Origin of the sequence: Rhodoglobus aureus, from assembly GCF_039527955.1 — a bacterium.
GTDB lineage: Bacteria > Actinomycetota > Actinomycetes > Actinomycetales > Microbacteriaceae > Rhodoglobus > Rhodoglobus aureus.
Map to the genome: position 1 here is coordinate 1 of NZ_BAAAKW010000028.1, position 55,993 is coordinate 55,993.

At 59.6% G+C, this 55,993-nt stretch carries 56 protein-coding genes, 2 tRNA genes, 1 pseudogene and 1 other annotated feature; of the genes and pseudogenes, 28 read left to right on the forward strand and 31 right to left on the reverse strand.

The annotated features are described in order from the left end of the window. Nucleotides 1-138: 138 nt before the first annotated feature. Nucleotides 139-2,424: a ricin-type beta-trefoil lectin domain protein gene (locus tag ABD112_RS07430; protein WP_343924592.1), complete on the forward strand. Its 2,286-nt coding sequence runs from the start codon at nt 139-141 to the stop codon at nt 2,422-2,424. 625 nt (nt 2,425-3,049) lie between these two features. On the opposite strand, the gene ABD112_RS07435 is transcribed toward ABD112_RS07430, so the two are convergent. The 5 genes from ABD112_RS07435 to ABD112_RS07455 form a co-directional block, all read right to left on the reverse strand. Continuing rightward, a tRNA-Arg gene (locus ABD112_RS07435) sits at nt 3,050-3,121 on the reverse strand. Nucleotides 3,122-3,179: 58 nt separating this feature from the next. Beyond that, nucleotides 3,180-3,578: a hypothetical protein gene (locus ABD112_RS07440; protein ID WP_343924593.1), complete on the reverse strand. Its 399-nt coding sequence runs from the start codon at nt 3,576-3,578 to the stop codon at nt 3,180-3,182. 65 nt (nt 3,579-3,643) lie between these two features. After that, entirely contained in the window at nt 3,644-4,669 is a 1,026-nt protein-coding gene (locus tag ABD112_RS07445) for a CHAP domain-containing protein (protein WP_343924595.1), read from the reverse strand. A 91-nt stretch (nt 4,670-4,760) separates the two neighbouring features. After that, the gene (locus ABD112_RS07450; RefSeq protein WP_343924597.1) at nt 4,761-5,258 is read right to left on the reverse strand and encodes an HNH endonuclease; all 498 of its coding nucleotides are present in this window, start codon (nt 5,256-5,258) and stop codon (nt 4,761-4,763) included. A gap of 335 nt (nt 5,259-5,593) precedes the next feature. Continuing rightward, the gene (locus tag ABD112_RS07455; RefSeq protein WP_343924599.1) at nt 5,594-6,295 is read right to left on the reverse strand and encodes an iron-dependent transcriptional repressor DtxR; all 702 of its coding nucleotides are present in this window, start codon (nt 6,293-6,295) and stop codon (nt 5,594-5,596) included. A 40-nt stretch (nt 6,296-6,335) separates the two neighbouring features. On the opposite strand from ABD112_RS07455, the gene serC reads away from it, so the two are divergent. The 3 genes from serC (at nt 6,336) to ABD112_RS07470 (ending at nt 9,420) form a co-directional block, all read left to right on the forward strand. Continuing rightward, a complete protein-coding gene (serC, locus tag ABD112_RS07460) occupies nt 6,336-7,448 on the forward strand; it encodes a phosphoserine transaminase (RefSeq protein ID WP_343924601.1) in 1,113 nt (370 codons plus the stop codon). Between the two features lie 9 nt (nt 7,449-7,457). After that, on the forward strand, nt 7,458-7,703 hold the full coding sequence (locus ABD112_RS07465; RefSeq protein WP_343924603.1) for a DUF2530 domain-containing protein: 246 nt from the start codon (nt 7,458-7,460) through the stop codon (nt 7,701-7,703). Nucleotides 7,704-8,037: 334 nt separating this feature from the next. Further along, nucleotides 8,038-9,420, forward strand: coding sequence for a MinD/ParA family ATP-binding protein (locus tag ABD112_RS07470; RefSeq protein ID WP_343924605.1), 1,383 nt, complete (start codon nt 8,038-8,040; stop codon nt 9,418-9,420). A gap of 118 nt (nt 9,421-9,538) precedes the next feature. Here the strand turns inward: ABD112_RS07470 and ABD112_RS07475 are convergent, their stop codons facing one another. Together ABD112_RS07475 and ABD112_RS07480 are read right to left on the reverse strand one after the other, a co-directional pair. Next, nucleotides 9,539-10,087, reverse strand: coding sequence for a DUF3027 domain-containing protein (locus ABD112_RS07475; RefSeq protein ID WP_343924607.1), 549 nt, complete (start codon nt 10,085-10,087; stop codon nt 9,539-9,541). After that, entirely contained in the window at nt 10,080-10,463 is a 384-nt protein-coding gene (locus ABD112_RS07480; RefSeq protein WP_343924609.1) for a cold-shock protein, read from the reverse strand. The genes ABD112_RS07475 and ABD112_RS07480 overlap by 8 nt, the downstream gene beginning before the upstream one ends. Before the next feature lie 63 nt (nt 10,464-10,526). Between ABD112_RS07480 and ABD112_RS07485 the strand changes: the two genes are divergently transcribed. Genes ABD112_RS07485 through ABD112_RS07495 form a run of 3 tightly spaced genes read left to right on the forward strand, consistent with a single transcriptional unit; the run spans nt 10,527 to nt 14,307 of the window. Next, a complete protein-coding gene (locus ABD112_RS07485) occupies nt 10,527-10,793 on the forward strand; it encodes a hypothetical protein (RefSeq protein WP_343924611.1) in 267 nt (88 codons plus the stop codon). Beyond that, a complete protein-coding gene (locus ABD112_RS07490; RefSeq protein WP_343924612.1) occupies nt 10,780-12,636 on the forward strand; it encodes a helicase-associated domain-containing protein in 1,857 nt (618 codons plus the stop codon). Before ABD112_RS07485 ends, ABD112_RS07490 begins: the two co-directional genes overlap by 14 nt. 24 nt (nt 12,637-12,660) lie before the next feature. After that, nucleotides 12,661-14,307, forward strand: a complete 1,647-nt coding sequence (locus tag ABD112_RS07495; RefSeq protein WP_343924613.1) for a DNA repair helicase XPB — start codon at nt 12,661-12,663, stop codon at nt 14,305-14,307. 71 nt (nt 14,308-14,378) lie between these two features. Here the strand turns inward: ABD112_RS07495 and ABD112_RS07500 are convergent, their stop codons facing one another. The 3 genes from ABD112_RS07500 to ABD112_RS07510 all read right to left on the reverse strand — a co-directional run bounded on the left by ABD112_RS07500 (nt 14,379) and on the right by ABD112_RS07510 (nt 16,201). Next, nucleotides 14,379-15,629, reverse strand: coding sequence for an exonuclease domain-containing protein (locus ABD112_RS07500; protein WP_343924616.1), 1,251 nt, complete (start codon nt 15,627-15,629; stop codon nt 14,379-14,381). A gap of 82 nt (nt 15,630-15,711) precedes the next feature. After that, a complete protein-coding gene (locus tag ABD112_RS07505) occupies nt 15,712-15,924 on the reverse strand; it encodes a hypothetical protein (protein WP_343924618.1) in 213 nt (70 codons plus the stop codon). A gap of 19 nt (nt 15,925-15,943) precedes the next feature. Continuing rightward, nucleotides 15,944-16,201 (reverse strand): hypothetical protein, encoded by a 258-nt coding sequence (locus ABD112_RS07510; RefSeq protein WP_343924620.1) that lies wholly within the window; start codon nt 16,199-16,201, stop codon nt 15,944-15,946. 146 nt (nt 16,202-16,347) lie between these two features. On the opposite strand from ABD112_RS07510, the gene ABD112_RS07515 reads away from it, so the two are divergent. The 3 genes from ABD112_RS07515 (at nt 16,348) to ABD112_RS07525 (ending at nt 19,223) form a co-directional block, all read left to right on the forward strand. Next, nucleotides 16,348-17,040, forward strand: a complete 693-nt coding sequence (locus ABD112_RS07515; RefSeq protein WP_343924622.1) for a response regulator transcription factor — start codon at nt 16,348-16,350, stop codon at nt 17,038-17,040. A 92-nt stretch (nt 17,041-17,132) separates the two neighbouring features. Then, nucleotides 17,133-18,893 carry a sensor histidine kinase gene (locus ABD112_RS07520; RefSeq protein WP_343924624.1) on the forward strand — a complete coding sequence of 587 codons (1,761 nt, stop codon included), beginning with the start codon at nt 17,133-17,135 and terminating at the stop codon, nt 18,891-18,893. Nucleotides 18,894-18,932: 39 nt separating this feature from the next. Then, nucleotides 18,933-19,223 carry a WXG100 family type VII secretion target gene (locus ABD112_RS07525; RefSeq protein WP_343924626.1) on the forward strand — a complete coding sequence of 97 codons (291 nt, stop codon included), beginning with the start codon at nt 18,933-18,935 and terminating at the stop codon, nt 19,221-19,223. Nucleotides 19,224-19,345: 122 nt separating this feature from the next. On the opposite strand, the gene groL is transcribed toward ABD112_RS07525, so the two are convergent. The 3 genes from groL to ABD112_RS07540 form a co-directional block, all read right to left on the reverse strand. After that, nucleotides 19,346-20,974, reverse strand: coding sequence for a chaperonin GroEL (gene groL / locus ABD112_RS07530; RefSeq protein WP_343924628.1), 1,629 nt, complete (start codon nt 20,972-20,974; stop codon nt 19,346-19,348). A gap of 220 nt (nt 20,975-21,194) precedes the next feature. Next, the gene (locus ABD112_RS07535) at nt 21,195-21,767 is read right to left on the reverse strand and encodes a LytR C-terminal domain-containing protein (RefSeq protein ID WP_343924629.1); all 573 of its coding nucleotides are present in this window, start codon (nt 21,765-21,767) and stop codon (nt 21,195-21,197) included. Between the two features lie 3 nt (nt 21,768-21,770). Beyond that, nucleotides 21,771-22,070 (reverse strand): DUF3263 domain-containing protein, encoded by a 300-nt coding sequence (locus ABD112_RS07540; protein WP_343924631.1) that lies wholly within the window; start codon nt 22,068-22,070, stop codon nt 21,771-21,773. 134 nt (nt 22,071-22,204) lie between these two features. On the opposite strand from ABD112_RS07540, the gene ABD112_RS07545 reads away from it, so the two are divergent. Then, a complete protein-coding gene (locus tag ABD112_RS07545; RefSeq protein ID WP_343924632.1) occupies nt 22,205-23,311 on the forward strand; it encodes a heme/hemin ABC transporter substrate-binding protein in 1,107 nt (368 codons plus the stop codon). Here ABD112_RS07545 and ABD112_RS07550 read toward each other — a convergent pair. Both ABD112_RS07550 and ABD112_RS07555 read right to left on the reverse strand, forming a co-directional pair. After that, a complete protein-coding gene (locus tag ABD112_RS07550; RefSeq protein WP_343924633.1) occupies nt 23,287-24,096 on the reverse strand; it encodes an HtaA domain-containing protein in 810 nt (269 codons plus the stop codon). The two genes, ABD112_RS07545 and ABD112_RS07550, sit on opposite strands and share 25 nt — an antisense overlap. After that, the gene (locus ABD112_RS07555; RefSeq protein WP_343924634.1) at nt 24,096-24,554 is read right to left on the reverse strand and encodes a GNAT family N-acetyltransferase; all 459 of its coding nucleotides are present in this window, start codon (nt 24,552-24,554) and stop codon (nt 24,096-24,098) included. Before ABD112_RS07555 ends, ABD112_RS07550 begins: the two co-directional genes overlap by 1 nt. Before the next feature lie 53 nt (nt 24,555-24,607). Here ABD112_RS07555 and msrB point away from each other — a divergent pair, with 53 nt between their 5' ends. Beyond that, the gene (gene msrB / locus ABD112_RS07560; protein WP_343924636.1) at nt 24,608-25,006 is read left to right on the forward strand and encodes a peptide-methionine (R)-S-oxide reductase MsrB; all 399 of its coding nucleotides are present in this window, start codon (nt 24,608-24,610) and stop codon (nt 25,004-25,006) included. A 67-nt stretch (nt 25,007-25,073) separates the two neighbouring features. Here msrB and ABD112_RS07565 read toward each other — a convergent pair whose 3' ends face one another. Both ABD112_RS07565 and ABD112_RS07570 read right to left on the reverse strand, forming a co-directional pair. Further along, nucleotides 25,074-26,354, reverse strand: coding sequence for a dihydrolipoamide acetyltransferase family protein (locus ABD112_RS07565; protein WP_343924638.1), 1,281 nt, complete (start codon nt 26,352-26,354; stop codon nt 25,074-25,076). Beyond that, the gene (locus tag ABD112_RS07570; RefSeq protein WP_343924640.1) at nt 26,354-28,540 is read right to left on the reverse strand and encodes an alpha-ketoacid dehydrogenase subunit alpha/beta; all 2,187 of its coding nucleotides are present in this window, start codon (nt 28,538-28,540) and stop codon (nt 26,354-26,356) included. Before ABD112_RS07570 ends, ABD112_RS07565 begins: the two co-directional genes overlap by 1 nt. Before the next feature lie 117 nt (nt 28,541-28,657). Here ABD112_RS07570 and ABD112_RS07575 point away from each other — a divergent pair, with 117 nt between their 5' ends. The 5 genes from ABD112_RS07575 (at nt 28,658) to ABD112_RS07595 (ending at nt 33,387) form a co-directional block, all read left to right on the forward strand. Then, nucleotides 28,658-29,188 carry a VOC family protein gene (locus ABD112_RS07575; protein WP_343924642.1) on the forward strand — a complete coding sequence of 177 codons (531 nt, stop codon included), beginning with the start codon at nt 28,658-28,660 and terminating at the stop codon, nt 29,186-29,188. 5 nt (nt 29,189-29,193) lie between these two features. Beyond that, nucleotides 29,194-29,856, forward strand: a complete 663-nt coding sequence (locus tag ABD112_RS07580; protein ID WP_343924644.1) for a GntR family transcriptional regulator — start codon at nt 29,194-29,196, stop codon at nt 29,854-29,856. A 43-nt stretch (nt 29,857-29,899) separates the two neighbouring features. Beyond that, entirely contained in the window at nt 29,900-31,276 is a 1,377-nt protein-coding gene (locus ABD112_RS07585) for an NADP-dependent succinic semialdehyde dehydrogenase (RefSeq protein WP_343924646.1), read from the forward strand. A gap of 73 nt (nt 31,277-31,349) precedes the next feature. Beyond that, complete coding sequence (locus ABD112_RS07590; RefSeq protein ID WP_343924648.1) at nt 31,350-32,393, forward strand: ketopantoate reductase family protein; 1,044 nt, start codon at nt 31,350-31,352, stop codon at nt 32,391-32,393. 88 nt (nt 32,394-32,481) lie between these two features. Further along, nucleotides 32,482-33,387 carry an NAD(P)-dependent oxidoreductase gene (locus ABD112_RS07595; protein WP_343924649.1) on the forward strand — a complete coding sequence of 302 codons (906 nt, stop codon included), beginning with the start codon at nt 32,482-32,484 and terminating at the stop codon, nt 33,385-33,387. Between the two features lie 69 nt (nt 33,388-33,456). On the opposite strand, the gene ABD112_RS07600 is transcribed toward ABD112_RS07595, so the two are convergent. From ABD112_RS07600 to ABD112_RS07630, 7 genes are all read right to left on the reverse strand, one after another. Further along, complete coding sequence (locus tag ABD112_RS07600) at nt 33,457-34,260, reverse strand: SDR family NAD(P)-dependent oxidoreductase (protein WP_343924651.1); 804 nt, start codon at nt 34,258-34,260, stop codon at nt 33,457-33,459. Between the two features lie 49 nt (nt 34,261-34,309). After that, on the reverse strand, nt 34,310-35,596 hold the full coding sequence (locus ABD112_RS07605; protein ID WP_343924652.1) for a M24 family metallopeptidase: 1,287 nt from the start codon (nt 35,594-35,596) through the stop codon (nt 34,310-34,312). A 113-nt stretch (nt 35,597-35,709) separates the two neighbouring features. Beyond that, the gene (locus ABD112_RS07610; protein WP_343924654.1) at nt 35,710-36,705 is read right to left on the reverse strand and encodes a sugar ABC transporter substrate-binding protein; all 996 of its coding nucleotides are present in this window, start codon (nt 36,703-36,705) and stop codon (nt 35,710-35,712) included. A gap of 64 nt (nt 36,706-36,769) precedes the next feature. Continuing rightward, on the reverse strand, nt 36,770-37,801 hold the full coding sequence (locus tag ABD112_RS07615; RefSeq protein WP_343924655.1) for an ABC transporter permease: 1,032 nt from the start codon (nt 37,799-37,801) through the stop codon (nt 36,770-36,772). Further along, on the reverse strand, nt 37,798-38,793 hold the full coding sequence (locus ABD112_RS07620) for an ABC transporter permease (RefSeq protein WP_343924657.1): 996 nt from the start codon (nt 38,791-38,793) through the stop codon (nt 37,798-37,800). The genes ABD112_RS07615 and ABD112_RS07620 overlap by 4 nt, the downstream gene beginning before the upstream one ends. Then, nucleotides 38,793-40,307, reverse strand: a complete 1,515-nt coding sequence (locus ABD112_RS07625) for a sugar ABC transporter ATP-binding protein (RefSeq protein WP_343924658.1) — start codon at nt 40,305-40,307, stop codon at nt 38,793-38,795. Before ABD112_RS07625 ends, ABD112_RS07620 begins: the two co-directional genes overlap by 1 nt. Before the next feature lie 211 nt (nt 40,308-40,518). Continuing rightward, the gene (locus ABD112_RS07630) at nt 40,519-41,214 is read right to left on the reverse strand and encodes a helix-turn-helix domain-containing protein (RefSeq protein ID WP_343924660.1); all 696 of its coding nucleotides are present in this window, start codon (nt 41,212-41,214) and stop codon (nt 40,519-40,521) included. 334 nt (nt 41,215-41,548) lie between these two features. Here ABD112_RS07630 and ABD112_RS07635 point away from each other — a divergent pair. Further along, nucleotides 41,549-41,622: transfer RNA gene (locus ABD112_RS07635), tRNA-Thr, on the forward strand. Between the two features lie 243 nt (nt 41,623-41,865). Next, nucleotides 41,866-42,114, forward strand: a complete 249-nt coding sequence (locus ABD112_RS07640; RefSeq protein ID WP_343924662.1) for a hypothetical protein — start codon at nt 41,866-41,868, stop codon at nt 42,112-42,114. An 8-nt stretch (nt 42,115-42,122) separates the two neighbouring features. On the opposite strand, the gene ABD112_RS07645 is transcribed toward ABD112_RS07640, so the two are convergent. Next, the gene (locus ABD112_RS07645; RefSeq protein WP_343924735.1) at nt 42,123-42,620 is read right to left on the reverse strand and encodes an IS3 family transposase; all 498 of its coding nucleotides are present in this window, start codon (nt 42,618-42,620) and stop codon (nt 42,123-42,125) included. A 377-nt stretch (nt 42,621-42,997) separates the two neighbouring features. Here ABD112_RS07645 and ABD112_RS07650 point away from each other — a divergent pair. Then, a pseudogene (locus tag ABD112_RS07650) lies at nt 42,998-44,173 on the forward strand (IS30 family transposase); the annotation flags it as partial. A gap of 5 nt (nt 44,174-44,178) precedes the next feature. On the opposite strand, the gene ABD112_RS07655 reads toward ABD112_RS07650, so the two are convergent. Together ABD112_RS07655 and ABD112_RS07660 are read right to left on the reverse strand one after the other, a co-directional pair. After that, nucleotides 44,179-44,598 carry an IS3 family transposase gene (locus tag ABD112_RS07655; protein WP_343924664.1) on the reverse strand — a complete coding sequence of 140 codons (420 nt, stop codon included), beginning with the start codon at nt 44,596-44,598 and terminating at the stop codon, nt 44,179-44,181. After that, nucleotides 44,524-44,637: a sequence feature (AL1L pseudoknot), on the reverse strand. Its footprint overlaps the gene before it by 75 nt. After that, on the reverse strand, nt 44,595-44,906 hold the full coding sequence (locus tag ABD112_RS07660) for a transposase (protein ID WP_343924666.1): 312 nt from the start codon (nt 44,904-44,906) through the stop codon (nt 44,595-44,597). It overlaps the preceding feature by 43 nt. The genes ABD112_RS07655 and ABD112_RS07660 overlap by 4 nt, the downstream gene beginning before the upstream one ends. Before the next feature lie 152 nt (nt 44,907-45,058). Between ABD112_RS07660 and ABD112_RS07665 the strand changes: the two genes are divergently transcribed. Beyond that, the gene (locus ABD112_RS07665; protein WP_343924668.1) at nt 45,059-45,364 is read left to right on the forward strand and encodes a hypothetical protein; all 306 of its coding nucleotides are present in this window, start codon (nt 45,059-45,061) and stop codon (nt 45,362-45,364) included. 17 nt (nt 45,365-45,381) lie between these two features. On the opposite strand, the gene ABD112_RS07670 is transcribed toward ABD112_RS07665, so the two are convergent. Then, on the reverse strand, nt 45,382-46,422 hold the full coding sequence (locus tag ABD112_RS07670) for a zinc-binding dehydrogenase (RefSeq protein ID WP_343924670.1): 1,041 nt from the start codon (nt 46,420-46,422) through the stop codon (nt 45,382-45,384). Nucleotides 46,423-46,567: 145 nt separating this feature from the next. Here ABD112_RS07670 and ABD112_RS07675 point away from each other — a divergent pair, with 145 nt between their 5' ends. From ABD112_RS07675 to ABD112_RS07695, 5 genes are all read left to right on the forward strand, one after another. After that, nucleotides 46,568-47,134: a helix-turn-helix domain-containing protein gene (locus tag ABD112_RS07675; protein WP_343924672.1), complete on the forward strand. Its 567-nt coding sequence runs from the start codon at nt 46,568-46,570 to the stop codon at nt 47,132-47,134. Nucleotides 47,135-47,136: 2 nt separating this feature from the next. Beyond that, nucleotides 47,137-47,703, forward strand: a complete 567-nt coding sequence (locus tag ABD112_RS07680; protein ID WP_343924674.1) for a hypothetical protein — start codon at nt 47,137-47,139, stop codon at nt 47,701-47,703. A gap of 55 nt (nt 47,704-47,758) precedes the next feature. Further along, nucleotides 47,759-48,349 (forward strand): YdeI/OmpD-associated family protein, encoded by a 591-nt coding sequence (locus ABD112_RS07685; protein WP_343924676.1) that lies wholly within the window; start codon nt 47,759-47,761, stop codon nt 48,347-48,349. Nucleotides 48,350-48,726: 377 nt separating this feature from the next. Next, entirely contained in the window at nt 48,727-49,119 is a 393-nt protein-coding gene (locus tag ABD112_RS07690; protein WP_343924678.1) for a helix-turn-helix domain-containing protein, read from the forward strand. A 38-nt stretch (nt 49,120-49,157) separates the two neighbouring features. Continuing rightward, nucleotides 49,158-50,255 (forward strand): DUF3039 domain-containing protein, encoded by a 1,098-nt coding sequence (locus ABD112_RS07695; RefSeq protein WP_343924680.1) that lies wholly within the window; start codon nt 49,158-49,160, stop codon nt 50,253-50,255. A gap of 64 nt (nt 50,256-50,319) precedes the next feature. Here the strand turns inward: ABD112_RS07695 and ABD112_RS07700 are convergent, their stop codons facing one another. The 3 genes from ABD112_RS07700 to ABD112_RS07710 all read right to left on the reverse strand — a co-directional run bounded on the left by ABD112_RS07700 (nt 50,320) and on the right by ABD112_RS07710 (nt 53,196). Beyond that, nucleotides 50,320-51,552 (reverse strand): RNA polymerase sigma factor, encoded by a 1,233-nt coding sequence (locus ABD112_RS07700; protein WP_343924681.1) that lies wholly within the window; start codon nt 51,550-51,552, stop codon nt 50,320-50,322. A gap of 1 nt (nt 51,553) precedes the next feature. Then, complete coding sequence (locus ABD112_RS07705; protein ID WP_343924683.1) at nt 51,554-51,901, reverse strand: YciI family protein; 348 nt, start codon at nt 51,899-51,901, stop codon at nt 51,554-51,556. A gap of 374 nt (nt 51,902-52,275) precedes the next feature. Then, nucleotides 52,276-53,196, reverse strand: a complete 921-nt coding sequence (locus ABD112_RS07710) for a DsbA family protein (RefSeq protein WP_343924684.1) — start codon at nt 53,194-53,196, stop codon at nt 52,276-52,278. 245 nt (nt 53,197-53,441) lie between these two features. Here ABD112_RS07710 and ABD112_RS07715 point away from each other — a divergent pair, with 245 nt between their 5' ends. Both ABD112_RS07715 and ABD112_RS07720 read left to right on the forward strand, forming a co-directional pair. Continuing rightward, nucleotides 53,442-54,542: an ABC transporter ATP-binding protein gene (locus tag ABD112_RS07715; RefSeq protein WP_343924686.1), complete on the forward strand. Its 1,101-nt coding sequence runs from the start codon at nt 53,442-53,444 to the stop codon at nt 54,540-54,542. An 82-nt stretch (nt 54,543-54,624) separates the two neighbouring features. Continuing rightward, on the forward strand, nt 54,625-55,935 hold the full coding sequence (locus tag ABD112_RS07720) for a DUF4032 domain-containing protein (RefSeq protein WP_343924688.1): 1,311 nt from the start codon (nt 54,625-54,627) through the stop codon (nt 55,933-55,935). Nucleotides 55,936-55,993: the final 58 nt, after the last annotated feature.

Genomic DNA, 55,993 nt, shown 5'->3' on the forward strand with positions numbered 1-55,993 from the left:
GCCGCTGCAACGTCCTCTACGCCATGATGCGCGACGGCACACTCTACGAGAACGAACCGAAAAAACACGCCCTCGCCGCTTGACAAAAACATAGGGGCACCCCCCTCTGATTCCGTTCGATTGTCAAAGGAGATAATCATGGCTCGCCATTCGGCCCCCACTCGCTTCAGATTTACCATTGCCGTCGCCGCTGCGATAGCGGTGTCATTCGGACTGCTGCTAACGCCGCCGGCTTCCACCGCAGAGGCCGGTTCACCGCTCGACTACCCGGAGTCCCCGTACGCGGCAACTGACTACAACGAAACGTTCCGCGGGCAGTTCCACTTCAGCCCTCAGAGTGGTTTCATGAACGACATCAATGCCCCGCTTTACTACCGGGGCGCGTACCACCTCTTTTTCCAGCACAACCCACACGGCCTCACTTGGGACACTGTGCACTGGGGGCACGCCACAAGTCCCGATCTAGTGCGTTGGACGCAAAAGCCAATCGCGCTCGAGCCTGGAGTGCATGCCGGCAATCTCTGGTCGGGGGCCGGCTGGGTCGATGTGAACAATGTGACTGGGCTCAAAACGGGCAGCGACGATCCGATACTGCTGTTTACCAACACAGAAGGCGTAAGCATCGCGTACTCCACCGATGGTGCACAGTCCTTCCAGATGTACAACGGGGGCGCCAAAGTGGTAACGGACCTCCAAGAGAGCCGCGACCCAAAGATTCAGTGGGACGCGGCCAACAACCAGTGGGTAATGGTCACGTTCCGCGCGGGAACTGGGGCAGTGTTTTATACATCAACAAACCTACTGAACTGGGCTTACCGTTCCACCTTTATCGCCGAATGGTTCGTCGAATGCCCCGATCTTTACCTGCTCAATGTAGATGGCGGAGCAACTCAGAAATGGGTGCTGCAAGACGCCAGCGGCGAGTACGTTATCGGTTCCTTGAGCGCTGCGGGCAATTTCACTTCGGACTGGGCGGCGCCACAAAACATGGAGTGGGGCAAGTCGGACGCAGCATTTGCACCATCAGTCTGGTACGCCCCGCAAACCTTCAACCAACTTCCCGGTGGGCGAGTGGTCCAGCTTGGCTGGCAGCCGAGCAATGCTGGCGTGACGTGGACTGGGAACGCGTCATTCCCCGTCGAACTTGGACTGACGACTTATCCAGAGGGAATCCGCCTAACACGCAACCCAGTGGATGAGATCGCAACAATCCGCACGTCAACCCAGACGTGGGGCAGCCGAACGATAACGACCGATCCAGCCAGTGATCCGTTGAGCGGAATTTCGGCCGACACCTACGAGCTGAACGCCACCTTCTCCCTCAGCGATGCGACAGCATCCGAGTTCGGGTTCCGTTTACACACCCGCGATAACGGAACCAGCGACCGCACTGTTGCGTATACCACCGCGACGCAGCAGCTTTATGGGATGTCGCTACCTCCCATCTCGAACGAGGTGACAGTGCGACTGTTGGTTGACCGTGGGCAGCTAGAGGTCTTCGGCAATGGCGGAAAAATGGTGTTCAGCGACAACGTCTCATTCGATTCGTCAGCAGGAAGCCTTGGCCTCGAACTGTACGCGATCGGTGGTTCAGTCACGGTGACTTCACTGGAGTTCTCCCCTATTTCATCCACCTGGACGCCTGCGCCTCAAGGAATCGCACCCGCGGGGGCGATCACCTCAACGGGACACCAAAACATGTGCATCGACCGAGATGTAGCTAGCGGCAAAGCACAGCTATGGAGTTGCCTTGGCAACGCCAACCAATCGTGGACACTCGACAGCTACGGTCAGCTCACAACCGACGGCTTCTGTCTTCGAGTGCCACAAGGGCAAAACGCGAACATGACGCTTGTGTCGATCGCAGCATGTTCCGGGGCTGCGAATCAGAAATGGCGACAAGGCAACTTCGGATCGCTGATCAATCTGGCGTCTGGCAAGTGCCTCGACGTTCCTGAAGCCGACTTCAGCAACGCTCGACAGCTTCAGATCTACGACTGCGTAGGTAGCCGAAACCAGAGTTGGGTGGGGCCGACATACACGACGGCAGTCGGCGCCATTGCTTGGAACACGTCCAACTCGTGCGTCGATCTGGATGTCGCGAGCGGCGAGGTCCAGATATGGTCGTGCAACGGGTTGGCCAACCAAATCTGGAGTCTTGAGCGAGACGGAACGCTCAACAACACGGACATCTGCATGCAGCTTTCTCCTTCGTCACTGGGAAACGGCGAGCTTGTCTCCGCGGCCACGTGCTCGCCGACGGCCGCCAACCAGCGATGGAGCCGGTTCGCGAACGGACAACTCCGCAACGTGGCCGCCGGTCGTTGCTTGGATCTTGACTCCGGTAATCTGACCAACGGGCGACAGCTCATTGTGTGGGATTGCGTGGGCGGCCCAAACCAGACATGGGTCGGACCCGCGTGACGTCGGCAGTGCAGAAGTTTCGGAGTAATCAGCGAAGCTTGACCAACTTCACTGATCACAGACCATACGGGCCTCACCGACAGGTGGTGTAGTCGATGAAGCATCACCCTGATAGCTGCAAGCTTCAGGATGGTGAACGCCCTGTTCATGTCGGAGCAGGATCGCACTCGCGAATTTGGCCTCATGAGAGCGATGGGTACGGGCAGCGGCCATGTCTTCGGCCTTTTCTTCAGCCTTGAAGTGGTCTTCGTAGGCTCGAAATTTTTTCGTCTAGGGCACTGCCCGAACACTGCTCTATGCCATCCGTTCGAAAGTCTGTTGGATTGGGTTCGGCTCACGGGTATTCCCCCGCCGTCGCCGGAATCGAAGCCCGTCTGGGCCAGAATGTGCCGGTACAGGTGTTTCGAAATCGAGCCCGATGACCGGTCGTCATGCGCTCGACGCAACTGCCTCAGAAAGGGCTTCGACGATCGTCCAACGCGGGCCCACACTTTCCGTGAACCGTGGGCAAACCGTGGGCAAAACCGCAGAGACAAGGGTCGATGCTGCTCAGTTGTGGGCAACTATGATTCAAAATCAGCCAGTTTTCGGGGAAATAGACGCCCTGACCAGCATTTTTACAAAGTGCCCCTGGAGGGATTCGAACCCCCAACCTGCTCCTTAGGACGGAGTTGCTCTTCCGTTGAGCTACAGAGGCTGGCGGTACGAGTGTAGCCGAGTCATGCGCTCGGAGCCCTCAGACATCCTCCCCAAAACTAGTGCGTGGCGTCGGCCGAATTGTCGGCGAGCGGCGGGAGCGGCAACTGCAGCGGGTGCAGGTCGGGCTCGTGCCACAGCTCGCGACCCTCAGCGATACGATCCGCTGAGTAGAAGCGCTTGATGATCGACTTATCGAGCAGCTCGGGTGCGGCATCCAGATCCTCCACCGAAGCAATGAGATCGAACCAGGCGCGAGTAAGCGTGACGTGAAAAGCGTGAGGCTTGCCAGCCCGATCAGCTAACGCCTTGATCCCGACAACGAGTCGTTGCAGCCCGTCCTGTTCGCCGTACTGGCGAGCGAGACCCCAAGCAACGCGCACATGATTCTCGTGCGAGAACGCAGCCGGCGCAATCTTGCCTGCTTCAAAAGCGGCAACCAGCTCGTCATTGTTCATACGGCTCGCTCCAGACGGTGGCGTTCACAGTGCTTACGTCCTTAAGCACGCAGGCGAATCGAAAACTACTGTCCAGGAGGGTAGAGGAACGCCTCTACGTCAGCCGAAGCGAGAGTGCGCTGGCTGTAGACGCGGTTCACGTAGTTGTATTCCTCAATCAGAACACTGCCATCGGCATTGACTGCCTTGACGTAAGCGACGTGATTATCCCAACCGAACCAGGCAACGGATCCAACTACGGGGGTGGCACTAACGGTCCAGCCGTGAGCATCCCACGCGTCTTTCCACTGCGAAGCGTTACCGCCGTTCGGCGTGAGGTCAGCCCACGCCCAACGGTACGGTGCCGAGAATGATCCAACATCGCGGTTCAAACGCCAAGCCACAAAGTCGGTGCACTGGCGGTAGTAGTAGTTGAGCGGTGACAGCGAGTAGCCGGCGGTCGCCCAAGGGTAATCATCGCCCAGCGCCTGAGCACCCGATGCCGCGTACAGATCGTTTGCCGAAGCGATAGCTGACTGTTGACGGATCAATTCCAGATCTTCTGGCGAAGTCGCTTCGAACTGGTCGCGCTCAAGCTCGGGAAGCGCCAAATCGGCGCTAACGGTGACTGACTGTGCACTCAGCGTGGAAGCATCTGCCGCCGCAGCCAAAGCAACAACGGAACCCTCATCAGAGAGAAAGTTGCTCTGTCCGTAAGCAGGCAAACCGGCAACCGCAAAAAGGCCACCAATGACAGCCATCGAAGCCAACGCTCGGACGGGATTGCGACGAGAACGTTTCGGCGACACAACTGTGCGCGGCCGAGCGACTACGACATCCGCAGACTTGGCTACCGGGCGCGCAAGAGCGACATCTGAGCGCAGGACCGCGGCTGGTGCATTAGGAATCTCGGGAACGACAACCGCAACATCAGCCTGAACGACTGGTGCAGCTGGAGTCTTTTCGAACGCTGCAGGCTTAGCTGCTGCCGAATGCTTCGCTGTTGCTGCATCGCGTGCGGCACGCGCTTCGCGACGCGACAGGAAAACTGGTGCATCACCGGTGGCTTCGCCCGCGGGGACGCCAAAAGCGTCCGTGCTATTAGAGGGCAAGCGGGGCAAACGAATACCTAACAGTGGAGCGAATTCGAGACAGATCTAGGGCAAATCCCGAACGACGGGAATAATCACAACAGCATAACAGTTATGCGGCCGGAGCCAAATATTCTTCCCAATCTGGGAGTGCCCTTTCAATTCCCCTCACAAGCCATGCACTCGTGTGCGGCGGGCGCGGCTTGATCAGCAAGCGCCAATTCATCTCTCCCGGAGTGCGATTACTCTTTTTGTTGTTACACCGCAAACAGCACGCCACCAAGTTTTCCCAGGTGTCTTGCCCACCCCGCGAACGTGGCATCACGTGGTCGATGGTGTTCGCTGAGCCGCCGCAGTAACCGCACCGGTGCGCATCACGCCGAAGCACTCCCCGGCGTGACACCGGCAGTCTGCGAGTAGAAGGGATGCGCACATAATTTCGCAGGATGATCACCGACGGGCGATCCCACGATCCGCTTGAGCCCCAGACGGGATGCTCCGAATCGGCAGCAATGATCGTTGCTTTCTGATTCAGCACGAGCACAATCGCTCGCTTGAAAGACACGACCGCAAGCGGCTCGTAGCCGGCGTTCAGTACCAAAGTGCGCATTGTCATCCTCTCGAAAGAGCCTGCACGGCTTGCAGGCAATCGACTTCCTTGAGGCTCAGCAAATAGGAGGCAGAAAACAAAAAGGCACCGTCGAAAGACGATGCCTAGTGATTCAGTGCGCGAAAACTGCCGCGCACAGTACTGCTGTGTCGTATGTAAAAGTGAGCGCGCGCATCCACGGTTTGGATGCTGCACCCACTTAACATGCGATTCTCCGGTTCATTCGTGAACTCCAAGGGCTATAGGCTAACCCAATTTTTAGCGCATTCCGCACGAAGGCGCGCCGCATTAAACGACCAGACAGTAACGCCTCGGTGAACACCAGTTTCAGCGAACTAAGCGACCGGCTTCTCTACGAAAATGTGAATGGCTACCTCATTGGGCAACTCAAGGCCTTCGCCGAATCCCTCAACAGTGACCGCAACATAGGAGTCAGCGGCAGAGAACATTGCCGTCTTACCTGGCATGACCCCCGCGTTGAACAATTGCTGCAAAAGCTCTGGCTCGAACTGCACAGGCTCGCCAAGGCGACGGATGAGACCGGAGATCGGAGACGTCGTCTCAGCAACCAGGTCAACAATGTTCACCATCCCGGCACTGAACGAGGGAGCAGCGACGCCGCCCAACTCTTCAAGTCCCGGGATCGGGTTGCCGTAAGGCGACTCGATGGGGTGATCGAGCATCTCGATGAGCTTGCGCTCAACCTGCTCACTCATCACATGCTCCCAGCGACAAGCCTCGTCATGAACGAGCGCCCAGTCGAGGCCAATCACGTCAGCGAGCAGTCGCTCAGCAAGACGGTGCTTTCGCATCACATGCGTAGCGCGGCGGCGGCCCTCAACCGTAAATTCGAGGTGGCGGTCGCCTTCAACGACGACAAGGCCGTCACGTTCCATGCGGCCGATAGTTTGCGAAACGGTTGGCCCAGAGTGGCCGAGCCGTTCAGAGATGCGTGCCCGCAGCGGAACGATGTTCTCTTCTTCAAGATCAAGAATCGTGCGCAGGTACATCTCGGTGGTGTCAACGAGATCGGTCATGAAATAAGACTAGCCCGAACTGGCCAATAGAATCGGACGTATGGCAAGCCTGACGATTCCCACTGACCTCCTTCCCACTGACGGACGATTCGGAGCTGGCCCCTCCAAGGTGCGCCCCGATCAGATCGAATATTTGGCGTCTGCCGCGCACACCATCCTTGGCACGTCTCACCGTCAGGCACCCGTTCGCGACCTCGTCGGCCGCGTACGTACGGGGCTTGGCGATCTGTTCCAGATACCTGAAGGCTACGAAGTAGTACTCGGCAATGGTGGATCGACTGCCTTCTGGGATGCCGCAGCCTTTGCCCTCATCGAGCGTCGCAGCGCCCACCTTTCTTTCGGAGAGTTCGGCTCCAAATTCGCCAAAGCTGCCGCCGCGCCGCATCTCGAATCGCCTCATGTTGTTACCGCCCCGGGCGGGTCGCTGGCCGAACTCGACGACCTCAACGGTGCTGACGTGTTTGCGTACCCCCAAAATGAGACTTCAACCGGCGTTATGGCTCCCGTGCGACGGGCCGACGGCGACAACGTGCTCACCGTGGTTGACGCGACAAGCGCAGCGGGTGGCATCCAGTTCGATGCCGGCCAGGCTGACGTCTACTACTTCGCACCGCAGAAAAATTTTGCCTCGGATGGCGGATTGTGGATCGCCCTGTTCTCCCCCGCCACGATTGAACGCGTCGAGCGGATCGCCGCCTCTGGCCGCTACATCCCCGAGTTCTTGTCGCTCAAAAACGCGATCGACAACTCGCGCCTCAACCAGACCCTCAACACTCCAGCACTCAGCACGCTGCTGCTGCTCGAAAACCAGATCGACTGGATCAACGGCAATGGTGGACTTGCGTGGGCGGATGCCCGCACTCGCGAATCGTCGTCAGTGCTCTACGACTGGGCTGCCGCCAGCGATATCGCTACGCCATTCGTCACCAACCCCGAGCACCGTTCGCAGGTGATTGCCACGATCGACTTCGATGACTCCATCGACGCTTCCGCAATCTCCAAAACCCTTCGCGCTAACGGCATCGTCGATACCGATCCGTACCGCAAGCTCGGCCGCAATCAGCTGCGCGTTGCAACGTTCGTAGCGATTGAACCGGATGACGTACGCAAGTTGGTCTCATCAATCGACTATGTGATTGCCAACAGCCACTAGCCTGAAACCGTGCGTATCTGGCTCAAAGACTCGGAACGACGGCCCGACCCAGAACCGGTCGAGACCGATGACCGCAAGGCGATGCTCGTTGGCATCGCCTTGTGGGTCGTTTCCCTCGCCGTTTTGCTGCTGTTTATCGAGCCGCTGAATGCTGCGGGCAACCTGTGGTGGTTGTGGACCGCGGTCGCGGGGCTCGCGCTCGGCCTAATCGGACTGATCTACACGCACGTGAGGCGTGGGAAGCGCTCGCGGTAATCCCTTAGCCTCGATCCACCGGTCTGGTCTGGCGAGTGTGATCGTACCGGGCCGCGGACGCAAAGGCACGCCGATGCTGGTCATCGTCGCGCTCGTCGCCAATACGGTCGTCGTGCTGGCCTCGGCCGGCTGGCTGCGGATCCCGGGGCTGGGCTAGCGGAGGAACCTTCGGGGCGAACCACCCGCGAATTCGCAGTCCCGATGCCTACAGTGGGGATGGTCTACCCATAAACTGCAGGGGCAAAGCCCGATCGGCGGGTTGTTCGTGCGCTTCAAAGAACCCTCAGTGTCAAGGTTGCGCCAGAGGAATCCCGGAACACTAGAAGAGAGCACCATGACAAAGCACGCACCCCTCCTCCCCAGCTTCAGCGCGTTCGTCAGGGATGACTCGACGGCCGATTTGACGATCGACGGAGTGCCGCAGATGGTGACCGCGGCGGACGAAGCCGGTGTGCGCGAGGAGATCATCGCGCGGGTCACCAGGGCGGCGATCAAGAGGGGCGGACCGGTTCGGCTTGTGGCCGAGGATTCGCAGGGCCAGGCGCCACTGATCGTGTACCCGGACGGTCGCGTCGAGCCTGACGGGGACTTCATCCCTGCAGCCGATCGACGCCCCACGGCCGGGGATCTGGTCACGGAGCCAGAGCCCGAGCCGATACCCGCGCCGACGTCGGAGCCCGAAACCGTCTCGATGGACGCGCTTCTCGCCGGTGTACCCGCGGACGCCACGTCGGTCAGGCTCGCGCCGCCCGCATCCCTGCCCAATCGGTCGGGCGCTGGCGCTCCGCCCCGCCTCGCCGACTTCCTCAACTCCCGACCGGCGGAGACACCAGGCCCCGCCGAAAAGGGATGGCAGGGTTCGATGAGCCGGATGACCGGCGGGCGCCTCTCGCCCTCGCCTAACAGGGCCGAGGTTTCCCACCGCGCTTCCGTTGCTGCGGTTCAACGCGGGTTCAACGGTCCTCGCACGATCGTGGTACTGAACCCCAAGGGTGGGGCCCACAAGACGACGGCCACCTTGCTGATCGCGGCGACTTTCGGCATCCACCGCAGCGGCTACACGCTCGCCTGGGACAACAATGAAACCATGGGCACGCTCGGGATTCGGGCGCAGGGTGCGAGTCACGCCAACACCGCCGTTGACCTCCTCAGGGACCTCGACCGCCTGGACGGCGACCGCACGGTGAGTGTGTCCGACATCGACCGTTACGTGCGGAACCAGGGCGCCTCCCGTTTCGATGCGCTGGCATCAGACCAGGACCCGGCCGGTGCGGCCAGCATCGACGATGTTGCCTTCCGAAAGCTGCATTCCACGCTCAGCCGCTTTTACCGCGTGCTGGTCATCGACACGGGCAACAACATGCGGGCGTCCAACTGGGAGGCGGCCGTGGAGACGGCCGACCAGCTCGTCGTCGTGTCGACGATCCGCGAGGACACGGCATACGGCGCCGCGTCGCTGCTCGACGGCCTCAGGCACAAGGGCCACGGGGAGAAGGTTGCTCAGGCCGTTACGATCCTGGCGTCGCCGGCGAAGCGTGTTGACGGCAAGCTGTCACGGCGCCTGCACGACCACTTCAAGCAGCTCACCCGATCGGTCATCGACGTCCCATTCGACCCTGGGCTGGTTTCCGGTGGTCCCATGAACATAGAAGCACTCGACCCGCGCACTCGCGCAGCCTGGCTGCGGGCCACGGCCGCAATCGCCGAGGGGTTGTAGGCCAGCCCAACGGGCAATGTCGGCGAGCGAGCGGGTGCCGCCGAGCGGGTGGAGCTTAGCCTTTGTAATGGTTATTGCTGGTCTGGTATCAGCTATAACCATTACAGAGGCCTAGACGCTAGTCATCATCGTCAGACTCGTCGAGGTCATCGATGTCGACTCCATCGAAGTCGCCCCCGTGCAAGGCACCTGAGTCGAACGCGCTGTCGTCATCGTCATCGTCGTCATCGTCATCGTCGTCGTCGTCGTCGTCGTCATCTTCCTCGTCGTCGTCGAGGTCGTCGTCGTCATCCGAAACGTCTTCGTCTGATTCGTCGCCGCTTGGCACTTCTTCTGACGCCGTTTTTTCAGCATCCGCTGCTTCGGTTGCCGCCTGGGCAGCCTTGTAGTCAGCGAGTCGTTCAGACCACGGAACCCAATCGGGTGAAAGCAGTGCGCCTTCGGCCGGCATGAGCTCTGCTTCAAGAACAGTCGGATCTGCACCCTCAACGTGGGCGATGCTGACGGTCCAGTTCCAGCCGGGGTAGCCACGCATGGCCGAAGCGAAGATCACCGAGACGGTGCCGTCGTTTTCGACCTGCTCACCAACGAGCGCGCCAATCGACGCCGTGTCAGTGATCTCGAGGAGTGCCCCCCGAGCAAGCTTTTCGTACTGGCTATTAGGCATCTAGTTCGTCCGCTACCTTTCGCAACATTGAAGCAATTTTGGCGCTGTGCGCCTTGTCAGGGTAACGACCCCGCTTGAGACCGGAACCTATGCCATCCATGAGCTTGACCAGATCTTCAATGATCACAGCCATGTCATCGGCTGGCTTGCGGTTGAGCTTGCTCATGCTTGCAGGAGCATCCATGATTCGCACTGAGAGCGCCTGGGCGCCCTTCTTGCCGTCAGCAATGCCGAACTCAAGGCGAGTACCCGCCTTTACCCCTGTCGTGCCCGCAGGCAGCGCTGAGGCATGCAAGAAGACCTCCTGGCCTTCATCACTCATGATGAAGCCAAAACCCTTCTCGTCATCGTAAAACTTAACCTTGCCGGTGGGCATGGGCGTGCTCCTTCGTATCGTGACTCAAGCTTAGAACGTAAATGGGCGCGTATCCTTGTCAACGTGACAAATCATTCAACTGAACGTGACCTTCGTATCGAGCGTGTGCTCGCCTACCTCGTCGCCATCTCGATCGCACTCGCCGTGATTAGCTTTGTCGCCGTAGTTGTTGCCACCGCAGCTGGTCTCACCGATTTCGACACAGGTGCGTGGCCCGCAGTCATCACTATGCCTTACTTTGCTCTCCCGTTGGGTGTGGTTTTCATCATCACCCTTTTGGTGCTGAACGGGCGCCGCCGCCGACGTGAATATGGGAATGGCCACAATTAGCGACGCTGCTCTTTTGCTCGCCGCTCAGCTGCGCGCACTAGACGATAGTCAACTCCTTCAGTTGTTGCGCTCACGTGTAGTGCGCAGCAACTCTGTCAGCGACTTCTTTGACCTCGCGGATGCCCTGCAGCAGACGACGTCACTTGAGCGGGTTCTCCGCACTCTCGACCGTCCCACTCTCGCGACGATGGCGGTGGTTGCCGACACGACTTCTCTGACCGCGGATGATGTTGCGGCCGCGCTCGGCAGGTTCGGCCGCGATCCTGTGGCGGTGCAGTCGCGGCTCGACCGACTTGTTGAGCATGCGCTGCTGATTTTCCGCGGGGGTCGCTATAGCGCCCCCGACGGCGTTACTGATCATCTCGCTGGTTGGCCGTTCGATGACCTGCCGTCCACCGGAGAGCTGCTCGATACGGCTCCCCCGTCGACGCTTACTTCGGTTGAGCCATCCGAGCGCGCCTCCCTCGACCGCATTGCCGCTGAGAACGCCTTCGCCACCACCAATGAAGTCACCGAGCTTCTCAACCAACTTCGCACTTCGCCGGTGCGCGATCTTGCGCGCGGTGGGGTTTCGCTGCCCGACTCAAAGCGGCTAGCGGTCTCCATGTCTGTGCCGCTCGACAAGGTCGCTGGGCTCGTCGATATTGCCGAACGTGCCGGGCTTGTCGCAACAACGAATGCCCAATGGATGCCTACCGCTGACGCTACAGAGTGGATGTCACGCTCCGCAGACGAACGCTGGTTGCACCTCGCTGAAGCCTGGCATCAGGGGGTGCCCGCTGAGATCCGCACCATCTTGGCCGACCGCACCCACAGTTTTTGGGGCGACGGAGTCGAAGCGTACGTTCGTTGGCTATTCCCTGCCGGTGTCGACTGGATGCTCGAAAAAGTGCGGCGGTACAGTCGCGATGCGCAGCTGCTTGGCGTGACCGCAGAGCGGCTCCCCAGCACCGCAGGGGTTGCATTGCTCACTCGCACCCCGGCTGAAGCGGCGGCGGCGATGGCTGCGCTGTTCCCGAAGGAGGTGCACCACGTTTATGTGCAGCCCGACCTGACGGTGATTTCGCCCGGACCTTTGGCACCGCAACTGGATGCTCGACTGCGCACGATTGCCGATGTTGAGACTCGGGCTTTGGCATCCACCTATCGCATCTCGCCGTCGAGCCTTCATCATGCGATGACACTCGGCGAAACGCTTGAGGGTATGCGCGAGTTTTTGGCGGAGATTTCGTTGACCGGGGTTCCGCAGCCGGTTCAGTATTTGTTGGCTGAGGCTGCATCGCGGCACGGGCTTGTGCGGGTCGGTTTACACGGGTCTGTGGGCAGCTACGTCATGTCCCCTGATTCTTTGTTGCTGCAGTCGATTGCGGTTGACCCCAACTTTGCCCCGTTTGGGTTGCGCCACGAGACCGATCGTTTGGTCTCACGATTTGGTGTTGAGCAACTGTTTTGGGCGCTCAGCGACGCCCGCTACCCGGTTGCTGCCGAAGACAGGGTAGGCAATATTTTGTCGTTGCGCCGTGATCAGGTAAGCGATGAAAACCCCTCCGAGCCTCAGGATGCCCAGCCAGAACAGTTGCTGACGAAGCTCCGCAGCGGTCAGGGCGGGGCTACCGGCGATGAAGATCAGGCGTGGCTGTCTCGGCAAATCGAGGTCGCCATTCGCAACAAACTTCTGCTGAAAGTCACTGTGAAGATGCCCGACGGCCGAGAGATGCTCTACACCCTTGAACCGTCAACGGTGGCAGCGGGGCGGATGCGCGGGCTCGACCGCGGCGCAGATATCGAGCGCACTCTGCCGCTGTCGAGCATCATCGGGGTTGAGGCAACGACCGAGCGCTAAGCATCCGGGCGTAGGCTAGGTCGGATGAACACAGCACCCGACGGACCTCTCATCGTGCAGTCTGACCGCACGGTTCTGCTTGAGGTCGCGCACCCTCTAGCGGAAGACGCACGTCACGATTTGGCTGTGTTTGCTGAGCTAGAACGTGCCCCCGAACACATCCACACGTATCGCATCACGCGTTTAGGCCTATGGAATGCTCGCGCTGCTGGTCACGATGCCGATGCGATGTTGGAGACGCTCGAAAAGTATTCGAAGTTTCCGATTCCGCAGAGCGTCAGCGTTGATATTACTGAGACTGTTGGCCGCTACGGTCGCCTCGTCATCAACCGCGATGAGGATGGCGCCCTGACGCTTACTGCGATCGATCCGGCTGTTTTGCGCGAGATTACGCGCGGCAAGAAGGTTGCGAGCCTGTTGTTCGAGCGTCGTGGCGAGCACACCTTTGTGGTGCAGCCATGGGCGCGCGGTCAACTCAAACAAGAGTTGTTGAAGCTGGGTTGGCCTGCCGAAGATCACGCCGGGTACACGCCTGGCACTCCTCACGAGATGGACTTGGATGCCTCGGGCTGGGGTTTGCGCGAATACCAACAGCACGCAATCGACAACTTCTTCCATCACGGCTCCGGTGTTGTCGTGCTGCCCTGTGGCGCCGGCAAAACGCTTGTTGGCCTGGGCGCCATGACCCAAAGCAAGACCACAACCTTGATTTTGGTGACGAACACGGTGTCGGCGCGTCAGTGGCGTTCTGAGATTCTGAAGCGCACCACCCTCACTGAAGATGAGGTTGGCGAATATTCGGGGCAGACCAAAGAGATTCGGCCGGTCACCATCGCGACCTACCAAATCCTTACTGCCAAGCGAAAAGGCGAATACGCCCATCTTTCGCTGTTGGATGCTCTCGACTGGGGTCTGGTCATTTATGACGAGGTTCACTTGCTTCCCGCCCCCGTCTTCAAGTTGACCGCTGACCTGCAGGCGCGCCGTCGACTCGGCCTCACCGCCACCCTCGTGCGCGAAGACGGGCGTGAGGGCGACGTGTTTTCCCTCATCGGCCCCAAACGATTCGATGCGCCCTGGAAAGAGATCGAAGCGCAAGGCTTCATCTCTCCGGCGAGTTGCTTCGAGGTGCGCGTCGACCTGCCCGAGAACCAACGACTTGAGTACGCGGCATCCGCTGATGACGAACGCTTCCGCCTTGCCGCCACAGCCCCAGCCAAAACCGAGGTCGTGCGTGCGCTGGTGGAAAAGCATGCCGGCGAACGCATACTCGTGATCGGGCAGTACCTCGATCAGATCGATGAGCTCGCTGAGCAGCTCGATGCACCAAAATTGACCGGCGCAACCCCCGTAGCTGAGCGCGAGCGGCTGTATCAAGAGTTCCGCGAAGGAATCACAAAGCTGCTGGTGGTCTCGAAGGTCGCCAACTTCTCGGTCGACCTGCCTGAGGCGACCGTCGCTATCCAAGTCAGCGGGTCATTCGGTTCACGCCAAGAGGAAGCCCAGCGTTTGGGCCGACTGTTGCGCCCCAAAGAGAGCGGACTTCCTGCCAACTTCTACACGCTCGTCGCCCGCGACACCGTCGATCAAGACTTCGCCCAAAACCGTCAGCGGTTCTTGGCAGAGCAGGGTTACAGCTACACGATTCTGGATGCTGCAGATCTGACGTAGGCGCGGGTGCAGTGCAGGTGCAGTGCAGGTGCAGTGCACCCGAAAATTGAGGCTGCGACCCGCGCGGCCGTCTAGCGCAGCAGGCGCTCCAAGCCGGCCTCATCCACCACGGGGATGCCGTAGTCGCGAGCCTTTCGAGCCTTGCCCGAGAGCGAATCTGGGTCGGCAGCGACTAGCAGTCGAACCTTCTTGGTGACGGCATCCCACGGGGTGTAGCCGAGACCAACAATCTCTTCTGCGATCTCGCTGCGTGGGCGGCTCATTTCGCCGGTGAGCACGATGAAATCACCTGGGCTCAGTGCGAATCCCTGATTCGAATCGGTTTCGCCCTCGCGAAACGCCGCGCTGGAGCCGTGAGGAACCGAAGCAAGAGCGGCGCTCTCTAACGCCCCCGCGATCGTGGTGGTGGGGATGTCGAGCAGGTCGCCAACATGCACAAGGTCGGCTGTTTCGTCATCCGTCAAGATGCCGTCGTCCCATGCCGTTCGAGTCAGCTGGTTGAAGTAGTCGAGGTGAAGTAGCTCGCAGGTTGCCCGGCTGATGCCGAGTTCTTCGGCGAGCGCGACCAGTTCGCGTGTTTCGTGCACCGAGAAGTGCCGATCCAGCAAGCAAAGGTCAAGCAGAGCGAGGTAGTCGAGGCACTCCGCGGGACCGGCATATTCGGGCATCTTCTCGGTGATGCGCTGGAGGAACGACGAAGCTGTAACTTCTGAGAACGGTGGGCGCGGCATCCACTCTCGGTTGCCTGAAGCGAGAACCGGCCACGAGTGCTCGAGCGCTGATTCAAGATGAGCCTGCCAAAGTTCGTGCTGGTCAACCGATTGGATGTACGCGGCGAGCAGTTGGGCGGTAGCGAACGCGTCAGCGGATGCGCGATGGGCATCGTCGAGCTGAATATCGAGCGCTGCACAGCAGTCTGCGAGCGCACGCCCAGCACCCGGCAAGTATTCGCGTGCTAGCTGCATCGTGCACAGACTGACGAAATCCGAAGAGAACCACGACGCGGTTCGCTCAAGCTCGGCCACCAAAAATTTTACGTCGAAGCTCGCATTGTGGGCGACGAGTACGCGCCCCGCGAGCAGCTCGACAAGTTGTGCGGCGATCTGACTGAACGTGGGGGCATCCACAACATCAGAAGCACGGATCTGGTGGATGCGCTGCGGCCCGAGATCGCGCTCCGGATTGACTAATGTCTCCCAGCGCCCCTCGACAGCGCCGTCGGCATCAACATGAACAACAGCGATCTCGATGACGCGGTCGTGCCCGCCAGCGAACAGCCCCGTCGTCTCAAAGTCGATTACTGCGAAGCCAGGTCCAGCCATGTGAGTCCCCCATCAATCCCCTGCCACTGTACCGAAGGGCGGCTGCCGAGCGCAGTGTGCTCCTAGGCCCAGCGGCATCTAGTCAGTGGGCCGATTCAGTATCGGAACCCGCTTTGCCCACGATCGCGCCACAACGCCAGCATTTCGCCGGCAACTCTGCTTCGACGAGGGCGCCGCACTCGGTGCAAACCCGAGGCAACCAGCAGGCAGCATCGCCAGCGGTCTCGCCGCTAATCCCGTCGTTCGTCGCGTCGTTCGTCGCGTCATCCGTCGCGTCATCCGTTGCGTAGTTCACGCATCCAGTGTGCGCTTCTCTACGCTCGTGCGTGTCGCCTCGCCAGCAGGTCACGAATCAGCCCAACGCTGGCACACGCAACCAACAGGACAATGCTGAGAGCCATCAACGACATGGCGCCAAAGCCCACGCCTAGGGGCCACATCGGAGTCATCCCGTCAACGCTCCCCCACTGGGCGCTGTTCGAGTGTGCAAAGTTCGCGATGAGTGCCGTTGCAACAAACGACAGTGCCCCAACCCCGAACGCGACCAGTGTTCCCACAATTAGACGTTTCATCACGCGTCTCCCTCCACCCGAAATCCCGATACCTCTCACCCTACGCTTAAAAATGACGAGTTCTCAAAGAAATGCCGGCGGGGCCGAGAAGTCGACACGCCCACGCCCATCAGCCAACGTTCAGGAAACACGCAGATACTAGGGAAATGGCTGACGGACCCAAGATTTTGATTGTTGACGACGAACCCAACATTCGCGACCTACTCACCACGAGCCTGCGTTTCGCAGGATTTGCGGTGCGTGCGGTAGGAAGCGGGGCACAGACGATCTCGGCAGTTCTTGAAGAAGAACCCGACCTCATCATCCTCGACGTGATGTTGCCCGACATGAACGGCTTCGGGGTGACCAAACGCCTTCGCGCCTCCGGTTACACCTCCCCCATCCTCTTCCTCACCGCAAAAGATGACACGGAAGACAAGATCATGGGCCTCACAGTCGGTGGCGATGACTACGTAACGAAGCCATTCAGCCTCGATGAGATCGTTGCGCGCATCAAGGCAATTCTTCGTCGCACGATGGCCGATGACGAAGAGACGATCATCCGTGCTGGCGACCTCACGATGGACCAAGACACCCACGAGGTGTCGATCGGCAACGAGCAGATCGAGCTCAGCCCCACCGAGTTCAAATTGCTGCGTTACCTCATGTTGAACCCCAACCGCGTGCTCTCAAAGGCTCAGATCCTTGACCACGTCTGGGAGTACGACTTCAACGGCGACGCCGGCATCGTCGAGAGCTACATTTCGTACCTGCGCCGCAAGCTCGACATTCACACCGAAGAGCCACTCATCCAAACCAAGCGTGGCTTTGGTTACATGTTGAAGGCAGCAAAGGGCTGACCTAACTAGGTGGTCGGTTCGACTCGTTTACGTTGTTGAACTGGCCACAACTGGTCCCCGATTCCCAGCCACGCAAGGTACCGTTCACTATCATGCAGGAGAACATCCCCGACGCGTGGAGCCGCATCTCGCTTCGCACAAAAGTCACCGGTGTCACGGTACTTCTGCTCACCATGGGACTCCTCGTTGCCGGCGTCGGCACTGCCGCAGTTTTGCGTGACTATCTGCTGCAGCAAACTGACGATAAGATCACGGCCGCAGCCGACGACCTCGATGGCCGCATCCAGTACGCCGGAACAGCCCGCGACCCTCAGTGCAGCGTCTCTCGCCTGCCCAACGACCTCTACTTCGCGGTCCTCAACCACGACGGCAGCATGCGCTGCAATAGCCGTGAAGAGGATGCCGCGCGGCCCGTTCTTGAGGGCCTCACGATCGCGGTCGCCCACGAACAAACCGGCGCGTTTACCCTGCCCAGCACCGCTATCGGAGGTCAATGGCGAGTCATCGCCTACCCCGCGGCCAGCAGTATTGGCATCGACTTTGTGACGATAGTGATCGCACGCGACCTGGTCGATTCCAACGAAGTCGTCTCGCAATACGCCGCCATCTTCCTGTTCTTTGGCCTCACCGTGGTGATCGTCGGCGGTGCCCTCACCCGCCTGCTTGTCACCTCGACGTTCTCCCCGCTGCGCGAAGTCGAGGCAACTGCCGCCCGCTTTGCTGACGGTGACTTCGACCAACGCCTCTCGGGTGCAACACCCAACACCGAGGTAGGGCGACTCAACCACTCCCTCAACTCAATGCTTGGCCGAATCGATCGCGCTTTCGCTGACCGTGCGCGCACTATCGACCAGATGCGTCGCTTTGTTGGCGATGCCAGCCACGAATTACGCACTCCACTCGTCACTGTGCGTGGCTATGCCGAGCTGTACCGCATGGGCGCCATCACCAAGCCGGACGACATTGCGCAGGCCATGGAGCGCATTGAGAAAGAGGCCATCCGCATGGGCGGTCTCGTCGAAGATCTGCTCGAGTTGGCCCGCATTGACGAAACCAAGCCCCTGCAGCTCACTGAGGTCGACCTGTTGCCGCTGGCAAACGATGCGGCGATGGATGCCCGCGCCTCCGCTGGCCGCATCGTGAACGTCATCAACACCAACCCCTCAATCGACGCCCACCCCACCCTCAAGCCTGAACCCAGTACTGACACCAGTACTGACACCAGTACTGAACTGGGCACTGACACGAGCACTGACACGACGGTGATTGTGCTGCCCGAGAGTTCACACCCCTCGCCGAGCACCCCCGCCCGCGGCGTCGCTGCGTTGGCAACAGGCTCGATAGCGGCTGCTGGCGCGCGCCTGTCACGGCTTGCGTCACGCAAGAAGTCTGTTGCTGTGGCCAAAGCTGCGGCGCGCATCACTCAGGTGGTCGCCCCGCCGCCACAGGATCTCCATGCCGTTGTGATGGCAGAAGAGAACAAGCTTCGCCAGGTGCTCACCAACCTGGTCACTAACGCGTTGCGTTTTGCATCGCCAGAGACTCCGGTAGAGATCGGTGTCGGGGTTGACCGCGAGCGCCAGCTAGCTGTGCTGTCTGTTATCGACCATGGCGAGGGCATCCCGGAGCAGATTCGCGACAAAGTCTTCGAGCGATTCTGGCGAGCAGATAGCTCACGAAATCGCGAGACCGGCGGCAGCGGCCTCGGGCTCGCGATCGTCGCTGCGATCGTGCACGCACACAAGGGCACCGTTCACGCGCTCGAGACGCCCGGTGGCGGCGCGACCTTCCGGGTAGAGCTTCCCCTCCTCCCCAGCCAGCCTGACGCGCTTGAGGGCACCGAAGAGGATTAGTCTGCCTCGTGCGTTGCTGCTGCGACCTACCGTCGAGACATGACTCGATACCAAGTAGATAGCGACGCCGTTCTCAGCGCGACAGGAGCGGTGCAGAACTCCATCAGCAGGATCCAAGCAGAGGTTTCCGGGCTACATGGCCAGCTCACCAACCTTCAGGGGTCGTGGACCGGGCAAGCAGCGACCGCTTTCTCCACAGTGGTCACCGATTGGAAGGCGACCCAGCAGCGGGTTGAAGAAAACCTTGCGGCCATCAATCACGCGCTCACCCAGGCTGGCCAGCAGTATGCGGAGATTGAGGCAGCAAACGCTCGCCTCTTTGCCCGCTAGAGCAGCTGCGGCGGCGTCCGCAGCCCGCTAACGCCAGAATGGGCGCCTCCCGAAGGAGACGCCCATTCTGTGTACAGCGGTGAGGCTGTGTACAGCGTTTAACCTGTGTGCAGCGGTGAGACTTAGAAGTCCATGCCGCCTGACGGGTCACCCATGGGTGCCGCGCTCTTCTCAGGCTTGTCAGCAACAACAGCTTCAGTCGTGAGGAAGAGTCCCGCGATCGACGATGCATTGAGCAGCGCTGAGCGAGTTACCTTTACCGGGTCGTTGATGCCAGCAGCGAGCATGTCGACGTATTCGCCGGTTGCTGCGTTGAGGCCGTGACCGATGGGGAGGTTGCGAACCTTGTCAGCAACAACGCCAGGCTCCATACCGGCGTTGAGGGCGATCTGCTTGAGCGGTGCATCGATAGCAACGCGAACGATGTTCGCTCCGGTTGCTTCGTCGCCGACCAAGTCAGCCATTGCCTGGCTGTCGAACGCGATCTTGCCAGCCTGAATTAGGGCAACGCCACCACCGGCGACGATTCCCTCTTCAACAGCTGCCTTTGCGTTGCGAACTGCGTCCTCAATGCGGTGCTTGCGCTCCTTGAGTTCAACCTCAGTTGCCGCACCTGCCTTGATTACTGCAACACCACCGGCGAGCTTGGCGAGACGCTCCTGGAGCTTCTCACGGTCGTAGTCGCTGTCAGTGTTGTCGATCTCGGCACGGATCTGCTTGACGCGACCTGCAATCGCCTCTTCTTCACCAGCACCTTCGATGATCGTGGTCTCGTCCTTGGTGATAACGACCTTGCGGGCGCGACCGAGGAGTTCGAGAGTTGCGTTCTCAAGCTTGAGGCCGACCTCTTCTGAGATGACCTGTCCACCGGTGAGGATTGCAATGTCAGCGAGCTGAGCCTTGCGACGGTCGCCGAAACCGGGAGCCTTGACAGCTACCGACTTGAAGATGCCACGGATCTTGTTGACAACCAGAGTTGCAAGCGCTTCGCCGTCAACGTCTTCAGCAATGATGAGCAGCTGCTTGCCGCTCTGGATTACCTTGTCGACGATGGGGAGAAGATCCTTGATGTTCGAGATCTTGCCATTGACGATCAGAACGTAAGGGTCTTCGAAGACTGCTTCCTGACGCTCCTGGTCGGTGACGAAGTATGCCGAAAGGAATCCCTTGTCGAAGCGCATACCTTCGGTGAGCTCAAGCTCGGTGCCGAACGTGTTCGACTCCTCAACGGTGACAACACCTTCCTTGCCGACCTTGTCGATCGCCTCAGCGATAAGTGCACCGATCTCAGGGTCACCAGCAGAAATGGATGCGGTAGCCGCGATCTCTTCCTTGGTCTCGATCTCCTTGGAGCTAGCAATCAGCGCCTCGATGACCGAGTTGGTGGCCTTTTCGATACCGCGCTTGAGGCTGATGGGGTCTGCACCCGCAGCAACGTTGCGGAGGCCTTCGCGAACGAGAGCCTGCGCAAGAACAACAGATGTGGTTGTACCGTCTCCGGCAACGTCATCCGTCTTCTTTGCTACCTCTTTGACGAGCTCGGCACCGATCTTCTCGAAAGGATCGTCAAGCTCGATCTCCTTGGCGATGGATACACCATCGTTTGTGATTGTGGGAGCGCCCCACTTCTTCTCGAGAACAACGTTGCGACCGCGTGGGCCGAGCGTAACCTTCACGGCGTCGGCAAGAATGTTGAGGCCGCGCTCGAGGCCGCGACGGGCCTCTTCGTTAAAAGCAATGATCTTTGCCATGTGTATTTCTCGTCCCTCCCGGACGTCGTACAAGCGAATAAGTTGGCACTCGAACTATGCGAGTGCCAAGGTCAAAATTAGCACTCGACAGGGGCGAGTGCAAGACAGCCCAGCGCACTCCCGGGGTCGGCGGCGCGTCGGTTCCGCTGTGCGCGGACGTGGTTCTTTGCGGGCGGGGGTTGCTCCCCGTTCTGTGGCTAGGCGTTTGCCTTGCGGCAGTTTATTCGCCGCTGGGGAGGTAGTCGCTGCCGAGCACGATGGTGAGTTCTGCGGCTGGGAAGACGTCGGGTTCTACGAAGCGGATTTCTCCGACTCCAAGGGTGCTGACGAGGCCGGAGGCTACGTCTTCGTCGTCGGGGTTGCTGTAGTAAACGTAGGTGTCTTCGATGTCTCGGGCGGAGGCTGGTGCGGCGCTGCCCATTGGCCATCCGGCGGTGGTGAGTTCGTCGAACACGCTGGTTTGTAGTGCGCTTTCGGGGCTTCCGTTGAGCACGTCGATGGTGAGTGCTCGTTCGGGGTCGATTGTTGCTGGGTCGGTGAGGGGCTCGACTGTTTCGACGGGTTCGGGGGTGGAGACGGGTTCTGCGGGTGTTGCGAAGAAGGGGATGCCGAGGTCGTCATCCAGATATTGGCTGAGGGCGAAGAGTCCGCCGAAGACGAGCACACCGGTCGCGAGTAGTGCCCAGGCGAAGCCGATCCAGCCGCGTCCGCGTCGTTTGGGTCCACGGTGTGCGCCTACGCGTTCGACGTCGTCGGGTTGTTCGTCGAATCGATCTTTCGGGTAACTCGCCATTGCTTAGTCTGTCAATTCTTCGTTGTGGGGGTTGGCAGTGCGCACTGTGCGGTTGCGCATCCGGTTTTCTCGGTTGCGGCGCAGTCGGGAGACCAGCATTGGGTCGTATTTTACGGCGGCTGGTGCGTCAATTACGGCGTTAAGCATTTGATAGTAGCGTGCACTGGATACGTGAAACTGGGAGCTAATTGCTTCTTCTTTGGCGCCGACGTGTCTGGTCCATTCGCGTTCGAAGTCGAGGATCTGTGTCGCGTGTTCGGGCAGGCCTGTTGGGGCATGCGACGCGGATTCGGTTTCGGACACGGCAAGACCTCCCAGATTGTGGCAATTCTAGGACGCGGACCCTATGTGATTGCCTAACGACTCGGCTTAGCGGCGCAATCTGCGTTCGTGAAGGTTAGGATTGCCTTAGTACCCGATGTCTCTGATTGGCCTTCATGCGCATACAACTTTTCGCCACTGTTGTGGTGTTAGCTTGTGTCGCGCTTGTGGTTGGCGGATGCTCGACCGCGACGATCGCGGAGAGCCCGGCGGTTACGGTCACGGCTGATTCCTGTACTCCCCTAGCTCAGTTGGCGACTCTGAGCGATGCGAAGGATTACAGCGGGCTTGTTCGGGCGGCCCTCCCGTCATCCGGTATTTCTGCTCCGGATCCCGCGCCTGAGCAGTCGTTGCCGACGACGGTGATGTCGCACGATCTCAGCGGCGACACCTCCGTGACTGTCTCCTCGACCGATCGCGTGATCGCGATGGATATTTCGGGGTCGATTGCGGCAACTATTGCCGGCCTGGGTTTGCTCGACTCGTTGGTGGCGCGCGACATTTCGACGACGTTCGATGAGGCTGCTACGTTGCCCGTGATTACTTCGAGTGCGCACACAGTCAACAGCGAGGTGATTTTGGCGATGCGGCCGGATCTGATTCTGACGGATGGGTCGATTGGCCCCATCGATGTGGTGTTGCAGTTGCGTGATGCTGGCATTGCGGTGGTGTTCGTTGAAACGGATCCTTCGGTTGCTGGGGTTGCCGAGTTGGCGCGTCAGACGGCGACCGCTCTGGGCGTCCCCGCTGCCGGTGAGGTTCTTGGTGAGCACCTTCGTTCCGAGATTGAGGCGAAGATTACTGAGATTGCTGGCATTCTTCCGCGCGGGGATCGTCTACGCATGATGTTCGTCTACTTGCGCGGCACGTCGGGCGTCTACTATCTTTTTGGCCAGGAGTCGGGTTCAGATGTGCTGATCACTGCGCTTGGTGGTGTGGATGTCGCTGCCGAGATCGGTCTTGAGGGAATGCGTCCGATGACGGATGAGGCGATGGTCGCGGCGAACCCTGACCTCATTCTGGTGATGACTAACGGTCTCGCCAGTGTTGGCGGCGTGAGCGGGCTGCTCGAGGATCGCCCCGCGATTGCACTCACTGAGGCGGGCAAGAATCAGCGTTTTGTTGAGATGGATGACGGCGAGATTTTGAGTTTCGGCCCGCGTACCGTCACCGTGCTTGATGCTCTTGCGCGGGCGATTTACGCGCCCGCTTCTGGGTCGTAGGGAGGCTTTCGGCCGCGCCTACGAGCGACGAAGAACACGAGGCCGGCTGCGGCTGCGACCACCACAACTGTCAGCGCCACGACAGTGTTGCGCGCTAGCAAGGTAGTGAGCGCTGTGGGCGCTGGCATGCAGTCGCTGGTGGCGCCGAAGGTAACCGTAATGGGGTCGAGCTCTTCGCCTGCCGGGTAGGTTCCGAATGCGGCAGACCCGGCCTCGGTGAGGGTCGCGGGTGCAGCAGCAAGTGTTGCGGTGCCACCGGCGACGGTGAGACCAGAGGTGTCGATGTCGGCAAACTCGACACCGGTCTCGTCTACGGGAGTTCCGTCTTGAGTGGTGCCCGAGACGTCGAAGATGAGGTGGCCGGTTGTGCTGCCGTCGAAGCGCAGTTCAAGCGCGCTGAGGGTAGTGTCGAGAATTCCGTCGTGACCCATGAAGCGCAGGCTTCCGTCGAAGGCGAGAGTGCCGTTACCGGCGTCGAGCTGACCTGAGCCGGCGTTCCACCCGAAGTTGGGGGTCTCGTAGGTGGCGCCGTCGCTCACTGCCCATTCGCCGTTGGCGATGGTGCCGCTGATGTATGACCGAAGCGATTCTTTGACGCCCCAGGTGATGGCGGCATCCGAGATTTCGCAGGTCGAGCCGGCGGCGAGGGTCACGTCGGCTGTCGCAGAACGGGCGGCCGCGGCATCCGGTTCCGCAGCATTGCCGACCATCGGCGTAAGCGCGATGACGACGGCAGTGACGATGAGCGCTGCGGGCCCGAGTACGCAGACGTTGAGTCCTCGCACTACTGGGCCGCGCGATACATGGACTGGTGCATGATGGTGGCCTCTTCATAGAGGTCGCCGAATGATACGAATCCGAACTTCAGGTAGAGCGGAACGATGTATTCCTGCGCGTGCAGCATCATCGCTTCTCTACTGAAGTCTTCGACGATGCGCTTCATGATGATCTGGGCAAGGCCTTCGCCACGGTGATCTTCACGCACAACAACACGGCCGATGACGCGGTGGCCATCAAGATATTCGGCGGTTTCGTTGTAGAGAACGCGGATGTAGGCGGCGACACCGAGCTCGTCGGCGATCCAATAATGACCGGTAGCGTCTTCTTGATCGCGGTTGTCGAGTTCTTCTTCGTCGACTTTTTGCTCAACAAAAAATACGTCTGTGCGCAGTTTCATGATCGAGTAGAGCTCGGTTGTTGTTAATTCGCCCCAAGACTTGGCGATCACGGAATCATTCAGCACACAGTCGAGTTTAATGTACTGGGAAGCGAAAGCTGACGAACAAGGAGACCACTATGGCTTACAAGGTAAATAAGACTGACGAGCAGTGGCGCGAAGAGCTCGGGCTCAAGTATTCGGTACTGCGCGAAGCTGGCACGGATCGCCCCTGGTCTGGCGCGCTTCTCGACGAAAAGCGTGAAGGTACGTACCGCTGTGGTGCGTGCAGCGCTGAACTCTTTAAGAGCGGAACGAAGTTTGATTCCGGTTCGGGTTGGCCAAGCTTCTATGAAGCGATCAACCCGGATGCCGTGGAGCTTCGCAAAGACAGTTCGCTGGGCATGGTGCGCACCGAAGTTCTCTGCGCAACCTGTGGCTCGCACTTGGGTCACCTCTTTGATGACGCGTACCAGACCCCGACAGGCGACCGCTTTTGCTTGAACTCGAGCTCGCTGGAGTTCGACGAAGAGAACTAGTTTGACCGCTACTTCGACGGTCAGCGCCGCCCCACCCCGCACAGATCGGGCGGCGCGACCGTTGATGCTAGACGAGCATCCCCAGAGGGTTCTCGATGTGTCCAACGAACGCGGCGAGCCACTGTGCGGCGAGCGCCCCATCCAACACTCGATGGTCTGCAGAGAGTGTCACGGTCATGACTGTTCCGACTTCGATTTCTCCGTCGACCACTACGGGCTGTTGACGCGCAAGTCCGACAGCGAGGATGGCCGCCTGCGGCGGGTTGATGATCGCGGAGAACTCCGTGACGCCGTACATGCCAAGGTTGCTGACGGCGAAGCTGCCGCCCTCAAGCTCGTGTTGCTTGAGTTGACCAGCCTTGGCTCGTCCGGCCAAATCTGCGACACTGCGAGTGATCTCGGTCAGAGTTTGGCGCTCAACTGATCGCAGGACCGGAGTGACCAATCCGCGGTCAATCGCTACAGCGACTGACATATCAACGGTCGAATAGCGCGTTATCGCGCTTTCCCCCCACGTGGCGTTGGCTTCTGGCACATCGATGAACGCCATCGCCGATGCCTTGAGCACGAAATCGTTAATGGAGACCTTGACGGATGCGGATTCGTTGACTTCTTTGCGCAGCGCGACGAGTCGATCTACGCGGCAGTCGGCGACGAGGTAGAAGTGCGGCACCGTCGACTTACTTTCGGTGAGCCGGCGGGCGATCGCTTTACGCATCCCCGTGTGTGGCACTTCGGTCGTAGTGCCGCCTGTGGACTCCACCGGCGCGACTGCCGCTGCCGGGGTGGGCTCGGGAGTCGACGCGGGTGCCGCCGCAGTTGCCTGCTCGGGAGCGCTGAGTCCCTCGAGGTCTCGTCGAACGATGCGGCCGCCAGGGCCTGATCCGGCGACACCGCTGAGGTCGAGGCCTTGCTCTTTGACGAGACGGCGCACGAGGGGGCTGATGAATCTTCTGCTCTGGTCTGCCGGCTCGGCTGCTGGTGAACTTGCATCAGAAGCAGAGGACTCCGATGCGTCGCTGGCACCCGCTTGGCTGGCGTGGGGAGGGATAGCTTCTGTCGAGCCTTGCCCCCCTGGACCGTCGAGCTCAGCATGATCAGTACCCTCCCCCTCCGCACCGACAAGCAGAATTGGATCACCGACGCGGACGTCTTGTCCCTCTGCCACCACAAGCTTCAGCACTGTGCCGTCGACCTCAGAGGCGTACTCAACGTTCGCCTTCTCGGTTTCCACTTCGGCAAGGGGCATTCCCACAGTGATCGCCTGACCAACGGTGACCATCCACGTTTGAATTGCGGCCTCCGTGGTGCCCGCAAGCACCTCAGGCATCCGTACGACTGTAGACATCAGTTTCCACCCATTCCGCGGCGTACCCGTTCGAGACCGGCGACGACTTCTTCTGTGCGCGCGATTGCCGCGCGTTCAAGTACACGGGAGATGCTGGGGCTTGCTTCGCCGCCAGTTACCCGCTCGATGGGCTGGTCGAGCCAGTCGAAGAACCGGCGCTGCAGCTCGTCGGCAAGCCACCCGCCGTACGACGTTCCCTGAGCACCCTGCTCGACGATCAGCACGCTGTTCGTCTTCTTGATGCTGTCGCCAAGCGTTTCCCAGTCGATCGACGCACGATCTAACCAGCGCAGATCGATGACCTCGGCGTCGATTCCGGTCTGCTCGACTGCCTCGAGTGAATGGCGCACCATAGAGAGGTAGCTGATGACGGTTACATCGGAGCCTTCTCGTTTGATGCCCGCCTTTCCGAAAGGCAATTGGTAGTCGAGGTCACCGACGGGAATCTCTTCGGTCTGACCGTAAAGATCAACGTGCTCGATGACCAGCACCGGGTCTTGTAGCGCGAGCGCAGTGTTCATCAATCCGATGTAGTCCGAGGCAGACGATGGGGCAACGATGCGCCACCCCGGGCTGGTCGCAAAAATGCCTGCTGGGTCCATAAGGTGCTGTGAGCCATAGCCAGAACCCATGGCGACCTTGGTGCGAAGCACCAAGGGCACGGGGTTCACTCCGCCAAACATGTGGCGGGCTTTGCCGATCTGATTGAAGACCTGGTCGGCCGCGACCCACAGGAAGTCCGGGTACATGAATTCGACGACGGGGCGGAATCGGCCGTCCAACGCCATGCCTGCGGCAAGTCCGGTGAAAGCGTTCTCGCTGATGGGCGTGCCGAGAATACGGTCGGGGAACTTCGCGACAAGACCCTTCGTAGCGCCGTTCGTGCCGCCCTTGAGGCGGTGCACGTCCTCACCCATAACGACGATGCGGTCGTCTTCGGCCATGCGACGACCCATGACGGATGCGATGGCTTCGACAAATTTCACGGTTTCGGTTTCGCCGGTTGCGGTGATCGGCTCGAGCGTTCTAGCATCCGAAAGCTCGCTAGTGTCTCCGCGTACGCCGACATTGACGAAGTCGACGTCTGGCCACAGCTCGGGGCGAATTCTGCGCTTGCCAATTGATTCCGGGTCCGCCTCAAGTAACGGGGCGACTGCCGCGGTCATGGCCTTCTGCGACTGCTCGCGCACCGAGTCAACACCGGCTTGATCGATGAGCCCGCGGGCGATCATCTGCCGCGCAAGGAGCAGCAGCGGGTCACGCTCTCTCCACTCTGCCTCTTCCTGCTTTGAGCGATAGCCGAAGGCGCTTCCCGGGACCGAACCGTTCTGGTGGAAGAAGCGGTAAACCTCGGCTTCGATAATGGCAGGGCCCCCACCCGAGCGCATGACCTCTGCTGCCTGTTGCGTTGCGAGATGAACGGCGAGTGGATCCATTCCGTCTACCCGCCAGGACGGGATCGAGAAACCCTGGCCGCGCACCGACAGCCGGGTGTCGGCGACGCTTTCTGAAATGTTGGTCGCGACCGCATAGACGTTGTTCTCGATGAAGAAGCACACTGGCAGCTTCCAGGCTGCAGCGAGGTTCATCGATTCAAGCACAGAGCCGATCTGGCTGGCACCGTCTCCGAAGTAGTTGATAGTGAGGTCGGTGGTGTCGGAATGCATCTGCGCCCAGGCGTTGCCTGCCGCCATAGGTGCACCACCACCGACAATTGCATTGGTGCCGAGGGCTCCGGCTTCGAACCACTGGAGGTGCATCGAACCGCCTCGCCCAGCGCAATAGCCCTGCGAAAGTCCGAGGATTTCGGCGAGCGTGCGCTGAAGCACGGTTTGGATCGGCGCTGTGACCAGCGAACCGAGATCGAGGTTGCCGTCTGCGACGTGCGTGATTGCCTTGGCGAGGAACTGGTGGTGCCCGCGATGAGAGCCGTTGACCGCATCGCTTGAGCGGAGCCCGACGATGGAGCCTACTGCGCCGCCCTCTTGACCGATGCTGGAGTGGGCCGGGCCGTGAACCAGCTGCTCCCCCGCAAGCTCAAGCACCGTTTCTTCGAATGCGCGAATGAGGTGAAGCTCGCCGAGCATTGTTGCCAATAGGGCGGGATCCGCGGATTTCCAATCGGCTGCAGTCGTGGTGAGTTCCACCCAGGGTTGACCAGTTTCAAGACGTCGCTGTTTTGGCATGTCTGCCACGCTAGCGCAGTATTGAATCCAATCCAAGGGCGTTCTTCAGAAAAACCTCGAATTTGTTCGGCTAATCAGCCATAATGTATCCAATAACAACTGTGTGAGGGAGCGAGTATGAGCGCCGGACTACCGGGAATGCGGGGCATCGACCACATTGGGGTGACTGTGCCTGATCTAGATCAGGCGGAGCGGTTCTTTGTTGACGTGCTCGGCGCCGAACTCATCTACGCTCTTGGCGCTAAGCAGGCTGACGATGACTGGATGCAGGTAACGCTCGGAGTTCATCCGCGCACCATCATTCGCGAAATGCGGTTTCTGCGCCTCGGCAACGGCAGCAATCTCGAGCTGTTCAAATACGACTCCGCAGACGGCCAAGCCGACAACCCCCGCAACAGCGACATCGGCGGACATCACTTCGCCATCTACGTTGACGACCTCGACGGAGCCATCGAGTACCTGCGCACTCAGGGGGTAGAGCTCATGGGAGAACCGGTAGCAAGCGGCAAGCTGGCAGAGGGGCAGCGCTGGCAGTACTTTCGCAGTCCTTGGGGAATGCAGTTTGAGCTCGTCAGCTTTCCCGGAGGGAAAGCCTACGAGCAAAACTCTCCACGCCGACTCTGGCACCCTGCACGTCCGGCAGAATGAGAGCCATGTCAACCATTCAGCCCTCCACGCACGGCGGCGCGGGACTCCGCATTGCGGACGACCTGCGCACCGCCATCCTCGACGGTCAGTACGCGCCAGGCGCGCGGATTCGACAGGAAAATCTCGCCGACCGCTACGGTGCGAGCCGACTGCCTGTCCGTGAGGCGCTGCGCATGCTTGAAGGCGAAGGCCTCGTCAGACTCGTAGCAAATACCGGGGCCTGGGTGACTCACTTGAGCCTCGCGGACTGCGAGGAGATGTATCAAATTCGGGAGCGGATCGAACCGCTTCTCCTTCGCTACAACGTTCCGCTGCTCAGCGATTCTCAAATCGACCGCCTGGATGCCCTCGCCACTCACATGGAGCACGGCGACGACGTCGAACACTTTCTCGCCCTTGACCGCGAATTCCACCTCGGGTCATACGAAGCTGCCGAGACGACACTGCTCACAGATACAGTGCATCAACTTTGGAATCGCACCCAGCACTACCGCCGCGCGTTCATGCAGGCGTTCAGACCGAGCGACCGCAGTGTGCACCACGAACATCATCTTCTGGTTGCGGCGCTTCGACGTCGCGACGTCGACGAAGCAGAGCGCATTCTCGCTGCCCACATCCGGCGCACACGTTTTGAGCTCTCGCGGCATCCCGAAATCTTCGCGGACTGAACTTCGCGAGTCTTTACCCATCACCAAATTTTAGGAGCACCCCATGGCCATCGCCACGATAAATCCCGCAACGGGAGTCATCGAGAACACCTTCGAGCCGCACAATTCAGACGAGGTCGAGCGCAGAATCACCGCGGCCCAGAGCGCGTTCCTCGAGTTGAAATCCACTAGCTACGCGCAGCGCGGGCAGTGGATGCAGGCCGCTGCCGACCTGCTGGAGGCTGAAGTAGACGCGACTGCGCGGATGCTCACGATCGAGATGGGCAAGCCCATTGCCCAGTCGAAGGCTGAGGTGCTTAAGTGTGCCAAGAACATGCGGTTTTACGCCGACGAGTCCGAAGGATTCCTTGCCGAAGAGAAGCTCGCCGACCCGAGCTCGGTCAACGCGTCGAGCGCCTGGACTCGGTATGACCCTCTCGGCGTTGTCCTCGCAGTGATGCCGTGGAACTACCCGCTGTGGCAGGTCATTCGTTTCGCTGCGCCCGCCCTGATGGCTGGAAACACCGGGCTTCTCAAACACGCTTCGAACGTGCCACAGTCTGCGCTGTACCTAGACACGCTGTTCGAGCGCGCCGGGTTCCCCGCTGGCGCGTTCACGACTCTGCTGATCGGATCGGCAGAGGTCAAAGCAGTTCTGGAAGACCGCCGGGTGAAGGCTGTCACCCTGACCGGGTCAGAACCCGCCGGGCGATCTGTTGCGTCGATCGCAGGTGAACAGATCAAGAAGGCTGTACTGGAGCTCGGAGGTTCTGACCCATTCCTCGTCATGCCGTCGGCTGACGTGGATGCCGCGGCGACAATGGCCGTCAAGGCGCGAATCTCGAACAACGGCCAATCGTGCATCGCGGGTAAGCGCTTTATCGTGCACACGGATGTTTACGATGAGTTTGCTCGCGTGTTCAGCGCAAAGATGGCAGCTCTTGTCGTCGGAGACCCTCTCGACCCAGCAACCGAGATCGGTCCCATCGCGACAGAGTCTGGCCTCAACGACTTGGCAGAACTCGTCGATGACGCGGTAGCCCAAGGTGCTGAGGTGCTCACGGGCGGAAGCGCGCCAGATGGCCCCGGCTTCTATTACTCGCCGACAGTCTTAGCCGGCCTCACCGACGATATGCGCATCGTCATGGAGGAAACCTTTGGACCCGTCGCTTCGCTGTACCGGGCTGCAGATCGCGCCGACGCACTTGCAATCGCCAACCAAACCACGTTCGGCCTGTCTAGCGCCGTCTGGACCCAGGATTCCGAAGAGGAAGAGTGGTTCACTCGCAATCTCGACGCCGGCGCTGTGTTCATCAACGGCATGACGATCTCCTACCCGGAGTTGCCGTTCGGCGGCATCAAAGACTCCGGTTACGGTCGCGAACTTGCTGCGGCCGGAATCCGAGAATTCTGCAACCTGAAAACGGTCTGGAAGGCGTAACACCGCCCCCATTGAGCATGGCCCGCGTGCCGATAGTGCGGGCAATGCATCACAGCGACAGGAGTGAACGCCCATGGCAGGAATGAGAATCGCGGTGCTGGGCACCGGCGCGAACGGTGCATCGCTTGGTGCTGACATGATCCGCGCCGGGCTCGACGTGACGTTCATCGACCAGTGGCCCGCCAACGTTGAAGCTATGCGAGCCAGCGGGCTGACGGTGCATCTTCCCAACGGAATAAGCGAAATTACCCCGGTCACGGTCTACCATGTCTCTCAAGTCGCCGAGCTTCGCGAGCCCTTCGACCTAGTCTTCACCTCAGTGAAAACCTATGACACACGCTGGGCCACCGAGTTGATCAAGTCCCTCCTTCACGAGTCATCTTTAGTCGTCGGACTTCAGAACGGAATGACAATCGATGACATCGCAAACATCGTAGGCAGTGATCGGTCGGTGGGCGCAGTCCTCGGAATCGCGGCCAACATGGTCACCCCTGGAGTGGTCGTACGTCAGGTTTCACGGGACCAGACCTGGCTGACCATTGGATCCATGGATGGCGGTCGAACCCCCGCGCTCGAGGCCGCAGCCGCAGCACTTGGGCACGCTGGCAAGATTTCCATCTCCGACGACATCCGCGCTTCAAAATGGATGAAGCTCATCGCCAACATCCCCGAAATGCTTCCGTCGGCGATCCTCAACGTTCCACTCCTCGAAGCAAGCCGCATTCCGGGCGTACGAGCGGTGATGGATGCGGCGTCCCGTGAGGCCTATCGCACGGCGAAAGCACTCGGCATCGCGATAGTCCCGATCTTTGGGAAGACCGCCGAAGAGGTGCCTGATTCTGACCAGTACGGCATCGACCTGCTCGACGCCGTACTAGAGCGCTACTCGCTGCCGGATACCCGCGTGGCCGTACTTCAAGACTGGGACAAGGGTCGGCGCGCCGAACTCGACGCCTTCAGCGGTTATGTCGTCGCCCAGCAGCAGAAGCTCGGGACTCGTGCACCGGTCAACGAAGCGATCCTGCGAATTGCCGAACGCATCGAACGCGGAGAACTCGCACCCGACCCATCGAACGCCGCGCTCCTTATCGAGGCCGGTACGAACGCGCCATCCTGAATCGATCAGATCAGAGGAATCCCATATCCAGCGGCCGTGGAAAACGCGAGCAGAGCGACAACCATAAACCCCGATAGAAGGAGCAAACATGACTCGAATCGGATTCCTCGGACTCGGCATCATGGGCAACGCTATGGCTGGGCGACTCATCGCCACCGGTCACGAGGTGATCGTGTGGAATAGGTCGCCGGAGGCCGCCGACGTTCTCGTGGCGGCCGGCGCTGCACAGGCGGCTCCGCCCGCCGAGGCCCTCGCCGCACCTATCTCGTTGTCAATGTTCGCAAATGACGCAGCCGCAGAAGCAGTCTTGACACCCGAGGCCCTGACCGGTGTGTCCGGCCGCATCCACGTCAACATGGCCTCAATCAGCCCCGCCACAGCAGACCGCCTCGGCGACGTGCACCGCGGCGCGGGCGTGGACTACGTTGCCGCCCCGGTGCTGGGGCGGCCGCCAGTCGCCGCGGCAGGAGCGCTCAACATCATCGTCGCTGGCCCGGAGTCGGCGCTTAAAACTGTGAACCCCATCCTCGACGCCCTCGGTTCGCGGGTGTGGCAGTTCGGGGCGGAACCCCGCCGCGCCAACGCAACGAAAATCGCGGTCAACTTCACGATTCTCCATGCCCTCCAAGCGCTCGCCGAAGGCGTGACTCTCGTCGAGGCACACGACATCGATGCGAGTGACTTCGTTGACCTGCTGTCGGGCACGCTCTTTGCCGGAGTCGTTTACAGCGGCTACGGGCCTGTCATTGCAGAACGGCGCTACAGTCCCGCGCTGTTCGCCCTGCCGCTCGGGCTCAAGGATCTCGGCCTTGCCGAGGACCTCGCCGCCGAAGGCGGCGTGGTCCTGCCTACGGCGGCGATTCTTCGCGATCGTTTCGAGCGCGCGCAGGCGGATCCGACCTTGGCTGACCTCGATTGGGCGGCCGTCGCAGAAGTTACGCGTCGTCCGGATCACGATCTTCACACAGGCGAACAGCCGGTCGAGAAGATTTAACACCGACCACACTAATGAAGCGCCCTGGCCAGTGGCCTGAGCGCTTCATCATTGTGCGTGGTTATGTGCTTACTGGATGACCATTCCGCCGTCAATCATGAGCAGCTGCCCTGTCATGTAGTCACTGTCGGAACTCACGAGGAATCCCGCAGTTCCCACGATGTCTTCCGGGTACGAGTAGCGCTTCATGAGGATCATGTTCTCCGCGATGTCATCCATGGACTGACCCGGCTTCTTGAACATGCCCATCTCGACCAGGTCCTTGTCCAACTGCGCCCAGAGTTCGGTGGCCACGACGCCCGGGCCGTAGCCATTGACGGTGATGTTGTGCTCTATAAGCGACTTGGCGCCGGCCTTTATAAGACCCAACACGGCGTGCTTGCTCGCCGTGTAGACCGTAACGTCGATGAACGCTTCGCGCGACAGGATCGAACCGACATTGACAATCTTGTAGGGGAAATCCTTCTTGCCCTGTGCCTTCATCTGCTTGGCGGCCTCCTGCATGCACACGAGGGTTCCCCATGCGTTGACATCCATGATGCGCTGCCAGTTTTCCTCGGTGATGTCGAGGAAGAACAGGGGCTTGTTGATACCCGCGTTGTTGAGCAAAACGTTGATGCTGCCAAATTCCTTGACGGTGTGTGCAACTGCTGCAGCGGCATCCTTACGCTTCGTCACGTCGAGTTTCACCGAGGTAGCAATTCCGCCTGCGTCGTTGATCTCCTTCGCAACGGCGGCGACACCTTCTTCATTGACGTCACCGAGACAAACTTTCGCCCCCTGCGCGGCGCAGTATTTGCCAACGGCCGCGCCCATTCCCTGGGCTCCGCCCGTAATAAGAATGTTCTTGCCTACAAGTCGAGTGGTGTCCATGACTCTATTTACCTTCCAATGTGAATTCGTACATAGCTCAATAATTTATTTAGTACTTGTTTGCTACAAAAAGCTCTTGCGCTGGAAACTTGGTGAGCACCTGCACGCCCGTGCGGGTAACCACTACTTCCTCTTCAATGCGTGCCGCCGAAATGCCGTCAGAGGCGGGGCAGTAGGTCTCGAGAGCGAACACCATACCCGCCTCGATCTCAACCGGATTGGTCAGCGAGTTGAGTCGCGAAATGATCGGCCGCTCATGGAGGCCGAGCCCGAGGCCGTGGCCGAACTGCAGCCCAAAGCCTTCCATCTCATTTGCGATGCCAATATCGGTGGCTTTTGGCCACAACTTGGCGATCTCATCGGTGCCGACCCCTGCTCGTACGGTCTCGATCGCGGAATCCATCCACTCGCGTGCGCGTGAGTACGCGTCATGCTGAGCTGGCGTGGAGCTGCCAACGGAGAAGGTGCGGTAGTAGCAGGTGCGGTATCCATTGAACGAATGGATGATGTCGAAAAAGGCTTGATCGCCCGGGCGAATGATTCGGTCAGTGAAGTTGTGGGGGTGAGGGTTGCAGCGCTCGCCAGAGACGGCGTTGATGGCTTCGACCTGCTCCGAGCCCATCTCATAAAGTTTTTTGGATGCAAGAGCGACGATCTCATTCTCGCGAACGCCGGGGCGCAGCGCGTTGGCAATGTCGTCATAAACCCCATCGACCATGGCAGCAGCTTGGCTGAGCAACATGATCTCGTCGACGTTCTTGATCGCGCGCGCATCAAGCATCGACTGCTGGATGTCAACAACGGTGAGGCCCTGTGCCTGCATCTCAAAAAGAAAGGCCGGCTCGACGATGTCGACGCCTACGGGCATGCCTGCAACTCCTGCGTCGGCCAATAACCCCTTGATGGTGGTGACGGCTTCCTTCATGAGGCCTACGTCTGGGTGTACGGCGCCGCGAAGTCCGAGCATGCCGGCGTGGCTATGGCCTTCTGCCAACCAGGGAGAAAAGAGTGCGTGGTGCTTTGCCGCGGATCCAAAATCCCACAGATGCGGCTTGCCGTCACGGGTCAAGAGGGCGTACCTCGACATTTTGTCGCCGAGCGCGCCACCGATCCAGGTCTGGGTCGAGTAGCGGATGTTGTACTGGTCAAAGAAGAGGAAGGCGCCACAGTCGCTCGCTTCGAGCGACTGCATGCTGCGTGCGAGGCGATAGTTACGAAGTCGGTTGAAGTCGACGCGCTGTTCGAAGTCCACTGCCATGTGTCCATGCGCCGGAATCATCCGGTTATCGAAGTCCAACGCCGGCGATATCGGCTGGGTATCGAAGTTGTTAATCATGACTGTGTCTCCTGAAAGATGTGAATAAGTACTGGGCGTTGGCTGGGCAAGCGGTGCGCTCGCCCAACCAACGGCAGTTAGTTACAGCTGTGCTTAGCTACTGCGGTGGGTGGTTACCACTCAGGCGCGACAGCTGCATCGGAGGCGTTGTCCTCAGTGACCTTCACCGAAGGCATGAACAGGTTGTCTTCTACGGTCTCGCCTGTGAGCACGTTGTAGGCCAGAACGACAGCGTTCTCGCCGTCCCATGAGGACGACTGGAATACGGTGCCGTACAGGTCACCTGAAATCACGAGCGGATTGCCCAAGAAGGTGTTTCCGATGGAGGTGATGATCAGGCTGGAGGGATCGATACCACGAGCCTTGAGTGCATCGATCGCACCGGCGACCATTGTGTCGTCTGCTGCGTAAATTCCCTGAACGTTGTCCGCGCCCACTGATGTCAGCATTTCTGATGTCGCGATCTGTGAGTCATCCTTGTTCCAGTTACCTGGCTGCGAGGCCAAGATCGTGATATTGGTGCAGTTCTCGGCGATGTAGTCAGCGAAACCTTCGTGACGATTGATTGCCGTCGAGTTTCCGGTCAGACCATCGATCACGAGGATATTGGTGGGCGCGCCGTCGGCAGCGTCACACATCATCTCGGCTGAGGCAGCACCCTGGCCGTACGTGTCGGGGCCTGAGTAGCCTTGAATCAAGTCCTTGTCCTCGGGGTTTACGTCAGAGTTTGTGGCAGTGACGGGAATTCCCGCTGCTTTCGCAGCTTCAAGACACGGACGAACAGTGTCACCCACGGCGGGCCACAAGATGATCAGGTCGGGCGCGGCAGCGACTGCAACTTTGCAGTCACTTGCCTGCGTGTCAGCGTCGTACTGCGAGTTGGTGATCGTCAGGTCGATCCCCAGCTCGTCAGCCTTGGCCTGCATTGCTGGCAGGTAAGTGGTGCCGTACGGCTGGTCTGTTCCCTGGGGAAGGAGTGCGTAGACGTTGTAGCTGTCCGACGAGCCAGCTGACGGGTCAGCTTCCTCGGTTGCTGCACAACCAGAGAGCGCGAGCCCTGCAACCGCAAGCGCCGCTACTGCGGGGAAAAGGATGCGAAAACGTCGCATTTTCTGCCTCTTTCTGTTGAATGTGAATGCTTCTACTGGCCCGTCAGGGGTGACGAATCAGTGCTCAGGTTTGGGCCTGAGACTTTTCGCGACGCTGAAACCAGAATCGAATACTGGTTACGGCGACGCGAAGCTGGGTGGGGTCGGAGATGACCGCGATGAGGAGGATCGAGCCGATAAAGATGTCTTGAATGTCAACTTGCACGCCCGAGAACGTCAGTGCGACCTGGAGGATGCCGAGGGAGAATGCACCGATCAATGTGCCCAGAATCGACCCGCGTCCACCGGTGAGAACGACGCCACCAATGATTGCAGCGGCGAAGCTTGCCAGTAGTACGGAGGATCCTGCGGTCGGATCGGCCGCCGTGCGCTCAAGGGTGTTGATCACGCCAGCGAGGGCCGCAACAAATCCAGAAATCATAAATCCGGTGAAAATTCGACGGCGAACCGGAATTCCGGCATCGAATGCTGCCTGGCGGTTGCCTCCCACTGCGTAGAATTCCCGACCCGCGCGCACCTTGCTCAGGAAGATCTGAAGAGCAATGAACGTAACAATAAAGATCAGCACTCGAGGAGTGATTGGCCCGAGAAGCGCTGTTCCAAATGCGATTCCTGCCTCAATGTCGGCGATTCGCACGGGCTTCGCATCCGAGAGCACGAAAGCGAGGCCTCGAAGCGCAAACAACATTCCTAGTGTCGCGATGAATGAGTTGATTCCGACGTAGACGACGAAGAAAGCGTTGATTGTACCGATGAGAATGCCCGCCACCAGCGCGGCGAGTGTCCCGAGCCAGATGTTGGGGGCACTGGCCATGATCACGCCAGCTACCGCAAGCGTGCTGGCCACGCTGAGGTCGAGTTCCCCCATCAGGATGACCGCGGTGAGGCCAAGCGCCACCAGCCCGATCAAGGCGATACGACCGAGCGTGACTGAGTAGGCCGTGAATGTCGTCGGTTCCATGATGGCCACGAGGATGATCACGATTATCAGGAGGGCGACGCCGCGACCTTCAGTTCTCCGAGCGATGCCAATTTTTAGTTTGTTAACAACGCCGACGGTTTCTTTGCCAAGCCTCATGGGCTGTGTGTCGGTCACTTTTTCGTCACCTTTCGAGCGAGGGCATCAACAGAGACGGCGACCACAATGAGCGCACCGATAGCCATCTGTTGTAAGCCAAATCCAATACTGGATAGGACAAGGATGTTGGTGAGCACGCTGACGAAGATCACACCGAGGAGAGTTCGCAGCACACTCCCTTTGCCGCCGAACACGCTGGTGCCGCCGATGATGATCGCGGCGAGCGCTTGGAAGTCGTAGCCGTCGGACATTGTGGATACGGCCGTATTGGAGAACGCCGCAAGCACGAAGCCGGCAAGCATGGCAGATATCGCGGTAATCACGAACGCGCCGATGACGACCAATGGAGTATTGACTCCGGAGAGGCGAGTCGCTTCTTTGTTGGAGCCGAAGGACCTGACCACAAAACCGAAGTTGGTGCGGGTCAACACGAACCACAGAATCGCAGTGACCAGGATCAATACGATTGCCGAGAGCGGGACGGAGCCAATCTTGGCTTGGCCGAACGCGCGAACTGGCCCGTCCTCTGGCCCGAAGAAGATGCTGCCACCCGAGAGCCAACGCAGGATCCCAAGGCCAATGAATGTCGTCGACAACGTCACAATGACGGCGTTGGCCTTGAACACTCCGACTGCCACGCCGTTGACAACGCCATAGAGAACAGCGACGAACAACGCTACGGCAAACGCGAGGGGCAGTCCGTAGTCGTTGCTGACACCGATAAGGATAACGGCCGCCGTCGCCACTTGAGCCACGACGGAAAGGTCAAGGTAGTTGGCACTGATCACCACAAAGGTCATGCCCACAGCGACAATGCCGATTGGGGCCGCCCGATAGAAGACGTCAGTGATATTTATCACAGACGCGAACCCATTGACGAAGAAGACGCCGAACAGAATCAGTAACGCGGTGAACACGAATACTCCGCGCTCAGAAATCCACACCAACAGATTGAACTTGTTTTGCTTAATGCCAACTTCACCTATCGTCTCGATCGATTGCGTCGTCATTATGCACCCACCATCTTTTCGCCGGACGCCAGGGACATCACAGATTTTTCGTCCGCTTCGGCCCCGGAGAGTGTCCCCATTATTCGGCCGTCACGAATGACGTGAATCACGTCGGAGAGTTCAAGCAGTTCTGGCAGGTCAGAACTCACGACGAGCACTGCGGCGCCGGTGTCTGCGAGTTCACGAACCAGCCGATGAATCTCTGCCTTCGCGCCGACGTCAACGCCACGCGTTGGCTCATCGAGCACTATGAATTGCGGCTTTCGTCCCAGCCATTTTGCGATGGCGACCTTCTGCTGGTTTCCACCGCTGTATTCGCCGACGTTGCGTTCAATCTGCGGTGGCTTGAGCGCGACAGCCGTGGCAAGTGCGGTGACAAACGCAGTGGTCTTCTTCCTCAGCTGAACCCCAAAGACGGAAAGTTCACGACGATTGGGCAGCGCGATGTTGTCGGCAACGGTCATACTCAATGCCAGGCCATCGGTTCTGCGCTCTTCTGGCACGTAGCCAATTCCTGACCGCACAGCAACTTGGTAGCTGGTGATGTAGCGCGGGGCTCCATCTACTGTGATGAGTGCACTTCCGCCTGTTCGCGCATCGGCGCCAATGATTGCTCGCACGAGTTCTGTTCGTCCAGCACCGACGAGTCCGCCAAGCCCGACGATCTCACCCGATCGAACGTCAAGGTCAACCCCGTTTACGTTGTGTGCCCGGATTCCCCGTGCCGACAGGACGACTTCGCCGGGCGTTGCGTCTCGTCGCGAATCAAGATCTTGCTTGAGCTCCTTGCCCACCATGTTCTCGATTACCGCTCCAGGAGTGGTGTCTTCGATCCGCGTAACGTCCACGACCTGTCCATCGCGAAGAATCGTGACCACTTTGCAAATTCGGAAGACTTCAGGGATGCGATGTGAAATGTAGATAACCGCCATGCCCTTTGCTGCCAGGCGCTGCAACATGGCGAGGAGGTAATCCGTCTCTGCTGGAGTGAGAGTCGCAGTCGGTTCATCCAATATGAGCACCCGCGGCTTGCGCGCGACCGCGCGGGCGATCTCAACAAATTGTCGGAGCGAGACAGACAGTCGAGAGATCGACTCGTCGAGGTCGACTGAGACGCCGATCTCGTCGAGAGCCGCTGCGGCCGTGGCGCGAAGCTCTGCTGCGCGAATGAAACCGAACGATGTCGGTGTTGACCCCAAGAGGATGTTCTCGGCAACCGTCATCTCTGGGATGAGGCTGAGTTCTTGATGCACTAGGGCGATTCCTGCGTCGAGCGCTGACTTGGCTCCGCCGGTCAATGGAACACCATTCACCGACACGATGCCCTCGTCGGGAATCAAGATGCCCGCGAGCACGCGCATGAGCGTTGACTTGCCTGCGCCGTTCTCACCGACAACGGCATGGATCTCACCCGGGGCGACCAAAATGCTGACGTCATCGACCGCGAGAGCGCCACCGAACCGCTTAACGATTCCGTTCGCTTCGAGCGCGGGCGGGGAGTTGTCAATCGTCACTGCGGTCAACCTCCATTGGTTGAGTGAACTTGGGTGTGAAGCCAAGTGTAAACACACACAGCACACTTTGTCGATGCAAGCGAGAATCTTGCGCTAAAGGTCTCGTTCACGCACGATATCGCGTGCTATTTGCCCAACTGTGTGCATATTGTTCTGCTAGAGAGAACGAACATGTTGCCAGGTGGTATCGAGTAAGGCCTGGGATCGACTGCTATAGACCGTGGTGGTAGCCGTCGGATTCGGTCTTCGAACCAAACGGGTCCTGCGGCCCAACCGCATCCAACACGAACCAGACCGCGACGACGGGCGTCGCGCGGCTATTCCAGAAACGGTGAGGAGTGCTGGAGTCGAAGGCAATCGAATCGCCTGGATGCATCTCAGCCACCCCAAACCCCACTTGAGCGTTCAGCGATCCAGAAATGATGATGCCGTATTCGCGACCGTTGTGACGAATGAAGTCGGTTGGTGGTTCACTACCTGGCGCAGCTTCGTAGATGACTTCAATGAACTCTGTTCCGACCTCGGGTTTAGCGGTAAGCCGCTCCCACCGCGGGCCTGAGTGCAAGTTGATTGTTGGCCGCGACGCCCCACGGAGGACAATGCCGGCTTGGTCTAACGGCGTCTCAGATGAGGTTACCGTCGACCCGTCACCGAGCACTTCAAGATCGCCACCGCCCGACAGTACCTCCCCGAAGAGACTGTCCATGGATATGCCGAGCACACTCACAACGTTGTAGAGCGTTCGTACGCTGAAAGAGGCCAACCCGCGTTCTACTTGAGAAACGTGGCTTGCTGAAACCCCAATACGGCGCGAGAGCTCGCGGACGCTCATACCAGCGGATTCGCGGGCCAACCGGATTCGTTCACCGGCAGCTGACCAGTCGCTATCGGTCTCGTTGTCGGCCACTTCTGATCATCTCCTACATTGTTCACTCTCAGCCACCACACTGTTGAGGGCAGAAGAGAACTCTACGATTTTGTTCTCTACTGAAGAACAATAGACCACACATCCGCGAATTTTCCTGTGTGCCCAGTCCAAAATTAGCGTGTTCCCGGCGCAGCACCTATCCCACCGGAATCCTTGGTGTGCACTGGCAGAGCACACGACAACCGGCTGAGCTGCAGTTGGGCGAGAGAGTCAGCGACGATTGCAGCGAGAATTCCGACCGGTGCATGACGGCAACTTTTGGGGCTGGTTGGGAGCACAGGCTAGTCATGCCTAAAATAGGACGTTGGTCCAAGCCTCCTTAGCTCAGCTGGCTAGAGCACCGCTCTTGTAAAGCGGGGGTCGTCGGTTCGAATCCGACAGGAGGCCCAGCAAATATGTCGAGGGCCGTCGGGGATGTTAAAACCCTAGCGGCCCTCGACATTGCCGTTTAACCTGCCCCGGGGCTGTGATCATTTCCTAGGAAATATTCTTCGCAACCACTACGGTGGTGCTATCGATTCCAGTTCATCAGCACAACACGATTCTTCAGAGCCGAAGTCGATTACGTTCTTGTAGGCGTTTGGCCTGCAAGATCGGCCTGTTTCACTACACAACTTTGGGGGAAGTTTCGTGTCAATAATTACTACTTTGGTAGGCAGCAAGATTGCTGCCGGTTTGATAGCAGGAGTTGTCGTCGTCGGTGGTGGTGGCGCAGGTGCTGCCGCATATGCAAATGTGCTGCCGACGCCGATACAGGAGGCAGCTCACGATCTGATCGGTGCTCCGGCTCCTGAGGCAATCGCCACAGAAACTGAAACTACTGACCCGGTATCCGACGACACCGCCTCAGATGAAACTGTCAAGCCCCGAGTTTTTTAGAGGCTCGTTTAGACCCGTTCCATCTCTCTGATGGCGGGCAGGTTTGAATAGAAGTTGGTCTCGGCCTCGACCGGGGGAATATGACCGATCTCGCCGTGGAGCCGGCGATGGTTGTACCAATCGATGTATTCCGCGACCGCGATCTCGAGATCGTCGATCCCTCTCCATGGGCCACGGTTGCGGATCAGTTCGGCTTTGAAGAGCGAGTTCAACGCCTCGGCCATCGCGTTGTCGTAGCTGTCACCTTTGGACCCGACCGAGGCGACGGCTTCTGCCTCGGCGAGACGATCGGTGTAGCGCACGGCTCGATATTGCACTCCGCGATCGGAGTGATGTACTAACTGAGACAGGTCCCGGCTGGCCCGCTGGCGGGTCCAGATGCCCATCTCGAGGGCGTCGAGGGCGAGCTCGGTATGCATGGTCGTGGACAGTTGCCAGCCCACGATACGGCGGGAGAAGACGTCCAAGACGAACGCCGCGTAGACCCAGCCAGAGAACGCTTGAATTCCAGCAGTCGTCGCAACACTAGCGGCGAGGAGTCGAGATGCCGGCGAGGAAGTATACGGAGCAGCAGCAGGTCGCGTTCATGGCGGTGATCGATCGGGGTGGGTCAGTCCGGTCGGCGGCGGCGAAGGTTGGGGTGCACCCGGACGCGGGTTACAAGTGGATGAAGCAGGCCGGGCTGTCGACTTCGCGGTCCGCGCAGCGGCGGTTCACGGCTGAGGAGAAGTCCGCGTTTCTTCGTCGGCTGGTGGAGGTCGGCAACGTGTCGAGAGTCGCTCGGGAGTTGGGCATCAATCGGGTTACCGGTTACGCCTGGGCACATAGAGCAGGCATCTTCACCTCGGACGCCGTAGACGTAAAGCGGCGCGAGTTCTTCCGGCTGCGAGGCGAGGGAGTCTCCCGGCGCGACGCAGCGAAGCGGCTGGGAATAGAGAGTCATCAGGCGTCCGACTGGGATAAAGGCATTCGGGTGTTCTCTAAGGGGCGTGTCCTCGCCGATGGCCGCGTGGTGCTTTACCGTCAGGACGAGATACTTGCGAACGTGAGAAGACCGAGAACAGCTTGGATTCAAGGCGAGCGGGTGGCCCTCGACAAGGTTGAGAAGATCATCCATTCCCGTTACTTGAGCGTGCTCGAGCGGGAGCAGATCAAAGACCTGCAGCTGGCAGGACTATCAATTAGGCAGATAGCTATCGAGTTAGGTCGGGCGCCATCGACGATCAGTCGCGAGCTGCAGCGCAACACCGTCGGGCGCCGCGGCTACCTTCCGCACACCGCGCACCGGACCTCGGTGAAACGTCGCGAGAGGCCCCGCGAGGCTCGGCTGAAGGCCCCGGGTCCACTCCGGAACTATGTCCAGGCAAAGCTTGCGAAACGGTGGTCGCCCGAGCAGATCAGCAACCGTCTTCGACGAGACTTTCCCCATGACCCGGAGATGCGCGTGAGCGTCGAGACTATCTACCAAGCCATATACATCCACGCCCGAGGAGAGCTCACCAACGAACTCAACGGGCTGCGTCGCGGTCGCCGCAGACGGAAACCCCGGAAAGATCCGTCCAACCGCACCAGCAGGTTCACCGACACGATGACGCCTCTGTCCGAACGCCCCGCCGAGGTCGAGGACCGCACCATACCGGGACATTGGGAGGGAGATCTCATCGTCGGCACCGGCAACGGATCCGCNCGCCGACGCGGTCAAGGACAGCATCATCGTTGCCCTCGCCGATCTGCCCACGCAGTTGCGACGCTCTCTGACTTGGGATCAGGGGTCCGAGATGAGTGCACACCGGAGCTTCACCCTGGCAACGAACATGGTCGTCTATTTTTGCGAGCCTGCATCGCCCTGGCAACGCGGCACGAACGAGAACACAAACGGACTGCTGCGCCAATACCTGCCCAGGCGCAGCGACCTTCGCACCTTCTCCCTCGGCGACCTCACCACGATCGCTGCCGAACTCAACGGCCGGCCACGGAAAACCCTCAACTGGGACACACCCGCCGAGCGACTTAATGCTTTACTAAATCCTGCGTAAATCACACCGTTGCGACGACTGCTGGAATTCAAGACGTGCGAATATACGTAATGTCGGCCACCCAGAGGCAGTCCGGTGCCGGTGCGGTGAAGCGCCGGTCGACGAGATCACCAGGGCGCTCACTGAACGGCCCAGGAACGGTTGTCCGTGGCCCCTTGCGCCGCGAGACGCCCCGTAATCCCTCGCGACGCATCAACCGCTCGACCGTGCACCGAGCGACCGGGTGGCCGTCTCGCTTCAGCTGCGCATGCACCTTCCGGGCACCATAGACGCCGTAGTTCTTCCTGTGCACGGTGTGGATCTTCACCGCGGTCTCCTCGTCACTGACGGCGCGTTTTGAGGGCGGCCTGTTCCGGGCTGCGTAATAGGTTTGCGGGGCGATCGGCAGTTGGCTGCAGATCGGCTCGACCCCGAATTCGTCCTTGTTCGCATCGATGTAATCGATCATCGGTTGTGTGGGCGGTCGAGCTCCGCCGCGAAGAAAGCCGACGCGCTCCGCAGGATCGCATTCGCTCGACGCAACTCGCGATTCTCCCTCTCAAGCTCGATCAGCCGGGCCGCGTCATCGGTGGTCGTTCCTGGCCGGGTACCGCTATCAATCTCCGAGCGTTGGACCCAGCCTCGCAGCGTGTCCGGCGGGATACCGAGCTGCTGGCCGATACGCGAGCATGCACCGCGGTCACCGCCGGGACCACCACGCGCCTCGATCACGAGCCGGACCGCGCGCTCTTTCAGCTCGGTCGGATACTTCTTCATTACTGGCATTTGGTTCTCAACCTTTCAGGTGATCAAGAACCTCCATTAAACCCGGGGCGCAACAAACAGTCTCGGATGACACCGATGCTGCTGAGTCATCCACCTCTTACCGCTCAATCGGACCCGACGTCACCGGTTCTGCCGCATACGGGTTGTGCAATGCCTTCTCTCACGGCGGTCTCGGGGCGAACTCGACTCCGTACGCAAACTTCGTCATCGCAGCAGATGGAGCCGACAACATTGCCGGCTATTGCGCGGAGGTGACCAAGCCCGGTAGATCCGACAAACATGACTCCGTCGAATCAGACGCAGACGGCGACGGCGACGGCGACGGCGACGGCGCTGAAACGGACCAGGACAAGAAGACCAAGGCTGAGGTCAGCGCAAAGAAAGCCGCTAAAACTGCGGAAAAGGACGCTCGCAAGTCGAACAAGTCCTCGTCGAAGGGTCGCCCCTAGCGACGAGGCCCGGTCAGCTACGTCGGGTCGACCATCACCTTGAGGGCGGTGCGGTTATCCATCGCGGTGTAGCCGTCGGGGGTTTGTTCGAGCTTCACGGTCTGGTCGAAGACGAGGCCCGGGTTCACGGTTCCGTCGAGCACTGCGGGCAGTAGCTGTTCGATGTAGGCGCGAGCGGGAGCCACACCACCGGTGAGGGTGACGTTTTTGCCGAACAGGCTGCGGCGTCCAACGGGGGCTTCTTCATACTGCGGAACGCCCACGCGGCTGATTACGCCGCCGGCACGAACAACGCCGAGTGCTTGCTCGTAGGCGGGCATGAAGCCGACAGCTTCGAGCACGGCATGGCTTCCGGTGCCGCCAGTGAGTTCGCGAACCTTGGCGATACCTTCGTCGCCTCGCTCAGCTACGACATCCGTCGCACCGAACGTGAGTCCCAGATCGGTGCGAGCCTTGTGGCGACCCATGAGGATGATGCGCTCGGCACCCATCTGCTTGGCCGAGAGAACGGCGAGCAGGCCGACAGCGCCATCGCCGATGACGGTGACGGTTTGGCCGGGAGCAACTTGTGCTTTGTGGGCGGCGTGCCATCCCGTCGCGTACACGTCTGAGAGCGAGAGGAGCCCCGCATACTGCGACTCGTCAATCGTGCCAGGGACTTTTACAAGGGTGCCGTCGGCGTAAGGCACGCGCACTGCTTCGGCCTGGCCGCCCGTGATGCCACCGTTGCCCCAGTAGCCACCATGGATGCACGAGGTCTGCAGACCTTCGAGGCAGAATTCGCAGGTGCCATCCGAAAAAGCGAACGGGGCAATTACGAAATCGCCCACCTTGACCGTAGAGACATCGTTGCCGATTTCTTCGACGGTTCCGATGAACTCGTGCCCGATCGGGCGAGCATCCGCATCCGCCGGCATTGAATGGAACGGGTGCAGATCGCTGCCGCACACGCACGCACGCGTAATGCGCACAACCCCATCGGTGCTCTCGATGAGCTTGGGGTCAGGGGCAGTGATCACGCGGACATCGCCGGCGCCGTAAATGTAGGTAGCTCGCATGAGTCTATTCAACGCCTGAAAACGTTCAGCGGCGAATCAGTTGGCGTTCAGGTGGCAGGGCTAGGTGGTTGGTCGCCCTGGCTTCGCATGGCACCCCATAGTAGATAAATATATCGGATTAGATATAATCAAGATGGAGGTCGTCATGACTGCATCAACATTGCTTCGCGCATCCCGTCGCGCAAGCGGCGTCACACAGGGTGACCTTGCCCTGCGCTCACGCATCAGCCAGCCCAATGTCTCTTCGATCGAGAACGGTAAACGCATCCCGACTGTTGAGACTCTGGAACGCCTGCTCCGCCAAACTGGGCACCGCCTCATCGCGGTCTCAGCATCCGGTGTTGATGCAACCGAAACCGCAGAACGCATCGCCACAGCGACCTCTCGCGACTCCGCACTTCGTGCGTTCCTTGATTTTTCTGACAGCCTCGCAAACACGACTGACATTGATCGCATCGTGCTCACTGTCACCGAGCCGCCCTCCACCGGATATCCGTCGTGGGATGCTGCGCTTGCTGCGCTGGTCGACTACTGGCTCAGCCAGGCCACGCTGCCCGCACCCGTCTGGATCAGTTCACCATCACGTTTTCTCGATGCGCCTGACTCGCCCCAGCTCGGCAAATACGACCTAGCGCCCGAGGTTGCGAAGGTTCCCACCGAGTTCCTCCGCCGAAATGTCTTGCTTGAGCTCTCAACTCTGACGAGCGTATGACGATGCAACTCGATCGCGACGACCTTATCGAGGGACTGCGCGACGTGGTTCGCGCCGTACACGAACAGAAGCTCTCGGGCGTCTCAATACGAATCGTTGGCGGCGCCGCACCAAGGCTTGTCCATTTCGACCGCGACACCACCGCCGACATCGACGCATGCATCCAACCGATGGGACAGTTGCAGCCGATCATCGCCGAAATCGCTGCCGTTCGCGGATGGCCAAGCGACTGGCTCAACAACAGCGCCGCAATCTTCATCCCGAACCTTGGTCAGACTGTCGACTGGGAACCTTTGTTCGATGACAGTAGCGTATCGATAGCGATAGCCCCGGTGGACGCACTCCTTGCGATGAAACTCGCTGCCGCAAGGCCTGGCCGAGACACCGAAGACGTTGCAAAGCTACTTGCCCTCAGCGGCACCGAAACCATCGCGGCGGCTGAGGAACTCTATGAGTCCTTCTACCCCGGCGACGCGCTTCCCGATCGAACAATTGGACTCCTAGATAAAATCTTCACTGTAGGGCTCCCGCCCAAACCTCTGACCCCAGAGATGCCCAACCTCGACTGAGCAATCGATCGCGCCAAAGCCACGAATAGTCATCCGGCAGAAAGGCAGAAATCGCATGGCCAGTTTTGCCGACAAACCCGTTCTCGATGTGACCATTGCCGAATGGACCGCTTTTCTCGAAGGCTCTCCCTCCGATGACGGCGTGCGCCTCAAGCTGCGCAAGAAACTGTCGAAGGCCACCGGCATGACGTGGCCAGAAGCGCTCGACGTTGCTCTCTGCTTTGGCTGGATTGACGGTCAAACCGCGCGCCTCGATGACGACTACACGCTCCAATCATTCACCCCGCGCCGCAAAAACAGCCCGTGGTCCCAAATCAATCGTGATCACGTTGCACACCTCATCGCCGCCGGCCAGATGCGACCGGGCGGTCAGGCCGAAATCGACCGCGCTAAAGCTGACGGCCGCTGGGATGCCGCCTACAGCCTGAAGAACATGACGACTCCCGCAGACCTTCAGGCCGCCCTCGACGCAAACCCCTCCTCGGCAACGTTTCATGCGGGCCTGAGCAAGAGCGTGCGCTTTCAAATCTACGGCCGCCTGACCGCCATCAAAACACCGTCAGTGCGGGCATCCCGCATTCGAGACATCGTCGAGAAGGGCGCGCAAGGCGAGCACCATTACGCGCAACCCAAGCCGCGACCTTAGTCAGCGATGGAGCCTCGGAGGAAAGCTCACACAGCGAGAGTCTGGATGCACAAGCTCTTGAGCTCTCCAATTTTTCGATCCCTTAGGACCGCTTGTCCCATTCGAAAGCACAATGATTGCCTTTAGCACTGTTCGGCTTGAACTCCCGCCTGTAGAGACAGCAGTGATTCCTTTGCAGAGCGCGAGGTTTAGCACCCGAAGCCAGCAGGTGACCGCCATTCCCGGATCGAATTCCGGAAGTTGACAACACCTGTTACACCTGTGACACTTATGACATGCGTCACCGACATTATTGTTGAACCGCCTCCGCGCCCAGCGCACCCAGCCGAAGATTACGACTTCGCCTTTTTATTTTCTCTCCGGAACGAGTATCCGATATGACTACCGTTATCCCTTCCACCGTACCCAAAAATGATCTCCAGAAGCTCGAAAAGCTCGCGACTAGTTTTCCCGATGGAGCCCTTAGAGTCGCGCTCGACACCATACATAACGACCTCGCCCGTGGCGAGACAGTCTTTGTCCTAGCAGATGACGAGGCTGTAACCCCCTCGAGGGCCGCTCAAATACTGGGCCTCAGTCGCACGCACCTTTACAAGGTGTTGGATTCTGGCGCTCTCGAATGGCATCCAGTCGGTGCACGAGATCGACGAATCCTTGTCAAGGATCTTCTCGCATACCGTGAACTTATGCGCGGAGCGCGCCGTCGAACCGCGACGGTTTTCGCCGGAGGCACGGCAGCAGACGACGAAGCTTTAGACGAAATGATCTAGCACCAGACAAACTTGAGTTTTGTTTGTAAACTAAGCGAGTGATCCGAGACCGCAGAGTAACGCTGCGGTGTATTTGTGAGGATTTGCATCAAGACTGGGTATCGCCGCAAGACCGGTCGGAGGCGATTAAGCTGCGCATTGCCGTCTCGGAACTGGTCGAAGGTCGGTGCAAGCCATCAACAGTCGCTCCCTTTCTTCGAAAGATTCCGCGACTAAACACGCTTGGGCACCCGCTCATCCGCGCGTTTGACGACCAGTTTTCCGGAAATGACGATGTCGCGACGCTGCGTGAATCCATAAGCTCGGTTGCGGACCGGGCTTGGTGGAAGCAAAAATTTTCTTCCCGCTGGCGGGGTGCCGCCACAATCGTGCTTCCCGCGGATCCGAAAGGCATTGAAACCGCTTGGCTTGGTGCTGCTGGATATCGTCGAGCAGGTTCGCCGGAAGATTTCTATGCCTGGTTCTCTCGGGAATGCGCCTCAGGTTCGGATAAGTTTCTTCCCGCCGAGGAAGACATTTCATTATTGGATGTAGATCTGAGAATTGCGCGCTTGGACGCTTGGAAAGCGCAACTGCATCTTTCGGTATTAGTTCTCCTGGCCAACTGTCTCGACGAGGAAGCCGCTGGACCTCTTATCGTCCTATCTCCGAAACCGAACACCGCAACGGAAACCGAACCGCTCGCTGAAGTCTCGCTGACGACAACGACTGTGGAAGAGGAAGGTGAAGTCGTTCGCGAACTCATCGTCGAAATTGTGCCTCTCAAACACACCAAGCTAACTGAACGAGCGATCGCGACGACGCTCGCTGCAATCGAACCTGATACGCACTCATGGACTACTGCCCCACTGAACGCTTCAGCTATGTCCCACTCAGTGCTAACGACCGAGGAAATGTATCAGCGTGCGTTCAACGCGCGCGAGTCTGGCAGCTCCGATCCCCACGAACTTCCCGGAGTACTACGGGTGGGCACTATCGCCCACTACACGGCTGCTACCTCGGTCACCCAAGCAACTATCGAGGGGGCGGCAGTTGAAGCGATGTGCGGACATTGGTTTGTCCCTATGCACGACCACGATCAGCTGGATATATGCGGGGGCTGCTCCGACGCGAGGAACAGGCTCCCCGAAGAGTGACGGACTTCAGTGTGCCTCTTTAAACCTTACACGGAGCAACTAGATTGGGCTCTTCGTGGCGCAATTAGTAGCCGTGCAGCTCCGCGATCCGCCGATCGAGATGCTGCTTCTCGGCACCGTTCGTGGCGAGTTCGCGCGCCCTAGCGAAGGCGGGAGCCGCAGCATCCACGTCACCCGAACTCACGAGAAGTTCGGCCTTCGTCGCCCAATACAAGTGGTACTCGTCGAGACCAGTCACGTCGTCGAGCAGCCGCAGCCCGACATCCGGTCCGTCAGCCATCGACACCGCGACAGCCCGATTTAGCGCCACAACGGGCGAGCCGGTCATCACCAGCAGCATCGAATAGGCGGATGCGATGGCTGGCCAATCCGTGTCGGCAGCCGTGCGGGCGGTGGCATGGTGCCGCGCAATCACGGCCTGGGTTTGAAACGGCCCCGGCCGCAGGCGAGCGAGCGCACTGTGCAGGAGTCCGTTAGCTTGCTCGATGAGTTCGCCATCCCAGCGAGTGCGGTCTTGCTGGTCGAGCAAGACGAGCTCGTCGCCGTTGAAGCGGGTGTCGTGGCGGGCGCGGGCGTAAAGCTCAAGTGCGAGCAGGCCTTCGACCTCGGGGTTGTTTGGCAGCAACTCGCGCGCCGTGATCGTGAGGCGAATCGCCTCCTCGACGAGATCGACGCGGGCACCCGAAACGCTACCCCGCGAGAGGTAGCCCTCATTGAAAATGAGGTAGAGAACCGTGAGCAGAGCATCCACTCGCAGTGAGAGGTCGGCCGGGATCGTGAGCGGGATTCCGGCATCCCGAATCTTGCGCTTAGCTCGCACCACCCGTTGAGCGAGTGTTTGCTCGGGCACCAGAAACGCTGCCGCAATCTCGGCGGTCGTGAGGCCACCGACCAAACGCAGCGTGAGCGCCACTTGAGTGTCCCGGTTTAACGCGGGGTGGCAACAGAGCAACAGCAGGCGAAGGTGTTCGTCGCTCGAATAAGCAGCATCGTCGATCATGTCGGGTGTCACCTCCTCGTCGTCAAGGTCATAGGGCAGCAGGTCAGGTGCCGCGCGCGCCAAACGTCGAGCGGCAGCAGCATCGCGTCGCACTCGGTCGACCGCACGATTGCGTGCCACCGTATACAGCCAAGCCGCCGGGATATCAGGAATGGTGGCCCAGTTCAGCGCCTCAACCAGCGCGTCCTGCACAGCATCGTCGGCCACATCAAGACCAAAACGGTGCGCGAGAAGAGCGAGCACATGCGCACTCTCCTCACGCGCCAGGCGGGTAACCGCCTCTGAGATGTCGAACACGCTACGCGGGCACCACCGGGCGCACCTCGAGTGAGCCAGCAGGAATCGGCACGGCCGCGGCGAGCGTGAGCGCCTCATCCAAATCCTTGGCTTCGACAATATAGAAGCCGCCCAGGTGTTCCTTCGTTTCAGCGAAAGGTCCATCAACGATGGTGTCGCCAGCATCGTTAGCGCGGCGGATGGTGGTCGCCGTCTCGGTGCCTTGAAGCTGCTCAGCTGCCACGAAGTGGCCGCCCTCTACGAGCTTGTTCTTGTACTCCATCCACGGCGCCATGAGCTCTTCAAATCCGGGATCTCCCGGGGCTGGAGCGTCGAACGGTTCTGAATGAATCAGGATCATGTACTGCATGTTTTTCTCCTTAGCCGATCAGTGAAGTGTGGCCACAAGGCCTACATCGAAGGACCTGATGTTGAGAACCGCACACTCGTTCCCCGCCATTATGGCCTCTTAGAGCGGGGATTTCCCTGCCCTCACTGACATGACGCAGCGCACGTGCCAGATCGACACGTGCGCTGGAAAAAACTTTTCGACTAGTTTCACGAATCCTCCGGGCGCACAAAAACGGGGACCCACACTCGGCGCGGATCCCCGTCAGCGTTGCTACAAAATTACGCAGTCGGAGGCGTGAGAACACCTTCGGATAGCCAGCACTCCCCTGCACAACGCAAAAGATGCCCCTGGCCATAAGACCGGGGGCACCCTTGGTTATGCGCTAACGCAACCTACGGGGTAGGTGTTGGCGTCGGCGTAGGGGTCGAGCTTTCGTTGAAGTCGCTGCCAGCAGCCTGAACTACGAAGGCTTGGAAAGCAGCGAGGTCATTTACAGCACCCTCGTACTTGAGCCCGTTGACGAGAACCGTGGGGGTTCCCGTGACCTGAGGCACGTCAGTGTTGGGGAGTGGCCCCGAAAGAGCGCGTGCCGTGGAGTTCTTAACCCACGACTTGAACGTCTCATCCTGTATGCACTCAGTGATGGCAGGAACGTTCTCAACGCCGGCTGTGTCGAGCAGGGCGATGAGGTCATCGTTGCTCAAACCGCTTGTGTTCTCTGCAGGTTGGACGCCTTCAGAGAGCAACAGCGTGTGGTAGCCGTAGAAATCATTAGGCGAGGAATCGGCAACACACGCGACAGCATTAACTGCACGCGAGGAATAGCGCTGGCCTTGCGAGAAACGGTCAAGAATCGTGATGGGGTGCACTTCGAGCGTTGCGGCACCGTTGTCGACGAGGCTCTCGATGTACTCAGCGTTAGTCGCTTCGAACGAGCCACAAATTGGGCACAGGTAGTCGACATAAATTTGGATGTCGAGAATGCCTGACTCCTCATCAGGAACGCTCGCGATGGGGTCGGCATCCGCTTCAAGGGCGTCAGTCGGTGTTGCGATGAAACCCTGGCTCAGCTGAACACCGTCGCTGGCAAAGTTCTTCGGGCCGGGGCCCACAGGCTGGTTCGAGTTCACGAGCACGAGCGCAATCACTGCGACGATCGCAATGAGTGCGAGACCTACGCCGCCTTGAAGGAACAGCTTGGTGCGGCGGTCTTTCTTCTTCTGCCCATCGCGCTGAACGCGGGCCTTTTCACGTGCCGCTTCTCGTCGCTCATTCTTGCTGAGTCGGCCATCGCCGGAGTTGCCGTTGCTCAATCGAACCTCATCTGCCGTATTTTTCGCTGTGTCGGGCACCAAAAATCACGGCGCACCCGTCGAATTCTAGGAGAAATCTCTGGGAATTGCCCAACTGGATCCTGAGACTGCGGCTTCTTCGGGCGATACCACTCGGTCATGTGACCCCTAAAAGAGTGCAATAATAACCCAACGCGGTTTCGACCGCTGTCCATTCACTAAGGATCGTCCGGCACGTACCTGCCGGTGAAGGAGAAAATACAACAATGGCGTCTGTAACTTTTGACAATGCAACCCGTCTCTACCCTGGGTCAACGATCCCGGCTGTAGACAAGCTAAATCTTCACGTTGAAGATGGCGAATTCCTCGTACTCGTCGGCCCATCGGGTTGCGGAAAGTCAACCAGCCTTCGCATGCTCGCCGGCCTCGAAGAGGTCAACGATGGCAGCATCCTCATCGGCGACCGTGACGTCACTGATGTTCCTCCGAAGGACCGCGACATTGCCATGGTCTTCCAGAACTACGCTCTCTACCCGCACATGACTGTTGCCGAGAACATGGGCTTCGCCCTCAAGATCGCTGGCATCAACAAGGAAGAGCGCGCAGCTCGCGTACTTGAGGCAGCAAAGCTGCTCGACCTCGAGCCTTACCTCGCCCGCAAGCCTAAAGCTCTCTCGGGTGGTCAGCGCCAACGTGTTGCGATGGGTCGTGCGATCGTTCGCCAGCCTCAGGTGTTCCTCATGGATGAGCCGCTCTCGAACCTGGACGCAAAGCTTCGTGTTCAGACCCGTACGCAGATCGCCAGCCTTCAGCGTCGACTCGGAGTCACCACGGTTTACGTGACTCACGACCAGACCGAAGCACTCACCATGGGTGACCGCATCGCAGTTCTCAAGGATGGCCTCCTCCAGCAGGTTGGTACCCCTCGTGACCTTTACGAAGCACCACAGAACATCTTCGTCGCTGGCTTTATCGGCAGCCCGGCAATGAACCTGTTTACCGTTGACATTGTCGACGGTGGCCTCCAGCTCGGCGATGCTGTGGTGCATGTTGACCGCGAGACGCTCGGTGAGACCGACGCAAAGACGGTAACCATCGGCGTTCGCCCAGAAGACGTTCTCGTTTCGACTTCCGGCAACGGACTTCCGGTTGAAGTTGATCTTGTTGAAGAGCTTGGCGCCGACGGCTACCTCTACGGTCACGCAGAGATCAAGGGCGAGCGAGTCGACATTGTTGCTCGCGTTGATGGCCGTTCACACCCGAACGCTGGCGACCAGGTATTCGTTACGCCTGAGCCTCACCACGTTCACGTCTTCGATATCGAGTCTGGCCTGCGCCTAACAAAAACTCCTGTCGTAGCGGGCTAACTTCCGCTTTACGATCGAGCCCGTCGACATCGAACACTGTTCGGATGTGTCGACGGGCTCGTTTCAGCTTAAGGAAACGTGAATGTCTGGTTCTGTCAACATCACCGCGGCCACTGTCGACCCCGCACTGCTGGACCTTCCGTGGGATCTGCCGCTCGAACTGTGGCCCGATGAGGCGATCGCGACTCTCCCGAAGGGCATCTCCCGCCATCTGGTGAGATTCGCCAACCTCAGCGGGTACATCGTTGCGATCAAAGAGACGTCAAGCGAGCTAGCCAAACGCGAATACGATCTGCTGCGCACACTTCAAAAGCTTGACGTGCCCTGCGTGGACCCGCTCGCCGTCATCACCAACCGCACAAGCGCAGACGGCGAAGAACTCAAGTCGGTGCTCGTTACCCGCCATTTGCGATTCTCGCTCCCCTACCGCGCTGTTTACTCGCAGAGTCTGCGACCGGAAACCGCTCGTCGCCTAGTCGATGCGCTCGCAGTGCTGCTCGTGCGCCTCCACATCGTCGGTTTCTTCTGGGGGGATGTATCGCTCTCCAACACTCTCTTTCGTCGGGATGCCGGCGCATTCGCTGCGTATCTGGTGGATGCCGAAACCGGTCAGCTCTATGACCGGCTGTCTAACGGCCAACGAGAGAATGATCTCGAGATTGCTCGTGTGAACATTGCAGGCGAGTTGCTCGACCTGCAGGCTGGCGGCCGACTCGATGAGGACATCGATCCCGTCGAGATCAGCAACGGAATCCTGGCCCAGTACCGCACCCTCTGGCAAGAGCTCACCGGATCCGAACGCTTCGATCATTCAGAGCGCTGGCGCATCAACCAGCGCGTTGAACGCCTCAACGCCCTCGGCTTTGACATTGAAGAGCTCGCAATCAAAACGGAAGACTCGGGCACTCGCGTGCGCATCCAACCCAAGGTGGTGGATGCCGGACACCACTCACGTCGCCTGCTGCGCCTCACCGGCCTTGACGCTCAAGAGAATCAGGCCCGCCGCCTGCTCAACGACATGGACTCGTACCGTGCTGCGTTCGACAAGCAAGACATGGATGAGGAGATGCTTGCTCACGAGTGGGCCGCTCGCGTCTTTGAGCCCGTGATCCGTGCCATCCCGAAGGCCCTGCGCGGAAAGCTTGAGCCTGCCGAGATCTTCCATCAACTGCTCGACCACCGACGCCAACTCGCGCAGGATTCAGGCCACGACATCCCGCTCGCTGAAGCCGTCGGCAGCTACGTCGAGAACGTACTGCAGTTTCGCCGAGACGAAGCGACCATGATTAACCCGCCAACGGGCGCGTTCACGTCGCCCATCACCATTCCGGGTGATGATCTGATCGATGACGAGGACGAGGACGATAGCGATGACTGGCGCCTTACCGTCTAGGCAGAGGCCACGTTAGTAGCGCGGTGCGGGCGGTTCGGCGCAGGCGGTTCGGTGCCTC

What these genes read in the sequence shown, in the direction of transcription:
- ABD112_RS07430 (WP_343924592.1), top strand. Translation starts at nt 139, where the DNA reads ATGGCTCGCCATTCGGCCCCCACTCGCTTCAGATTTACCATTGCCGTC.
- ABD112_RS07440 (WP_343924593.1), bottom strand. Translation starts at nt 3,578, where the DNA reads ATGAACAATGACGAGCTGGTTGCCGCTTTTGAAGCAGGCAAGATTGCG.
- ABD112_RS07450 (WP_343924597.1), bottom strand. Translation starts at nt 5,258, where the DNA reads ATGCGCACTTTGGTACTGAACGCCGGCTACGAGCCGCTTGCGGTCGTG.
- ABD112_RS07455 (WP_343924599.1), bottom strand. Translation starts at nt 6,295, where the DNA reads ATGACCGATCTCGTTGACACCACCGAGATGTACCTGCGCACGATTCTT.
- serC (WP_343924601.1), top strand. Translation starts at nt 6,336, where the DNA reads ATGGCAAGCCTGACGATTCCCACTGACCTCCTTCCCACTGACGGACGA.
- ABD112_RS07470 (WP_343924605.1), top strand. Translation starts at nt 8,038, where the DNA reads ATGACAAAGCACGCACCCCTCCTCCCCAGCTTCAGCGCGTTCGTCAGG.
- ABD112_RS07475 (WP_343924607.1), bottom strand. Translation starts at nt 10,087, where the DNA reads ATGCCTAATAGCCAGTACGAAAAGCTTGCTCGGGGGGCACTCCTCGAG.
- ABD112_RS07480 (WP_343924609.1), bottom strand. Translation starts at nt 10,463, where the DNA reads ATGCCCACCGGCAAGGTTAAGTTTTACGATGACGAGAAGGGTTTTGGC.
- ABD112_RS07490 (WP_343924612.1), top strand. Translation starts at nt 10,780, where the DNA reads ATGGCCACAATTAGCGACGCTGCTCTTTTGCTCGCCGCTCAGCTGCGC.
- ABD112_RS07495 (WP_343924613.1), top strand. Translation starts at nt 12,661, where the DNA reads ATGAACACAGCACCCGACGGACCTCTCATCGTGCAGTCTGACCGCACG.
- ABD112_RS07500 (WP_343924616.1), bottom strand. Translation starts at nt 15,629, where the DNA reads ATGGCTGGACCTGGCTTCGCAGTAATCGACTTTGAGACGACGGGGCTG.
- ABD112_RS07510 (WP_343924620.1), bottom strand. Translation starts at nt 16,201, where the DNA reads ATGAAACGTCTAATTGTGGGAACACTGGTCGCGTTCGGGGTTGGGGCA.
- ABD112_RS07515 (WP_343924622.1), top strand. Translation starts at nt 16,348, where the DNA reads ATGGCTGACGGACCCAAGATTTTGATTGTTGACGACGAACCCAACATT.
- ABD112_RS07520 (WP_343924624.1), top strand. Translation starts at nt 17,133, where the DNA reads ATGCAGGAGAACATCCCCGACGCGTGGAGCCGCATCTCGCTTCGCACA.
- ABD112_RS07525 (WP_343924626.1), top strand. Translation starts at nt 18,933, where the DNA reads ATGACTCGATACCAAGTAGATAGCGACGCCGTTCTCAGCGCGACAGGA.
- groL (WP_343924628.1), bottom strand. Translation starts at nt 20,974, where the DNA reads ATGGCAAAGATCATTGCTTTTAACGAAGAGGCCCGTCGCGGCCTCGAG.
- ABD112_RS07535 (WP_343924629.1), bottom strand. Translation starts at nt 21,767, where the DNA reads ATGGCGAGTTACCCGAAAGATCGATTCGACGAACAACCCGACGACGTC.
- ABD112_RS07545 (WP_343924632.1), top strand. Translation starts at nt 22,205, where the DNA reads ATGCGCATACAACTTTTCGCCACTGTTGTGGTGTTAGCTTGTGTCGCG.
- msrB (WP_343924636.1), top strand. Translation starts at nt 24,608, where the DNA reads ATGGCTTACAAGGTAAATAAGACTGACGAGCAGTGGCGCGAAGAGCTC.
- ABD112_RS07565 (WP_343924638.1), bottom strand. Translation starts at nt 26,354, where the DNA reads ATGTCTACAGTCGTACGGATGCCTGAGGTGCTTGCGGGCACCACGGAG.
- ABD112_RS07570 (WP_343924640.1), bottom strand. Translation starts at nt 28,540, where the DNA reads ATGCCAAAACAGCGACGTCTTGAAACTGGTCAACCCTGGGTGGAACTC.
- ABD112_RS07575 (WP_343924642.1), top strand. Translation starts at nt 28,658, where the DNA reads ATGAGCGCCGGACTACCGGGAATGCGGGGCATCGACCACATTGGGGTG.
- ABD112_RS07580 (WP_343924644.1), top strand. Translation starts at nt 29,194, where the DNA reads ATGTCAACCATTCAGCCCTCCACGCACGGCGGCGCGGGACTCCGCATT.
- ABD112_RS07585 (WP_343924646.1), top strand. Translation starts at nt 29,900, where the DNA reads ATGGCCATCGCCACGATAAATCCCGCAACGGGAGTCATCGAGAACACC.
- ABD112_RS07590 (WP_343924648.1), top strand. Translation starts at nt 31,350, where the DNA reads ATGGCAGGAATGAGAATCGCGGTGCTGGGCACCGGCGCGAACGGTGCA.
- ABD112_RS07595 (WP_343924649.1), top strand. Translation starts at nt 32,482, where the DNA reads ATGACTCGAATCGGATTCCTCGGACTCGGCATCATGGGCAACGCTATG.
- ABD112_RS07600 (WP_343924651.1), bottom strand. Translation starts at nt 34,260, where the DNA reads ATGGACACCACTCGACTTGTAGGCAAGAACATTCTTATTACGGGCGGA.
- ABD112_RS07605 (WP_343924652.1), bottom strand. Translation starts at nt 35,596, where the DNA reads ATGATTAACAACTTCGATACCCAGCCGATATCGCCGGCGTTGGACTTC.
- ABD112_RS07610 (WP_343924654.1), bottom strand. Translation starts at nt 36,705, where the DNA reads ATGCGACGTTTTCGCATCCTTTTCCCCGCAGTAGCGGCGCTTGCGGTT.
- ABD112_RS07620 (WP_343924657.1), bottom strand. Translation starts at nt 38,793, where the DNA reads ATGACGACGCAATCGATCGAGACGATAGGTGAAGTTGGCATTAAGCAA.
- ABD112_RS07655 (WP_343924664.1), bottom strand. Translation starts at nt 44,598, where the DNA reads ATGATCGATTACATCGATGCGAACAAGGACGAATTCGGGGTCGAGCCG.
- ABD112_RS07660 (WP_343924666.1), bottom strand. Translation starts at nt 44,906, where the DNA reads ATGAAGAAGTATCCGACCGAGCTGAAAGAGCGCGCGGTCCGGCTCGTG.
- ABD112_RS07670 (WP_343924670.1), bottom strand. Translation starts at nt 46,422, where the DNA reads ATGCGAGCTACCTACATTTACGGCGCCGGCGATGTCCGCGTGATCACT.
- ABD112_RS07675 (WP_343924672.1), top strand. Translation starts at nt 46,568, where the DNA reads ATGACTGCATCAACATTGCTTCGCGCATCCCGTCGCGCAAGCGGCGTC.
- ABD112_RS07680 (WP_343924674.1), top strand. Translation starts at nt 47,137, where the DNA reads ATGCAACTCGATCGCGACGACCTTATCGAGGGACTGCGCGACGTGGTT.
- ABD112_RS07685 (WP_343924676.1), top strand. Translation starts at nt 47,759, where the DNA reads ATGGCCAGTTTTGCCGACAAACCCGTTCTCGATGTGACCATTGCCGAA.
- ABD112_RS07690 (WP_343924678.1), top strand. Translation starts at nt 48,727, where the DNA reads ATGACTACCGTTATCCCTTCCACCGTACCCAAAAATGATCTCCAGAAG.
- ABD112_RS07705 (WP_343924683.1), bottom strand. Translation starts at nt 51,901, where the DNA reads ATGCAGTACATGATCCTGATTCATTCAGAACCGTTCGACGCTCCAGCC.
- ABD112_RS07715 (WP_343924686.1), top strand. Translation starts at nt 53,442, where the DNA reads ATGGCGTCTGTAACTTTTGACAATGCAACCCGTCTCTACCCTGGGTCA.
- ABD112_RS07720 (WP_343924688.1), top strand. Translation starts at nt 54,625, where the DNA reads ATGTCTGGTTCTGTCAACATCACCGCGGCCACTGTCGACCCCGCACTG.